This is a genomic window from Buttiauxella sp. B2, assembly GCF_006376615.1.
GTDB lineage: Bacteria > Pseudomonadota > Gammaproteobacteria > Enterobacterales > Enterobacteriaceae > Buttiauxella.
This window is the reverse complement of sequence record NZ_VEXQ01000010.1, coordinates 1-57671: the sequence shown is the minus strand read 5'-3', so window position 1 is coordinate 57671 and position 57671 is coordinate 1. Positions and strand designations below refer to the sequence as shown.

At 48.7% G+C, this 57671-nt stretch carries 53 protein-coding genes, 2 pseudogenes and 1 riboswitch (1 of these 56 running past the window's edge); of the genes and pseudogenes, 30 read left to right on the top strand and 25 right to left on the bottom strand.

The genetic code is table 11. From position 1 onward, the window contains the following. Positions 1 to 132: the 5' end (the start) of an NTP transferase domain-containing protein gene (locus FH968_RS12905; RefSeq protein ID WP_139880322.1), read on the bottom strand. 459 nt of this gene lie to the left of the window's left edge; 132 of the gene's 591 nt are visible here — the first part of the coding sequence; the start codon lies at positions 130 to 132; the stop codon falls past the left edge of the window. Positions 133 to 333: 201 nt separating this feature from the next. On the opposite strand from FH968_RS12905, the gene FH968_RS12900 reads away from it, so the two are divergent. The 4 genes from FH968_RS12900 to FH968_RS12885 all read left to right on the top strand — a co-directional run bounded on the left by FH968_RS12900 (position 334) and on the right by FH968_RS12885 (position 6891). After that, entirely contained in the window at positions 334 to 3123 is a 2790-nt protein-coding gene (locus FH968_RS12900; RefSeq protein ID WP_139880118.1) for a xanthine dehydrogenase family protein molybdopterin-binding subunit, read from the top strand. Continuing rightward, on the top strand, positions 3120 to 3674 hold the full coding sequence (locus FH968_RS12895; protein ID WP_139880116.1) for a (2Fe-2S)-binding protein: 555 nt from the start codon (positions 3120 to 3122) through the stop codon (positions 3672 to 3674). The genes FH968_RS12900 and FH968_RS12895 overlap by 4 nt, the downstream gene beginning before the upstream one ends. Continuing rightward, positions 3671 to 4912 (top strand): cytochrome c, encoded by a 1242-nt coding sequence (locus FH968_RS12890; RefSeq protein ID WP_139880114.1) that lies wholly within the window; start codon positions 3671 to 3673, stop codon positions 4910 to 4912. The genes FH968_RS12895 and FH968_RS12890 overlap by 4 nt, the downstream gene beginning before the upstream one ends. Positions 4913 to 5091: 179 nt before the next feature. Continuing rightward, positions 5092 to 6891 carry a carbon starvation protein A gene (locus FH968_RS12885; RefSeq protein WP_189389113.1) on the top strand — a complete coding sequence of 600 codons (1800 nt, stop codon included), beginning with the start codon at positions 5092 to 5094 and terminating at the stop codon, positions 6889 to 6891. Between the two features lie 39 nt (positions 6892 to 6930). Here FH968_RS12885 and FH968_RS12880 read toward each other — a convergent pair whose 3' ends face one another. Both FH968_RS12880 and FH968_RS12875 read right to left on the bottom strand, forming a co-directional pair. Beyond that, positions 6931 to 7314: a hypothetical protein gene (locus FH968_RS12880; protein WP_223271319.1), complete on the bottom strand. Its 384-nt coding sequence runs from the start codon at positions 7312 to 7314 to the stop codon at positions 6931 to 6933. Between the two features lie 253 nt (positions 7315 to 7567). Beyond that, entirely contained in the window at positions 7568 to 9988 is a 2421-nt protein-coding gene (locus tag FH968_RS12875) for a DUF3772 domain-containing protein (RefSeq protein WP_139880110.1), read from the bottom strand. 570 nt (positions 9989 to 10558) lie between these two features. Here FH968_RS12875 and fimA point away from each other — a divergent pair. The 5 genes from fimA to sfmF all read left to right on the top strand — a co-directional run bounded on the left by fimA (position 10559) and on the right by sfmF (position 16193). Beyond that, complete coding sequence (fimA, locus tag FH968_RS12870; RefSeq protein ID WP_139880108.1) at positions 10559 to 11110, top strand: type 1 fimbrial major subunit FimA; 552 nt, start codon at positions 10559 to 10561, stop codon at positions 11108 to 11110. 234 nt (positions 11111 to 11344) lie between these two features. After that, the gene (gene fimC / locus FH968_RS12865; RefSeq protein ID WP_139880106.1) at positions 11345 to 12040 is read left to right on the top strand and encodes a type 1 fimbria chaperone FimC; all 696 of its coding nucleotides are present in this window, start codon (positions 11345 to 11347) and stop codon (positions 12038 to 12040) included. Positions 12041 to 12066: 26 nt separating this feature from the next. Next, entirely contained in the window at positions 12067 to 14634 is a 2568-nt protein-coding gene (locus tag FH968_RS12860; RefSeq protein WP_139880104.1) for a fimbrial biogenesis usher protein, read from the top strand. Between the two features lie 28 nt (positions 14635 to 14662). Further along, positions 14663 to 15667, top strand: coding sequence for a type 1 fimbria D-mannose specific adhesin FimH (gene fimH, locus FH968_RS12855; RefSeq protein ID WP_139880101.1), 1005 nt, complete (start codon positions 14663 to 14665; stop codon positions 15665 to 15667). Positions 15668 to 15710: 43 nt separating this feature from the next. Further along, positions 15711 to 16193, top strand: coding sequence for a fimbria assembly protein (gene sfmF / locus FH968_RS12850; RefSeq protein ID WP_370451502.1), 483 nt, complete (start codon positions 15711 to 15713; stop codon positions 16191 to 16193). Positions 16194 to 16461: 268 nt separating this feature from the next. On the opposite strand, the gene fimZ is transcribed toward sfmF, so the two are convergent. The 11 genes from fimZ to FH968_RS12795 form a co-directional block, all read right to left on the bottom strand. Beyond that, a complete protein-coding gene (gene fimZ / locus FH968_RS12845) occupies positions 16462 to 17094 on the bottom strand; it encodes a fimbria biosynthesis transcriptional regulator FimZ (RefSeq protein ID WP_139880097.1) in 633 nt (210 codons plus the stop codon). A gap of 611 nt (positions 17095 to 17705) precedes the next feature. Next, on the bottom strand, positions 17706 to 18413 hold the full coding sequence (locus FH968_RS12840; RefSeq protein WP_139880095.1) for a hypothetical protein: 708 nt from the start codon (positions 18411 to 18413) through the stop codon (positions 17706 to 17708). Positions 18414 to 18740: 327 nt separating this feature from the next. Further along, on the bottom strand, positions 18741 to 19343 hold the full coding sequence (fimW, locus tag FH968_RS12835; protein ID WP_139880093.1) for a fimbria biosynthesis transcriptional regulator FimW: 603 nt from the start codon (positions 19341 to 19343) through the stop codon (positions 18741 to 18743). Positions 19344 to 19476: 133 nt separating this feature from the next. Beyond that, the gene (locus FH968_RS12830) at positions 19477 to 20109 is read right to left on the bottom strand and encodes a helix-turn-helix transcriptional regulator (RefSeq protein ID WP_255431506.1); all 633 of its coding nucleotides are present in this window, start codon (positions 20107 to 20109) and stop codon (positions 19477 to 19479) included. Positions 20110 to 20286: 177 nt separating this feature from the next. Next, on the bottom strand, positions 20287 to 21036 hold the full coding sequence (locus tag FH968_RS12825) for a sulfite exporter TauE/SafE family protein (protein WP_139880089.1): 750 nt from the start codon (positions 21034 to 21036) through the stop codon (positions 20287 to 20289). After that, complete coding sequence (locus tag FH968_RS12820) at positions 21029 to 21373, bottom strand: antibiotic biosynthesis monooxygenase (protein ID WP_139880087.1); 345 nt, start codon at positions 21371 to 21373, stop codon at positions 21029 to 21031. Before FH968_RS12820 ends, FH968_RS12825 begins: the two co-directional genes overlap by 8 nt. 100 nt (positions 21374 to 21473) lie before the next feature. Next, entirely contained in the window at positions 21474 to 22562 is a 1089-nt protein-coding gene (locus FH968_RS12815; protein WP_139880085.1) for an ABC transporter ATP-binding protein, read from the bottom strand. Continuing rightward, a complete protein-coding gene (locus tag FH968_RS12810) occupies positions 22563 to 23516 on the bottom strand; it encodes a carbohydrate kinase family protein (RefSeq protein WP_139880083.1) in 954 nt (317 codons plus the stop codon). A 25-nt stretch (positions 23517 to 23541) separates the two neighbouring features. After that, positions 23542 to 24381, bottom strand: a complete 840-nt coding sequence (locus tag FH968_RS12805; RefSeq protein ID WP_139880081.1) for a carbohydrate ABC transporter permease — start codon at positions 24379 to 24381, stop codon at positions 23542 to 23544. Then, the gene (locus FH968_RS12800) at positions 24378 to 25283 is read right to left on the bottom strand and encodes a carbohydrate ABC transporter permease (protein WP_139880079.1); all 906 of its coding nucleotides are present in this window, start codon (positions 25281 to 25283) and stop codon (positions 24378 to 24380) included. The genes FH968_RS12805 and FH968_RS12800 overlap by 4 nt, the downstream gene beginning before the upstream one ends. 68 nt (positions 25284 to 25351) lie before the next feature. Beyond that, positions 25352 to 26602, bottom strand: a complete 1251-nt coding sequence (locus tag FH968_RS12795) for an extracellular solute-binding protein (protein ID WP_139880077.1) — start codon at positions 26600 to 26602, stop codon at positions 25352 to 25354. Positions 26603 to 26906: 304 nt separating this feature from the next. Here FH968_RS12795 and FH968_RS12790 point away from each other — a divergent pair, with 304 nt between their 5' ends. Both FH968_RS12790 and FH968_RS12785 read left to right on the top strand, forming a co-directional pair. After that, entirely contained in the window at positions 26907 to 28079 is a 1173-nt protein-coding gene (locus FH968_RS12790; protein ID WP_189389121.1) for an ROK family transcriptional regulator, read from the top strand. A gap of 176 nt (positions 28080 to 28255) precedes the next feature. Further along, positions 28256 to 29551 (top strand): DUF1254 domain-containing protein, encoded by a 1296-nt coding sequence (locus FH968_RS12785; protein ID WP_139880073.1) that lies wholly within the window; start codon positions 28256 to 28258, stop codon positions 29549 to 29551. A 452-nt stretch (positions 29552 to 30003) separates the two neighbouring features. Here FH968_RS12785 and FH968_RS12780 read toward each other — a convergent pair whose 3' ends face one another. Next, positions 30004 to 30213 carry a DUF1254 domain-containing protein gene (locus FH968_RS12780; protein WP_189389110.1) on the bottom strand — a complete coding sequence of 70 codons (210 nt, stop codon included), beginning with the start codon at positions 30211 to 30213 and terminating at the stop codon, positions 30004 to 30006. Between the two features lie 215 nt (positions 30214 to 30428). Between FH968_RS12780 and FH968_RS23885 the strand changes: the two are divergent. From FH968_RS23885 to FH968_RS12750, 5 genes and pseudogenes are all read left to right on the top strand, one after another. Beyond that, positions 30429 to 30867: pseudogene (locus FH968_RS23885) on the top strand (IS1 family transposase); the annotation flags it as partial. Positions 30868 to 31144: 277 nt separating this feature from the next. After that, complete coding sequence (locus FH968_RS12765; RefSeq protein WP_139880063.1) at positions 31145 to 31849, top strand: oligogalacturonate-specific porin KdgM family protein; 705 nt, start codon at positions 31145 to 31147, stop codon at positions 31847 to 31849. Between the two features lie 418 nt (positions 31850 to 32267). Next, positions 32268 to 32365, top strand: a riboswitch (TPP riboswitch). A 34-nt stretch (positions 32366 to 32399) separates the two neighbouring features. Beyond that, positions 32400 to 33188, top strand: coding sequence for a hydroxyethylthiazole kinase (thiM, locus tag FH968_RS12760; protein WP_139880321.1), 789 nt, complete (start codon positions 32400 to 32402; stop codon positions 33186 to 33188). Continuing rightward, on the top strand, positions 33185 to 33994 hold the full coding sequence (thiD, locus tag FH968_RS12755) for a bifunctional hydroxymethylpyrimidine kinase/phosphomethylpyrimidine kinase (RefSeq protein WP_139880060.1): 810 nt from the start codon (positions 33185 to 33187) through the stop codon (positions 33992 to 33994). Before thiM ends, thiD begins: the two co-directional genes overlap by 4 nt. A 68-nt stretch (positions 33995 to 34062) precedes the next feature. After that, on the top strand, positions 34063 to 34809 hold the full coding sequence (locus tag FH968_RS12750) for a GntR family transcriptional regulator (protein WP_139880058.1): 747 nt from the start codon (positions 34063 to 34065) through the stop codon (positions 34807 to 34809). Here FH968_RS12750 and FH968_RS12745 read toward each other — a convergent pair. The 3 genes from FH968_RS12745 to FH968_RS12735 are packed head-to-tail and all read right to left on the bottom strand — an operon-like array spanning position 34783 to position 38043. Then, positions 34783 to 35763, bottom strand: coding sequence for a PfkB family carbohydrate kinase (locus FH968_RS12745; RefSeq protein ID WP_139880056.1), 981 nt, complete (start codon positions 35761 to 35763; stop codon positions 34783 to 34785). The two genes, FH968_RS12750 and FH968_RS12745, sit on opposite strands and share 27 nt — an antisense overlap. Next, on the bottom strand, positions 35750 to 36766 hold the full coding sequence (locus FH968_RS12740) for an ADP-ribosylglycohydrolase family protein (protein WP_139880054.1): 1017 nt from the start codon (positions 36764 to 36766) through the stop codon (positions 35750 to 35752). Before FH968_RS12740 ends, FH968_RS12745 begins: the two co-directional genes overlap by 14 nt. After that, complete coding sequence (locus tag FH968_RS12735; protein ID WP_139880052.1) at positions 36766 to 38043, bottom strand: nucleoside permease; 1278 nt, start codon at positions 38041 to 38043, stop codon at positions 36766 to 36768. Before FH968_RS12735 ends, FH968_RS12740 begins: the two co-directional genes overlap by 1 nt. Positions 38044 to 38320: 277 nt before the next feature. Between FH968_RS12735 and fbaB the strand changes: the two genes are divergently transcribed. Continuing rightward, positions 38321 to 39373: a class I fructose-bisphosphate aldolase gene (fbaB, locus tag FH968_RS12730; RefSeq protein WP_139880050.1), complete on the top strand. Its 1053-nt coding sequence runs from the start codon at positions 38321 to 38323 to the stop codon at positions 39371 to 39373. 146 nt (positions 39374 to 39519) lie between these two features. Here fbaB and yegS read toward each other — a convergent pair whose 3' ends face one another. From yegS to FH968_RS12715, 3 genes are all read right to left on the bottom strand, one after another. Continuing rightward, the gene (gene yegS / locus FH968_RS12725; RefSeq protein ID WP_139880048.1) at positions 39520 to 40419 is read right to left on the bottom strand and encodes a lipid kinase YegS; all 900 of its coding nucleotides are present in this window, start codon (positions 40417 to 40419) and stop codon (positions 39520 to 39522) included. A gap of 196 nt (positions 40420 to 40615) precedes the next feature. After that, positions 40616 to 41629: a tyrosine-type recombinase/integrase gene (locus FH968_RS12720; RefSeq protein WP_139880046.1), complete on the bottom strand. Its 1014-nt coding sequence runs from the start codon at positions 41627 to 41629 to the stop codon at positions 40616 to 40618. A 115-nt stretch (positions 41630 to 41744) separates the two neighbouring features. Further along, positions 41745 to 42044, bottom strand: coding sequence for a helix-turn-helix transcriptional regulator (locus FH968_RS12715; RefSeq protein WP_139880044.1), 300 nt, complete (start codon positions 42042 to 42044; stop codon positions 41745 to 41747). 133 nt (positions 42045 to 42177) lie between these two features. On the opposite strand from FH968_RS12715, the gene FH968_RS12710 reads away from it, so the two are divergent. From FH968_RS12710 to FH968_RS12670, 9 genes are all read left to right on the top strand, one after another. Continuing rightward, a complete protein-coding gene (locus FH968_RS12710; RefSeq protein ID WP_139880042.1) occupies positions 42178 to 42453 on the top strand; it encodes a regulatory phage cox family protein in 276 nt (91 codons plus the stop codon). 17 nt (positions 42454 to 42470) lie between these two features. Then, positions 42471 to 42650 (top strand): hypothetical protein, encoded by a 180-nt coding sequence (locus FH968_RS12705; RefSeq protein WP_139880040.1) that lies wholly within the window; start codon positions 42471 to 42473, stop codon positions 42648 to 42650. Continuing rightward, entirely contained in the window at positions 42647 to 43147 is a 501-nt protein-coding gene (locus FH968_RS12700) for a replication protein B (RefSeq protein ID WP_139880038.1), read from the top strand. Before FH968_RS12705 ends, FH968_RS12700 begins: the two co-directional genes overlap by 4 nt. Before the next feature lie 66 nt (positions 43148 to 43213). Continuing rightward, entirely contained in the window at positions 43214 to 43450 is a 237-nt protein-coding gene (locus FH968_RS12695; RefSeq protein ID WP_139880036.1) for a DUF2732 family protein, read from the top strand. Continuing rightward, positions 43447 to 43737 (top strand): DUF5405 family protein, encoded by a 291-nt coding sequence (locus tag FH968_RS12690; protein ID WP_189389107.1) that lies wholly within the window; start codon positions 43447 to 43449, stop codon positions 43735 to 43737. The genes FH968_RS12695 and FH968_RS12690 overlap by 4 nt, the downstream gene beginning before the upstream one ends. 2 nt (positions 43738 to 43739) lie before the next feature. Next, a complete protein-coding gene (locus FH968_RS12685) occupies positions 43740 to 44015 on the top strand; it encodes a DUF5405 family protein (protein WP_139880034.1) in 276 nt (91 codons plus the stop codon). Beyond that, the gene (locus tag FH968_RS12680) at positions 44005 to 46032 is read left to right on the top strand and encodes a replication endonuclease (protein WP_139880032.1); all 2028 of its coding nucleotides are present in this window, start codon (positions 44005 to 44007) and stop codon (positions 46030 to 46032) included. The genes FH968_RS12685 and FH968_RS12680 overlap by 11 nt, the downstream gene beginning before the upstream one ends. A 418-nt stretch (positions 46033 to 46450) precedes the next feature. Then, on the top strand, positions 46451 to 47458 hold the full coding sequence (locus FH968_RS12675; protein WP_139880029.1) for a ParA family protein: 1008 nt from the start codon (positions 46451 to 46453) through the stop codon (positions 47456 to 47458). Continuing rightward, the gene (locus FH968_RS12670; RefSeq protein ID WP_139880027.1) at positions 47455 to 48324 is read left to right on the top strand and encodes an SIR2 family protein; all 870 of its coding nucleotides are present in this window, start codon (positions 47455 to 47457) and stop codon (positions 48322 to 48324) included. The genes FH968_RS12675 and FH968_RS12670 overlap by 4 nt, the downstream gene beginning before the upstream one ends. A 364-nt stretch (positions 48325 to 48688) precedes the next feature. Here FH968_RS12670 and FH968_RS23880 read toward each other — a convergent pair. Together FH968_RS23880 and FH968_RS12660 are read right to left on the bottom strand one after the other, a co-directional pair. Further along, positions 48689 to 48963, bottom strand: a pseudogene (locus tag FH968_RS23880) (hypothetical protein). Between the two features lie 522 nt (positions 48964 to 49485). After that, entirely contained in the window at positions 49486 to 50430 is a 945-nt protein-coding gene (locus FH968_RS12660) for a zinc metalloprotease (protein ID WP_139880025.1), read from the bottom strand. A 709-nt stretch (positions 50431 to 51139) separates the two neighbouring features. Here FH968_RS12660 and FH968_RS12655 point away from each other — a divergent pair. Next, on the top strand, positions 51140 to 51658 hold the full coding sequence (locus tag FH968_RS12655) for a hypothetical protein (RefSeq protein ID WP_139880023.1): 519 nt from the start codon (positions 51140 to 51142) through the stop codon (positions 51656 to 51658). A 264-nt stretch (positions 51659 to 51922) separates the two neighbouring features. Here FH968_RS12655 and FH968_RS12650 read toward each other — a convergent pair whose 3' ends face one another. Next, positions 51923 to 52957 carry a phage portal protein gene (locus FH968_RS12650; protein ID WP_139880021.1) on the bottom strand — a complete coding sequence of 345 codons (1035 nt, stop codon included), beginning with the start codon at positions 52955 to 52957 and terminating at the stop codon, positions 51923 to 51925. Continuing rightward, positions 52957 to 54729 carry a terminase ATPase subunit family protein gene (locus tag FH968_RS12645; protein WP_139880018.1) on the bottom strand — a complete coding sequence of 591 codons (1773 nt, stop codon included), beginning with the start codon at positions 54727 to 54729 and terminating at the stop codon, positions 52957 to 52959. The genes FH968_RS12650 and FH968_RS12645 overlap by 1 nt, the downstream gene beginning before the upstream one ends. A gap of 165 nt (positions 54730 to 54894) precedes the next feature. Here FH968_RS12645 and FH968_RS12640 point away from each other — a divergent pair, with 165 nt between their 5' ends. From FH968_RS12640 to FH968_RS12630, 3 genes are read left to right on the top strand one after another with little or no spacing between them, the layout of a single operon-like run. Further along, complete coding sequence (locus tag FH968_RS12640; protein WP_139880016.1) at positions 54895 to 55749, top strand: GPO family capsid scaffolding protein; 855 nt, start codon at positions 54895 to 54897, stop codon at positions 55747 to 55749. Between the two features lie 47 nt (positions 55750 to 55796). After that, entirely contained in the window at positions 55797 to 56870 is a 1074-nt protein-coding gene (locus FH968_RS12635) for a phage major capsid protein, P2 family (protein ID WP_139880013.1), read from the top strand. Between the two features lie 3 nt (positions 56871 to 56873). After that, positions 56874 to 57629 carry a terminase endonuclease subunit gene (locus FH968_RS12630; protein WP_139880011.1) on the top strand — a complete coding sequence of 252 codons (756 nt, stop codon included), beginning with the start codon at positions 56874 to 56876 and terminating at the stop codon, positions 57627 to 57629. Positions 57630 to 57671: the final 42 nt, after the last annotated feature.

Sequence of the window (57671 nt, the reverse complement as noted above, 5' to 3'; positions counted from 1 at the left end):
CTGCGCATGACGCAGCGTTTGCGCAAAAACACTGCCGTCAGTGAGCTGAGCATTGAGTTTATTACCTTGCCCACCTGCTTTTCTGAAGCGTTCAGCTCGCCCTGCGGCGGCGATGATAATGCCCGGCTTCATGCTCAAGATTGATACCTCAATGCTTTTTTGTTGCGTTACAACAGCACTAATTTGCGCAACAATGTTTTTTTTATGAAAATGAGATGTTAATTCTCACATGATTTAGCTTAAATGCATATACTTATAATCACTACGGAGATGTAATTAAATGCGCTCAAGTAGTTCAAAAAAAAGACAATAAAAATTTAAATGGGATGTTTTATGAGCAATTTTAATCCATCACGGCGTCGTTTTATTAAAAGCGCTGTAGTAGCAGGGGTTGCAGTTTATCTTGCCCCGCTTTATAGCCGCGCCTATGCCGCATTATTTGAAGAAAAGATCCTTCTTGCCCCGAACTGGGATGCTAAAAATAAACGCATCCGTTTCAGAATCGACGGGCAGTCGAAAGTGATGGGACATAAAGTCTTCGCGCGCGATATTCGCGCAGTAGACATGCCGCATTGGCCGCAGAAACAGGCGCACGCCTTTATTTTGCGTACCACCAAAGCTGACCGGTTGTTTAGCGGAATCGATCTCACTTTGCTCGGCGACGATCTGCAACCTGACCGTCTTGTCACCGCTGAAGATTTGGCGCGAGATGGCCTGGCATTCCCGGCATTTTATGGCGAAGACATGCTGTTGCCAACCGGCAAAACTCCGGCGTATCTTGGCCAGGCCGTGGCCATTCTGGTTTACCACGACTTTGCCCGTTTCCGTTTTGCCAAAGACAAGCTGAAATTCAAAGATGAAGTTATCCAGTACGGTGCCGAAACCGGGCCGCTAGAACGCGACCCGTGGGGAACCTTCCGTTTCGTGCGCGTGGGCGGTGCGACTTCACAAGATGATGACCACTTCTCCAGCCTGAAAGACATGCCTATCTTCCCGGTCTCGATGAGGAAACATCTGCCGGTTTGGCCGCAAGGGCGCGAAGGCGGCAAGCTTGATGAAGAGGGAATGTACTACGCCGGCCAAATCTCTGATGAACTGAAGAACCCGCCAGAAGACTGGCTGGTCCTGCAACGTCGCTACACCACGCAATCAATCGACACCGCAGCACTTGAGCCCGATAACGCCAACGGCTGGTACGACGAAACAACCCAAACGTTACATCTTGTGATACCCACTCAGTCACCGCAGGAAGTCGCTGACGAGATGCCGCGCATGCTGGCAAAACGTACCCAACCGGTAAAACAGCTGATACTGCATCCGTGTTACACCGTGGGTTACGGTTCCAAAGATCACTATAACTTCCCTTATTACGGTGCGGTGGCGGCAATGTATGGTGACGGACATCCGGTGCGCCTTGCCAACGACCGTTACGAACAGTTCCAGAGTTCACTCAAACGCCACGCGTTTGACATGGATTACACCATCGCGGTGAATAAAAAGACCGGCATCCTGCAATCATTCTTCGGTGAGATGACTGCTAATGGCGGTGGGCGCAGCAACTTTACTCCGTCCGTGTCGATGGTTGGCGCGACGGCGGCACAATCCATTTATTACTTCCCGAAAAGTGATTTGTCGGCAGTGGGTGTGGCTTCTCGCGCCATCGATGCCGGTTCGGCTCGCGGCTATGGCACGCTGCAAAGTATGGCTGCTACGGAAATGATGGTCGATGAAATCGCTGCGACCTTAAATATTGATCCGATTGAATTCCGTATGCGAAACGCACTGAAGTCTGGAATGAAAAACACCCAAGGTGCGATTCCTGCTGGGGCGATTCGCGTCGATGAAGTGCTGGCGAAAGCTGCGAAAAACGAAATCTGGCTTAAACGTGCAGAACGCAAAGCTGAATTTGAAATGAAAAACCCAGGCAAACGCTATGGCGTGGGCTTTGGTTGTGTGCAAAAAGACTTTGGTACTGGCGCGGAAACCTCGTTTGCCCGTGTGGAAGTCAGTGCCGATGGGCGCATTACTTTGCACCATAGCGGTGCGGAAATGGGCACCGGTATGTCGACATCACAATCTGTACTTTGCGCACAATGGCTGGGTAAACCGGCGGACGAAGCGCATTTCTCAATCACTGACTGGTCTGCGCTTCCGATTGTCACCAGTGGCGACCCGTACATTATGTCGCAAGAAGAACAAGATAAACTGGCTGCAAACCCAGCCTGGTCACCGTCTTACTGCTCGCCATCCAGCGCCAGTAACTCCGCCTATTACTTCTCGCACAGCACGCGTGAAGCGGCGCGATTAGTGTTTGAACAAGGTTTATGGCCTGCAGCGATGGCTATCTGGACTACCGGCATTGGTGGCGGCCAGGCGGCTCCATTAGTGGTGCGCATTGAAGATGCCCGTTGGGTAGAAGGGGGGTTAACCGCCGCCGGAATGGAAGTTTTAGACCTCAAACTGTTGGCGAAAAAAGCCCATGAAATGGGGCTGATGACGGGTGCCGTGGTTCACGTCTTTAACCGCTGGCAGTGGGCAGAAGCCGATTTCACCCTTAATCAACAAAGTAAGCGCCTACCGATTGATGGCCTGGCGGTACGCTACGGTGATGGTGAGTTCGCAACACTGGCTCGCGCTCATGTTTATTACCCTCCAACACAGCGAAACAATGCTGCGGTGACGTACTACAGTGCCGTCGGTACGCTGGCAGAAGTGGCAGTAAGCCTTGCCACTGGTGAAGTTGAACTGCTCAACCATCACTCCATTATGGAGTGCGGTAACTTAATCGTGCCGGAGTTGGTTTCCGGGCAGTTGCAAGGTGGGCTGGCAATGGGTATCGGCCACGCGCTACACGAATATTTACCTCTTTATGAAGACGGACCAGGTAACGGGACATGGAACTTCAACCGTTACCACTTGCCGCGGGCAAGCGATGTTGCGGTCTGGAAACAGACCGGCGATGTGCTGCCAGCACTTTCGGAAACCGACCCACCAAAAGGTATGGCTGAAGTCGTGATGATCCCGGTTGTCGCCGCTCTGGTTAACGCCATCGCCGATGCAACCGGCCACCGTTTCCGTGATTTGCCCGTCCGTGCTGAAAATATTCGTGAGGTATTACCATGAGCATCAAAACTAAACCAATGAGCCTGACCATCAACAACAAATCGTACGGCCCGATTGACGTGCCAGAAGGGTTGATGATGATCGATTTCCTACACGAATATGTCTATCTGACCGGTTCACGTCTGGGCTGCGGACAAGGCATTTGCCACGCCTGTGTTGCGATTGTCGATAACTCAAGCGGCACCAGCGAAGAAGTGCGTACCTGCATTACCGGCGCTCATTTCTTTAACGGTAAAAAAGTGCGTACCGTTGAAGGCCATGCCAAAGTCGATGAACAAGGCGAGGTCGTCGAACTGTCGCCAATTCAGCAATCATTCCTTGATCACTACAGCTTCCAGTGCGGCTACTGCACGCCAGGCTTCGTCAACGCGGCGACCATTTTTGTTGAAAAACTTAAACGTGAGCCTATCGACCGTGAAGATCTGGAAGGTGCAATTTCTCATGCGCTGGAAAATCACATCTGTCGCTGCACGGGCTATGTGCGTTACTACGAAGCGGTGCGTGACGTGGTGCTGAAAACACCGGGGCTGGTGAAGGAGGCGGTGAAATGAAAAAGCGTCTTGCGCTAATTGTGCTGGCAATCGTCGTCATTATTGTAGCGATTTTGTACTGGCGGGAATATCGCACCTATGATGGCCCGGTGCAAAAAGTGACTGCCAGTAAAGAGCAAATCGAGCGCGGGAGTTACCTGGCCAAAGCTGCTGACTGTGCGGCTTGCCACACAGCCTCTGGCGGTGCTCCACTGGCGGGTGGATATCCTCTGGAATCCCCTTACGGCACGATTTACGGCAGCAATCTGACACCCTCTGCTGACTATGGGATTGGGCGCTGGACGAAGGATGATTTCTACAAAGCATTGACCGAAGGTGTTACGCCAACCGGGCGTCACCTGTTCCCGGCAATGCCGTACACCTCGTATAAAAATATCTCTCGCCAGGATTCAGACGATATTTATGCTTATCTGATGACGCGCCCCGTGGTGAATGTTGCGACGCCAGATAACGAGATGAGCTTCCCATTCAACCAACGTATCGCACTGATTGGCTGGAATATTATGTTTCACAGCAAAGATCCGCTTCCGGCGATTTCAACTGGCGATTCAGCTGACTGGCATCGTGGGCGTTATCTGGCAGATGTGCTTGGGCATTGTGGCGAATGCCATACCGAGCGCGGGTTACTGGGCCAGATGAAGCTGGATAAAGCAATGCAGGGTGGGGAATTAGGACGTTTTATGGCTCCTGATATAACACCTAAAGCGTTAGCGCAACGTGGCTGGACTCCGCAGGATGTGAAGCAATTCCTTACAACAGGTTTTGCACCACAGGGCAGCGCATTTAGCGAAATGCATATGGTGGTGGATTTGAGTACCCAGCACTTGACGCCTGAAGACCAAAAAGCGATGGCGACATATCTGATGGGCGAAACGCCTCCGGCCGCAGTTCCCGCGCCAGTTGGTAAAGGTAGCGAAGCGGGGCGTATGACTTATCTGGATCAGTGTTCCGGTTGCCATGCGCGTGAAGGCGAAGGCAAACCGCACGTTGCCGTTTCGATGCTAAACAACGCCACCTTGCGCCAGCCAGACGCGAAAAACCTGATTGTCTCGGTGCTTGACGGCCTGCCTGCGCAGAATTTCCCGAACGGCGAAAGTATGCAAAGTATGCCTGGCTTTGGCGATCGTCTGAACGACGAACAAGTCGCTGAACTGGTGAACTACCTGCGTGTAACCTGGGGTGGATTACCGGGTGATGTGACCGCAGAGCAGGTGAAGGCATTACGCCCAGAGAAGTGATGTCCCAGGGCGGATGGCGCAAGCTTCCCCGCCCTGTTTTTAACTGCCTCAAACCACTCACCCCAGCTATCTAACCACTTAACTCCCCATTTGACCGCTCACTAAAACTCCTGCTTATTGATTACCAAACCCATGCCAGCATAGCGCTGAACTTTTTATCTATGGCTCTGGAGTGGGTTATGCAACACGCACTAACTTTTGTTATCGCGACTCTGTGTATTCTTGCCATCTGCTATCGCCTTTACGGGGTGTTCTTTGTCCGTAAAGTTCTGAATGCCGATGACTCAGAAATTACACCGTCGCATGTTCTTGAGGACGGCAAAGACTACGTCCCGACTAAAAAATGGGTTAACTTTGGCAGCCACTTTGCCGCAATTGCTGCCGCAGGCCCATTGGTTGGCCCGGTACTGGCGGCACAATACGGTTATCTGCCTAGCTTTTTATGGCTGTTGATTGGCTGTGTGGTAGGCGGTGCGGTACACGACACCGTAGTGCTGTTCGCATCCATGAAACACCGTGGTAAGTCACTTTCAGAAGTGGCAAAAGCGGAGCTCGGCCCTGTTGCTGGCTGGTGTACTGGTCTTGCGATGCTGTTCATCATCACCATCACCATGGCGGGTTTGTCGATGGTGGTGGTTCACGCGCTTGAACGTAACCCGTGGGGCACCTTTGCGGTCTTCATGACCATTCCTGTGGCGATTTGCGTCGGCCTGTGGGAGCGTTTTACCGGTAGTATGCGTGGTGCAACTTGGGTCGGTATTATCGTGATTTTTGCCTGCGTGATAATCGGTCCGTATATCCAGGAATCTTCATTTGGTGAATGGTTGAGCCTGCGTGCCTCCACGGTTAGCCTGGTGTTGCCGTTCTATGCATTCTTCGCAACGGCGCTGCCAGTCTGGATGTTGTTGACCCCGCGCGGCTATCTTTCCAGCTTTATGAAGATTGGCGTATTCGGTGCGCTGGTGGTTGGCGTGGTGTTCATCAACCCGGAAATCCAGTTCCCGGCGGTGACAGAGTTTATCCACGGTAATGGCCCTGTGCTGGCTGGCCCAGTTTGGCCGTTTATCTCTATCACCATTGCTTGTGGTGCAATTTCTGGTTTCCACGCCTTTATCGGTTCCGGCACAACGCCGAAGCAAATCGACAAATGGAACGATATTCTGCCGGTTGCTTTCGGTGCCATGCTTGCTGAATGTGTAGTCGGTGTGATGGCGTTGATCGCTGCAACCGCGCTGCATCCAGCGGATTACTTCGCCATTAACTCCTCACCTGAAGTGTTTGCAGGTCTGGGTATGAATGTTGTGAATTTACCGCAACTTAGCGAATCTATCGGCCTTGATCTTTATGGTCGTACCGGTGGGGCAGTGACGCTGGCAGTTGGTATGGCGGATATCTTTACCCGTATTCCGTGGTTCAGCCACCTGGCATCCTATTTCTTCCAGTTTGTGGTGATGTTTGAAGCGGTATTTATTCTGACTGCGGTGGATTCCGGTACTCGTGTTGCACGTTACTTGCTGCAAGATTTCCTTGGCGATATCTGGGCTCCGTTAAAACGCACTAACTGGATGCCGGGCGCAATTGGTTGCAGTATCGTGGCCTGCTTGCTGTGGGGTTATCTGCTGAATTCGGGCGACATCAACTCGGTGTGGGCATTGTTTGGTGTATCCAACCAGTTAATGGCATCCATCGGCCTGATGATTGGTGCGACTATCATTTTGCGCATGTCTGAAAAACGCTGGTATGTGCTGACTTGCCTGGTACCGCTGTCTTATCTGTACGTGACGGTGAACTACGCAGCTTACTGGATGGTAAAAAACGTCTACTTCAATAGCGCGGCGAAAGGTTTCAACATTTTCAACGGGACGATTTCGATTGTAATGGTGGCGCTGGGTCTGGTTATTATGATTGCGTCGATTCAACGCTGGTTTGTGCTGTGGCGTGCTCGCGGGAATGATGAGCCTATCGAATTACTTTCCTGATAACTACGCAGAAGGCTGGTCATCCCTGACCGGCCTTTTTTATTGGCAGGCCTTAATTTCGGCGTTAGTCAGATCTTTACGGCTGCAATCCAGTTCACGGCCAGATGGCCCCTTTGCCATGCTTGCTTTTTCAGCCGCTGAAAGGATTTCGCCGTGCGCGCGTTTCTTGCCAGTCCAGCTAACACTAGCACTGCCGTCTGGTGAAACAGCGATGGAAAGTGTCACACCCTGGCCGGTGGCTTCATAATAGTTGTCATTAATTATCTTCAGTTTCATCTCTTTACCATTCAGGTAAACAGGACCACCCGCATCAATATGCACGTCGCCCGGGGAACCAGCACCATTAAACAGTGGCAGTGCAGCACTAGCAGAAAAGGCAACCAAGCCCAGCACCAGTGCGATCGCTTTTAATTTGCTCATCATAAACTCTCTTATAGTTGAATAGCACTGCTTATTAATACCTTGTCGGTACTATAAGAAGTGGAATGTTTTCCAGGCGAGATAATGCTTTTGGGGAGAGATACTGATGTTGACATAAATCAATTTGCTGAATGTGTTACTTGGTAATTATTCCTAATAATTATTTCTAACAGGCGTAGCCCTTCAGATGACCTTTTTCAGCTTTCATTCGAAGTGAGGCGCGAGCCACGATCTATTTCAACCGTGGCTCTGGCTGTTATTCCTCAGCTACGGTTTTATTCACAGGCTGTTCAAGGATCATGGTTTGCGTCTGGCTCAGGCTAATTCCTTGCGCACGGAGCATTTTAAGAATCTCGTAGAGCAGATCGCTGCGGGTCGAACTCACCATACGCGGGCTGTTCACATAACCTGTCACGCTCAGCACAATCCCGGTCGGCCCCAGTTCTTTGAAGCTGACCGACGGTGATGGTGTTTCCAGAATAGATTCATGCAGGTTGTACGCTTCGAGCAGTAAATTGCGTACCTGTTCAGGGTCGATATCTAATGGGAACGTAAGCGCAATCGTCGCCACACCTTGCGCATTCCCCATCGTAGCGTTACGCACGTTTTGCGAGATTAGCTGCGAGTTCGGCACAATAACCGTCGATTTATCACCTAGTTGAATCTCAGTGGCGCGCACGTTGATGCGGCGAATATCACCTTCGACGCCGCTGATACTCACCAGGTCGCCCACTTTTACCGGCCGTTCAGTCAACAGAATCAAACCGGAGATAAAGTTCTTCACAATTTCCTGCAAGCCAAAACCGATACCGACCGACAAGGCGCTGACTATCCATGCCAGTTTGTCCCATTCAATGCCGAGCATCGACAGTGTCAACATGATAATCAGTACATAGCCAACGTTGGTGAACAGCGTTACAAGCGACGCGCGCAGGCCACGGTCCATCATGGTTTTTGGCAGGAATTCATTATCCAGCCAGCGGCGTGTGGAACGCAGCACATACCAGCCAATCACCAGACACAGCATCGCGTTAAGAGCATGTGCGGGGATGAATTTCATCTCCTCGAGGCCTTTTCCTCCCCACATCTCGGCAATTTTAGTCAGCAATTCCATCGGAGTGGTGGTGCCGAAAGTACCGTTAAGCAGCGCGACTGCCGCCATCACTAATAGAGACGTTTTCCCCACGGCTGAAAATAGCGTTGCGGCGAGTGACAAATGGCGGTCATTCAGGCTCAGCGTGCTTTTGAGGATTTTTCCGCTGTGAGTGGTGGGTGAGAATATTGCTTCGCATAAATCCACCACGAAATGAATCAGCAGATACAGGCTGCAAATCACCAGTCCTATCCACAGCAGTTCGAAGGTGACGAAGCGGGCTAACGGAATGTAACCAATTAGTAATGCCAGCAGGATAACGAAGGCCGTGAGGCTGATGACCAGGTGAATCAGACCTGCAACCGTTGAACGGGCCTCCGTGTGCTCACCGTCAGAAAGCATCTGACGGCGTATTCGGTTGACGCGAATCGGTGCAATCAGACAATTGAGCGCAACCAGTAAAGCCGCGAGTCCGTTGCCAAACAATGTGGCGTCTAAACTCGCACCTACCAGCGCGTTTAGCTGCTCAATAATGCCGAAGATAAAGATGAACGTGGCCAGCAAAATGGGGAACGAGCCCAGCGTTTTTGCCAGCGGATCGGCAATCCCTGGCAGACGCCAGGTAGGATGGCTATTAGAGAGCAAAGCAATACCAAGGCCAGCAATCACCGCTGAAAAATAAGTCAGCTCGATCAACTGTTCGGCGAATTCATTCACCCATTGCGAAGTATCGGGCAGGCGCGTGAAGGTAAAGCACAGCAACTGCACGCTGATACCCAGAGTTAGGGTGGTACTTAAAGTGGTGAAACAGGCGAGGAAGCTACGGCGAAAACGCCCTTGCGGCAACCAGCGAGGCAGAACCCAGTTCATGGGTTTATCCAGCCCATAGCGGCCAAACAGCCCAACCCCTAGCGCTAAAAGCAGATAGATACCGGTGCCCCAACGCCAGTCGTCACTCCAGGCTTGATTCCAGGCGTCGCTAACTTGTGTGCCAAATTCGCTAAAGCGTGCGGCATCGTTATCGTTGTGATCAAACACCGGTGACCAGAATTTCTCGCCAAGAATACTGCCAGTGTTCAGGGCGATTTGTGTTTTCAGCGCTTCACGACGTAACCCGTAAATTTGTGAAGACAGGTTCTGGGCGCCAATGGAAATGGCTTTGGTTTGTTCGATTTGCGTCGTAAGCAAGGCCTTACTGCTGTTCAACTGCTTACGCTGGCTGACAACTTGTGGGGTTTCCGCAAGTGTGCCCGGCGCCGGAGGTGGCCCAAGGACATCCAGTTGCGCCTGAACCTGGGTTAATTGCGGGGCCAGAGCGAGAGCAAGCTTATCGGCTTCAGTCACCAGTTTTTGAGAATCATCGTTAAGGCTGGTGAATTGCTTATCAGTTTTTGCTGTTGATACACGCTGCTTGAGTGAGTCCAGCCGCTTTTGCAGTGCAGGCAGAGCGGTAGTGGCATTCACCTTAGCGGGCTCTTCAGTGGCCGATTGCCCTGTAGGTTCATCCGCATGAGACAGTAAAGGTGTCATCATCAAGCAAGACAACAATGCCAGTAGTAGCGGCAATCTTAATAATTTTTGCATAGTCAGGATCTATCCTGGAAATCAATAAAGTAACGGCGTAAGAACAATATGCTAAGAATATCTGTTATCCATGAAGAGTGTACCAGGTTTTATCTGTTTATCTGTGTTTCCGCTACCCGTGATACCTCGAACTGCAGGGGCACTCACTTACCCCCATCATTTGTTCAGATAAGTTCCTCGAGATAAGTTCCCAGGCCGCCTGCCTGCAGCTCGAATTATTTGATGTAAATATCTATCGATATTCTATGGAGCAAGGGTGCTTGCGCAGCTAAAAATATGAAGTTAGAAGTATGGCGGGAATAAAATATCAAGTGTTTTCTTAGTGCTTATTAAGACATTGCCTAGGCAAGATAAAGACTTCACATATATTATTTAACTTAAATTGCTCTTAAAGTATTCAGGTCTAAAGATAGTGTTTTTGGCAATGATATTTATTCATCACTATCAAAGATAATTTAATATCTCCACAAGGATAGGGGAGTGGCAAGGTCTGTTTATGACTCTATTGTTTCAGCCAGAATAATGAAGGATGCATTATTCGAACGCATCATTAATAATGAAGGAATACCCATGAAATTCAGCAAAATCACTTTATCTTTAATTGCTGGTATTGCATTAGTCAGCAGTGCGGCACATGCAGATCCGGTTACTGTCAATGGCGGTACTATTCACTTTAAAGGTGAACTGGTTAATGCAGCTTGTACTGTAAGCTCGCAGTCTTCTGACCAGACTGTGAAACTGGGTCAATATCGTACTGCGGCTTTCACTAAAGTAGGTGACACTTCAGCTCAGATCCCTTTCACCATCGTTCTGAACGACTGTGATACAGACGTCTCAACCATGGCGTCAGTCTCTTTCTCCGGGCAGACTGATTTAACTGACCCAACGCTACTGTCAATTAACTCTAGCGATAACAGCACCACAGCTACAGGTGTAGGTATCGAAATTCTTGATAGTGCGTCTAAAGTACTGAAGCCTGACGGCACTACATTCTCAACAGCACAAACTTTGATTAATGGCACCAATACTTTGCCATTTACCGCACGCTATAAAGCAACAGCTGCGGTCGCAACGGCAGGCCAGGCCAACGCTGACGCCACTTTCGTGATGAAATACGAATAATCGAATAGTACAAGGATGACCACAGCTCCACGGACGGGGCTGACCAGATGTTAACCCTCGGAAGGTGATTTGGAAGGCGACAATGATAAGGAAAATACCGCTCGTCATTTGATAGCGAATAGAGATTAATTATCCCCAATGCAACGCATGATATTTGGGGTGTTAATCATGGTGTTTACTTTGTACTTATATATCCCAGGGTATTAAGAATGACTATAATAATGGTATCTCGTGATGAATAATTTATTTAAATCAGGCATGGGCATAGTGCTGAGCCTTTTAATGACATCTTTTAGTGTGCAAGCCAGTGGGGGAATCGCTCTGGGTGCTACGCGGGTTGTTTATCCTGCCGATGCTAAACAAACATCGCTCTCTATTAATAATAGCGACGGCAAAGAACGCTATCTGGTTAACTCATGGATTGAGAATAATCTCGGTGCAAGAGACAAGAGTTTTATCGTGACCCCCCCGTTGTTCGTCAGCGAACCTAAAAGCGAAAACACGCTGCGTATTATTTACGCAGGCCCACCGTTACCGTCTGACCGCGAATCCATTTTCTGGATGAATGTAAAAGCGATTCCGTCGGTTGATAAAGACAGTCTTGACGGCAGTAACGTGCTGCAACTGGCGATCCTGTCACGCATCAAGTTGTTTGTGCGCCCTAAAAACCTGCAAATGCAGCCAGAAGAGGCATTTAAACAACTGCGCTTTAGCCGCAACAGTAGCTCTCTAAGCATTCACAACCCTTCTGCGTACTACGTCACCGTGGTCAATCTGAAAGTCGGCAAGGAGAAGCTGGCCAACACAATGGTTGCACCAAAAAGTGAATCAAAGGTGCCCGTTCCGGCAGGAGTGAGAGGAGCTATTTCTTTCCAGAATGTGAATGATTATGGTGCGGTAACGCCTGTGCAAGCTGGCGTGATGCAGTAAAGCGGTACCAAAAGGAAATCTGGCAAATGAACAACAAGTCAGTCACTCCGCTTGTGGCGATGATAATGGCAGTGCTTTGGCCTGGGATAAGCTTAGGAGCAAGCTACTTTAACCCCGGTTTTTTGTCGGAAGAAGACGCCTCCGTTGCAGACTTATCGCGTTTTGAAAAAGGGAGCCATCAGGCTCCAGGCGAATATCGCGTGGACATCTGGCGTAACGGTGAATTTATCACCACCCAGGATATTCGTTTTATGGCAAGCGATAAGGCGGCCGGTAAGGCGACATCAAGTGGTCTTGTACCGTGCCTGGATGTTGATTGGCTAAAACGCCTTGGCCTGAACATGCTTGCCTATCCCAGTCTTGCGAAGTTTAAGCAAGGGGAATGCGTACCGCTGGCTGATATGATTCCGGACTCAGAAACCACGTTTGATTTTGCCAAACTTCGCCTGGATATTAGCCTGCCGCAAGCCTCTTTGCTCAACAGCGCACGCGGCTATATTCCCCCACAGGAATGGGACGAAGGGATCCCTGCGGCACTGGTTAATTACAACTTTACGGGTAACCGTGGCAGCGGCGACGATAACTATTATCTCAGTCTGCAAAGTGGTTTGAACTATGGGCCGTGGCGGCTGCGCAACAGTGGTGCCTGGAACTACACTCGCGGTGATGGCTACCACACCAATAGCTGGAACAACATCAGCACTTACGCACAGCGGACAATTATTCCGCTCAAAAGTGAATGGGTGATGGGCGACAGCAACACCGGCAGCGACGTGTTCGATAGCCTCGGTTTCCGAGGTGCACGGCTTTATTCGGCAGACAGTATGTACCCGGATAGCCTGCAAGGTTACGCGCCAACAGTTCGCGGTATTGCCCGCACCAACGCCAAAATCACCATTCGCCAGAACAGTTTTGTGATTTACCAGAGTTATGTGTCGCCTGGTGCTTTCACTATTAGCGATCTGAATCCGACATCTTCAAGCGGTGATCTTGACGTTACGTTGGAAGAAAAAGATGGCACGCAGCAAAAATACACCGTGCCGTATTCCACCGTTCCGCTATTGCAGCGTGAAGGGCGGCTGAAATACGACCTGGTTGTCGGAGATTTCCGTAGCGGTAGCGATCAACAAGACACTCCATTCTTTACCCAAGGCACCCTAATTGCCGGTTTACCCAATGGCTATACCGCTTATGGTGGTACGCAACTTGCTGAACGTTATACGTCAGTCGCGCTTGGCGCGGGTAAAAACCTGGGTGAGTGGGGCGCGATTTCGCTTGATGTCACGCACGCTCACAGCAAACTGGCCGATGACAGCGAGCATCAGGGCCAATCACTGCGTTTTCTGTACGCCAAATCTCTGAGCGGGTACGGCACCAACTTCCAACTGCTTGGCTACCGTTACTCAACGCGCGGGTTCTATACGTTGGATGAAGTGGCTTACAAAGATATCGAAGGTTACGAGTACGCACCCGACGACCAGGGGAATCACAACGCTGAACCAGTCGTGCAGAGCTATCACAACTTGCATAACAGCAAGCGGGGACGTTTCCAGATTAACATTTCTCAATCACTTGGCGACTATGGCTCGCTCTATGTTTCCGGCAGCCAGCAAACCTATTGGGAAACGAGCGAAAACAACACGTGGTACCAGGCCGGTTACGCCAGCGGTTGGCGCGGTATTAGCTATTCGCTTTCGATGTCGTGGAGTAAATCGGTCGGTATTTCTGAAAATGATCGCATCGTGGCATTTAACCTCTCGGTGCCGTTTAGCACATTGCTGGGCCACGGTTATTCCCGCACCAGCACTATCGATCGTGCCTATGCCACCTTTGCTGCAAGTAGCAACTCTGATGGCGACAGCACCCTGCAAACTGGGATTGGCGGCACGTTGCTTGAGGGCCGCAACCTCAATTACAGCGTGACTCAGGGCCACAGCGACAGTAATGGCTACAGCGGTAGCGCGAATGCGACCTGGCAGGCCACTTACGGCACATTGGGGCTGGGTTACAACTATGACCGTGACCAACACGATTACAACTGGCAGGCATCGGGTGGGGTGGTGGGTCATGCCGATGGCATCACCTTTAGCCAGCCACTTGGGGACACCAATGTGCTTATCAAAGCACCGGGTGCCAGCGGTGTTAACGTCGAAAATCAGACTGGTGTGAAAACCGACTGGCGGGGTTATGCCGTCATGCCTTATGCCGCGGTTTATCGCTATAACCGCATCGCCCTGGATACCAACTCAATGGATAACCATACCGACATTGAAAATAACGTCAGCAGCGTGGTGCCGACTGAAGGTGCGTTGGTGCGGGCGGAATTCAAAGCGCGTATCGGCGTGCGGGCCATTATCACCGTGACACGTAGTGGGCGAGCCGTGCCGTTTGGCTCTGTGGTGCGCGAAGAAACCAGCGGGGCAACCAGTATGGCTGGTGATGAAGGCCAAATCTATCTGAGTGGTTTACCGCTGGAAGGCAAGCTGCTTATCCAGTGGGGCGACGGCAAAGGCTCACAGTGTTTTGCCCCTTACTCGCTGCCGAAGGAGAGCCTGAAACAGGCTGTCGTGATGGCGTCTGCCACTTGTTCTTAGCTTTGCCGCACGATTCAGGAATCTATTTATGAAATTGATGACTTATTTCGCCGGAGCCACGCTACTCATTTGCGCGGCCCCCGCTTTTGCCACGGTTTGCCGTAACTCTAACGGCGTGCCGACCGAAATAACCTACGATCTGTCGAACGTGTTCACCAGCGCCAATAATAACGTCGGGCAAATCGTCACGCTGGCGGAAAAATCAGGCTGGGTTGGGGTTAATGCTACCTGTCCGTCCGGGACTTCCGGCAACACCACGATGCGCAGCTACGTCAGCAGTTTGCCGGTGCAGGATGTTATCAGCGGTTATCAGTACATGACCATCAATGAGTATCTGCAAGGGGCGATGAGTATTACCGATAGCTACGCCGGGCAGTTTTTCCCGCCGAAGAACTACATTCAAATGGGCAATCACCCCAACGTATCAAAGCAGCAGCCTTTCCCGGTGAATGACTCAAAGCTGATTTTCAAACTCAAGGTGACGCGGCGTTTTATCAATATGGTGCCGATCCCTAAGCAGACGATGTTTACGGTGTATGTCACCACGCGCAATAGCGATCCGCTGACCACGCCGGTTTATACCATTAGCTACAGCGGCAAGGTGGAAGTGCCGCAAACCTGTGAAATCAACGCCGGGCAAATCGTCGAGTTTGATTTTGGTGATATCGGTGCGGCGCTGTTTAGCCAGGCAGGGGCGGGGAATCGCCCGCAGAGCGTGACGCCGCAGAGTAAGACGGTGGCGATTAAATGCACCAACGTGGCGGCGCAAGCGTATCTCACTCTGCGTCTGGAGGCCGAAAAAGTGTCCGGTAATATGATGGTATCCAACAATAACGATCTGGGGTTTATGATCTCTGATCACAACGGATTTCCACTTACGCCCAATAATTTGAACAGTAAAATCCAGTTCAGTCTTGATGATGCCGCAGCGGCGCAAGTGGGTATTCGCGCCTGGCCGGTGAGCGTCACCGGGAACAAACCAGCGGAAGGCCCGTTTAGTGCGCGGGGTTATTTACGGGTGGACTATGACTAAGCAAAGGTGCTGCAACAGGCTGCTGATTTTGCTGTCTGCAGGAATGATGATGAGCCAGGCGCAGGCCGACTCTCCTCTGGGTGAAATCAATATTGAACTGCGCGGCAATGTGGTGGATTTCAGCTGTTATGTGGAAACCGCCGATGAAAATAAAACGGTGCAGTTAGGTACGTGGCCAATTAAGCAGTTGCGCACCGCAGGTAGCACCACACAAAGTATGCCGTTCACGCTAAAACTCAATGGTTGTCCGCCTGGGGCTGCTTCAATAACGTTTTCTGGTAAGCAGGCCAGTGGCAATCCAGGGCTGCTGGCACTAAATGACAGCAGCGGTGCAACCAATGTGGCCGTCGAGTTGCGAGATAAAGATAAAACTCAGTTGCCGCTCGAGCAAGCGAGTCAGGACGTGGCTGTTGATGCGAACGGTAATGCAGTATTAACGTTTTTTGCCAACTACATCGCTCTGGCCGATAACCCACAACCTGGGCAGGCTAACGCAGATGCTACTTTTATGATTAATTACTACTAGCCGTCGTACATCAGGCAGCGGGGTATTGGCTTCAGGCATACTCTTCAGTCACTTATTAAAGTAAGGTCTGAAGATTTCCAGGCCCATCCCTGGACCTGACCCTTTTGGGGCCGCTGCAAGTCGCATTCAAATCTGCTCCCGGCAAATTTGACATTTTCTTACTCTCTACCCGTAACTCAAATTATATTGGTGCATACAGGATGAATCTTATACAGATTGAAAACAGGATTATGATTTCCATTTTTTTATTTCAATCTGTGATCCGTGTCTATAATAATTCTTTCACGCGAGCATAGTCGATGAGCTCAACAATAGAGCTTACATGTAGCTTTGAAAATATATTGGATTTATGAGCGCTAATTGTCTTGTTACTCAGTAAAAGTTGCTCGGCTATTTCTTTGTTGGAAAGGCCATTAGCCAGATAGCGTAATACCGTTATTTCACGATTAGACAATGGCGTATCATCAGTTGCACCTTTACGTGATGTCGGGTTGCTGATGAATTCCAGAGTTTCAGAGGGGAAAAATGAATATCCGGAAAGCAGCATTTCGACTGCCTTATAGATATCTTCCTGTTCCTTTCTTTTGCTGACAAACCCATTTGCACCTGCCTGAATGGCGCGGCCCGCATAGAACCTTTCCGACTTAGATGATAAAAATAGTATTCGAGTTTTCTCTTGTATGTTTTTGATTCTTTTCAATAAAGTGAACCCGTCTGTAGTGGGGAGTTCAATGTCAAGAATCACCAAATCTACCGGATGATTGCGCATATAGTTAATGACCTCTCGGCCATTGTCAGTTTTCAAAACAACTTCAATATTCTTATTTTTCTGTAACAGTACTTCGATTGACATTCTGACAATAGGGTGTTCGTCCATAATAATTACGGATGCAGGTTTCATATTTTTGCCTTGGAATTTTTGAGGAACACATTGCATTGGCGCACAGTTGCAGATTGCGAAAGTGATAAAATGTTTAACTGGCGAGTATTTTATTATGTATGCAGAGTGCTCCCTTGAAATTTAAATCGTCCTTTAAATGATCAGTGTTTCTAATATTTTAATATGTAGTCGAAAAACTATTTAATCAGATGAGCGAATGTTTTCTTATTGGCTGAATGGGTCGTTTGATTATACAGCCATATTATTTCAGAGAAAGGCTGCAGATAACTAAGGGTAATGATTCTGCGATCAAATTCTGATTGATTAGGTTAATTATTTGTTATTTGGATAATGCCTCTGTGTTAAGTTAAATGTTTGGCAAAAAAGTTTGTTTTAAATATAAAGAACAGTGCGAACTATCAAATGTTTATTATTTGTTATACTGATTTTGGACGAATCGCATGAGTTATGCGGGGGTGCGTGGCGTATTTTGCGGAAATGGGGTATTCCAGGAATAGTTATAATTGTTAACAACTTGATCTATTTTAACAAAATAGAAACATTGAAAATAAGTAATTTCTTAGCTTTCACTCGAAAGTCAGTAGGTTAGTACCATTACTCTTTTTCCGTTGTTACAAAGATAATTTATTTAATAGATGTATAAGCGCTTTGTTGTTGTCGAGCCCAATCCTGGCGTTAATTTTGCCTACCGTATAAACCACATAGTGATAGGGTTTCTTTAATGATGTCGCAATGGTTTTCAACGAATCCCCTTCAGTCACCTTCAGAAGAATGTGCCATTCCCGGTTAGAAAGTGGAACAGGAGAACACTCTCGCAAATTCTTTTTATGCACCAGCAAATGACGCAGTTCGCTGACAGCCTGCCGTCGTTCTACCACGGGTGAGGATGACGCTGCTTTGAGAAGGTTGGTGGTGTGTGTGCATCTGCAAGCGGTGAGCAGGGTAATATTGAGTCTGGGGCAAGTTTTCTGCCACCGCCTTGTCGTATCCAGTATGTGAATAATGGGTTCGTTTACGCCGTCAAGATCGATGAGAATCTTCGGTAAGGGGCTTTGTACAAGAAAATTCTCCATCTCTGTGAGTAAAGTACAAACGCGGGTGCGCTGATGCTTAAAAAGGTACTGAGTCAACGCCAGAGACAGATAGCTGTCGTTAGTGACAAGAACCATATCGAGCGATTCACCCAAATGCTTTGCATGGATTTGTAGTTGCAGGAACTCAAGGCGGTCGAAGACCAGAGGTACAGTTGTGCCGTGCGAATTGGCAGGGTTGCCATTGCTGATACGGCGATATCTTCGTTTGCGTGCGGCTATATACAAAAGCTTACTCACCCGCCAAAAGAACGAAGCAAGTATCCACGTTCATTAAGACCTGAATTAATGTTGAATCAGAATTTATATCCATATTGTTCGCTAACAGTATAAGTGAATACTGGAATAGAGGTGCGGTTAACTTCAGGTTAATCAGAAACTGCATGTTTACAGTTTCTGACTATATCGTAGCAATACATCCTGGCAGAAAGTTAGCGTATTGGGTATTAGGATTGGCTTAAGCGAGCATAAGGAATTTCTTAAGAAATATGATAAGCCAGGAAGGATAGTCATTTAAAAACATCAGTTCAATAACAATGATGTAAAAGAGAGTGGCTAATTTATTAAGAAAAACAGGTTGGTTCTTATGAAATTTATTAATTCGTTCTGATTGCTAATTCGAAGTTTTCTCATAATCGACTTGCGATATAATTTTGCAGTATCTTCATCAATATTCATCATCCACGCTGAGTTTTCTAAGGAATTACCGCTGGCAATGTGCTTGAGTAATGCTCGTTCGGTCACCGAAAAGCTGCGGGTAGTGCAGTAACGGCAAATGCTGTTGGGTACGGCAACCGTGTTCTTTCCTCGTCTTGTCGGTTCTGTCCAGTGCATTATTTTGCGGGTAATTTCGTCAACTTCTTCTTCCCTGTAAATAACGGGAAGCAGATACAGGCAAGGGCGGAACATCAGCCTCTGATGTTCATTTTTACAGCAAATAAGAATAATACGTTGGGATTTTGTTGCTTTGGGCATTTTATAGCAATCTGCAGTTACCCAATTATCATCCAGCGCCATAAAGACAATATCCGCTATATTATGATGCTCTGGTGATAAAAAGCGAAATGGTTCGTGTCGTTGTTTGCAAATTTGCTCAACAATAATTTTTATACCATGAACAAAGTGGCTGTTTTTTTCTCGTATTGCAACGGTAAGCATGAAGACCTTCCTGGGGAAATAGATCAGAAAGTGATCATAATAAAATAATAACGGGGATTAAATAACCTGCGGCCTAATTAATAAGTCGCTGAGGATGAGTCATAGCCAGGTGTTTTCCTGGCTTTTTTAATATTCAATATCTGAGACCAAAATGCTGCTTTAGCGCCTTATAGCCTCTAATTGTGATACGTACACTGCGGCTGCCTGGTTCCTTTTCGATCCATTCTTGCAGCGTAAAGTGAGTCAATAAAGATGCGCCAAGCGCACCTCCCAGATGAAATCGCCGTTGGCTCCAGTCAAGGCAGGGGCAACAGAACTTGCGTCGTGATGTTTCAGACTCCGTACATATTCCCAGAGCAGCAAACGTTTTTTTGCCCTCAGGTGTAAGCCCAGATTCTTCTTCGTTTAGCCATTCACGCTGCATTAGCTGAGAATACAGGTCGACCGCGACCTCTCCGGCAAGATGGTCATAACAGGTTCTGGCATGGCGAAGATAATTGGGTGTGGTAACTCGTTGCGAGTAAAGGCCTGTGAACGAAACACCCATCAACTTTTCAAGCAATTCGGCGATAGCCGCGTTAGCCAGTCGATAATAACGATGACGACCTTGCGCAAGGCAAATAATGAAATGCTGGTCGGCCAGTTTAGCCAGATGGGCGCTTGCCGTGGAAGGGGAAACATCGGCAGCGGCCCCAAGTTCAGTTGCGGTCCATGCTCGTCCGTCCATCAATGCACATAGCATACGTGCTCGTGATTTATCAGCCATTAAGGCTGCTGTCGCAGCAAGCAGGTCCTCCGGTTGTGACACGTGCTGTAACTCATTATTTTTTTCGCGGTGTAAGGCCATCTGAACCTCAACAGTTTGTTTGGCGCTTGCCGCCGGTGGGAAATACCGACGGCGTTATCATACTTATTCGTTACCAGAATCCGTTAAATATGGTTATCACTGTACCGCTCGAAACACCATCTCAGCCCCCAGGGCAATAAGGCAGACCAGGAAACAGCGGCGGAACATGAATGGGGAGATAAAATTTCGCAGCTTCTGCCCGGCAAACAACCCAGCCAGCGCAGGTAGAACCGCCAGGCTGGATGCTGCTAATGAACTTGTCTGAAAAGCCCCGTTCCACCATAACCCAGCGGCAAGCGCAAAGGTCGAACAGGTAAAGGATATACCGAGTGCCTGAACGAGTTCATCTTTATCCAATCCCAATGACTGAAGCCACGGTACCGCGGGCATAACAAATACGCCCGTTCCACCGGTCAGCATGCCGGTTATCAGCCCGATGACCGGAGAGATATATTTTTCACGATGGGAAGTGACAGAGTAGATACGGCCTGAGAGGGTCCATAACCCGTAAATAATCAGGGCAATTCCCAGTGCTAACTGTGTGTGGGAACTATTGCCTTGCGCAATCCAGCCACTGGTAAAGAATGTAGCAATAATAACCATTAACAACATGGGCCACAGTCGACGAAAAAGAGTGGCCGTATTTATGCCGCTTCCCAGTTGAAAGATATTGGTGACAAAAGAAGGTAACAGCAGCATACCTGCAGCGGTAACCGGTGATAGTAAGGAACCCAACAGACCCATTGCTACTGTTGGAAGCCCCATTCCTGTCACACCTTTAACCAGTCCTGCAAGCAGGAAAGTGGTACCGATAAGTGCCGTTGTAAAGACATCAACATCAGCCATGACAGTTATCATCCTTTACCGGAGCCTGCCCGCGATCTGTTTTACTATAATCCCGGACAACTGAGGTTACCCGCAGCCGGTAATGGCTGAATATACTGTCGCGACCTTCTTGCTGGGCTGAACGATGCTCGGTCTGTCGGCGCCAGTTGAGCACGGCTTCTTCATCTTGCCACCAGGATAATGAAAGGATTTTTTCCGGCTGCGACAAGCTTTGAAAACGTTCGATCGAGATGAATCCCTCGATATCGGCGAGTAAAGGTTTTAGCTCCGCAGCCAGCTCAAGATAACGCTGTCGGGAATCAGGAAAGGGTTCGGCTTCAAAAATAACAGCAAACATAATGGGCTCCTTTTTCTATGAACAAACAGCATGAGCCCTCAAATATGTTAATGCTTCGTTGTAGAACGAAATGTGCCTATCTACTTGTGATAAGAAAAGATCATGTGTCTGTGAGTCGTTCCCCGGTCTGTGCATCAAACAGGTGAATCGCCTCGCTGTTGGCTTCCAGATACAGCGGTTGATCTGAGCTGGCGCGGGCACGCCCGGTGAACTGGACATGAAGAGGGAACCCGTTCCAGTCGACGTGCAGCAGGCTGCTTTCACCGGTCACTTCCAACAAGCGCAACGTTGCTGCGGGCTGTGTATTGTGCAGCACAGGCTTCAGATCATGCGGGCGCAGGCCAAGCGTTACCGCTTTACCTTCGGATTGCTGCGCCTGTCGCGCCCATTTATCCGGCAGGGGGAACCACAATTCATTGCATTTTACGCCCGGTTTGTCGTCGATATTTTTGAACACGCCGCTGAGCAAATTCATGGGTGGTGAGCCGATAAACCGTGCCACAAAAGTGTTTACCGGTTGGTCGTAAATGGACAGTGGGTCGCCCTGTTGCACGATGAATCCGTCTTTCATTACCACGATGTTATCGGCAAGGGTCATCGCTTCAATCTGATCGTGGGTGACATATACAGTGGTGGTTCGAAACTGCTGATGCAGTGATTTGATTTCCGCCCGCAGTTCCATCCGCAGTTGAGCGTCGAGGTTGGAGAGCGGTTCATCAAACAGAAATACTTTCGGGTTGCGCACCAGTGCACGACCCATCGCCACACGTTGGCGCTGACCGCCGGACAAATCTTTTGGCAGGCGTTTCAGCAGATGGTCAATACCCAGGACTTTTGCCGCCTGTTGGACTTTGGCTTGTTGCTCTGCTTTAGGTACTTTTTTCACCTGCATGTGGAAAGCCATATTTTCGGCGACAGTCAGGTGTGGGTACAGCGCGTAACTCTGGAACACCATCGCGATATCACGATCGGCCGGATCGAAATTATTGATTTGCTGTTTATCGAGCAAAATATCGCCGCCCGAAAGTGTTTCCAGCCCCGCCAGCAGACGCAACAATGTGGATTTCCCACAGCCTGACGGGCCGACCAGTACAGTGAAACTGCCGTCTTTGATGGTCAAGTTCAGCGGTTTTAGTACCTGCATTTTGCCGTATTTTTTGGCGACGTTTACCAGTTCAACCTGAGCCATTTAGATCTTCTCCACAAGGCCAAAAAGCGATTGCCAGTCAGGATATTGGCGCGGGGAACTGCTTATTGCACAACCGGCAACGCGCACACCCCATTGCAGCGCAGTAGCAGGTGGTAGGCCATAAATCAGTGCCGATAAAAACCCGGCATTAAAACTGTCTCCGGCACCGATGGTATCCACCACCTCAACCGGCTCGGCCTGCTGATACAGCGTAAGATCTTTTGCCCACAGACGCGCACCATCGGGGCCACACTTGGCAACGCAAAAAGCATTGTCGGCCATTTGTTCGAGCAGGTTTTTTGCGGCGGATTCGAGTGTTTTTGCATTTGCAAAACCGAGCGTTTCGACTTCATTGAGCAGCAGCGCATCGCAGTACTTTAGCCATTTGTTCGCTTGCTCGCGTAGTGCATCGCTCCAGTCTTCCGGCGGCCAGCCGCTATCAACGGCAATCCGATATCCACGCTGTTTCAGCGTTGCCAGTAGTTGCGGGTATTCGGCATACAATGTGGTACACAGCCAGGTGCCGCACAGCAAAACCCAATCGCCGGGCTGTGCCATTTCTGGCACTTGCGCCAGAACGTCTTGCATAGATAGACGAACAATATGCCCCTGATTGCTGAAAAACGTGCGCTCGTGGTCGGGATGGGTCACACCAAAAGTGAGTGATGTTTCACAATCGTACGTTGGCCAGTACGGTGCGCTTTCTGGAAACAGGCTCGCCAGCCAACCCGTGAACTGATCGTTACCCTGATTGGCGACTAAACGATAGGGCGATTCGAGTGCCGCCAGCGCCAGCGCACAGTTTCCGGCGGAACCACCGGGGCGCAGTGAACTGCTTTCGAGCATCGCTTCAGTACCTTTTTTCGGCCACTCGTACAATGTGCTCATAATCAAATCGACATTGATATTACCCACCACATACAGCGTGGTGTGGGTGTCAGGTTTTGCTTTCATAAGTGAGGATTCTCCTTGTCCATCGTCAACCTTTGCTGCCGCCAGCGGTTAATCCGCTAACCAGCGTTTTTTGTAGCCAAAGCGCAATAAAGAGCGGCGGAACAGCCGCAAGAATACCGACGGCGGCAATCAACCCGTCATCGGTGGCGCGCCCAGCCGTGAATCCAGCGATAGTTACCGGCAAGGTTTGGGCATCAATATTGTTGGTAAACAGCAGGGCGTAGAAAAACTCGTCCCACGCCAGAAGCCAGCCGAACATCGCTGATGCACCGAGTGCCGGTTTCGCCAGCGGCAGAGTGATTCGCAGCAACACCTGCCAGTAGCGTAACCCGTCGAGGCGAGCGGCTTGCTCGATGTCGATAGGCAACGCATCGAACTGGTTTTTCAGCATCCAGGTCAGAAACGGGATGATCATCGAGCAATAGACCAGAATCAGCCCGATATGAGTATTGAGCAGCGTTAGTTTTTCCAGAATGAAGTACAGAGGCAGCACAAATGCTACCGGCGGCACCATGTAAATCGCCAGGCCGCCAAACAGCCAGACATCGCGACCAGGATAACGTGAAAAACTATAGGCTGCAGGAATCGACAGCAGCAGAGAAATCAGCGTGGCACCGCAGGCCACCAACATACTGTTGCCGATCGCATGTAAAAACAGCGCACCGGGTTGCCCCGCTTCCAAGGTCAGCAGGCTGGCATAACGGCTGAAATCCCACTGGCGCGGTAGCCACTCTAACGGAATGCGGGTCAAGTCTTCCGCTGAGCTGACGCTCATCAGAAACATCCAGAGCAGCGGCGCAAGAATCGATATCGCCAGAGTCAGCGCTGCGAAATATCGCAATGCCAGGCGGATTTTCTGTTTCATTCGGCGCTCCCTGAACGGCGTTGACGCAGCAGCATCACCATATAAATCAAAATCAGCACGGCGCAAATCAGCGTCATCAGTATTGCGTACGCAGCACCGCTGCCAGCACGCAAATAGCTAAATGACTCCTGATAGACGAAGAAACTGACGGTTTTGGTGCTGTCGAGTGGGCCACCGCGGGTCATGACATAAATAATGTCGAAGATTTTAAACGCGTCGATGGTGCGCAAAATCAGTGCCACAGCCAGCGGCGCAGCAATTGCAGGCAAGGTTATCTTGCGAAAACGGCGGAAAGCCGATGCGCCATCGAGACGCGCAGCTTCAAATAAATCGTCTGGAATCGTTTGTAACGCCGCCAGCACCAGCAGGGTGATCAACGGGTAGTTCTTCCAGATATCAGCGAACATCACCGCATTAATGGCCGAATTCGGATCGCCAAGCCAACTACGGTAGGTATCAATCAGCCCGATTTGTGAAAGCAGGGCGTTGATACTGCCGTAATCCGGATTAAAGTTCAGCCGCCACATCGTCGCATTGACGATAGTCGGCAGTGCCCATGGCAAAATTACCAGCACGCGCAGAGCGCTGCGCCCCCAGAATTGCTGATTGAGTAGCAGGGCGACCAGCACACCAATAAATCCTTCAATACCGACCGAAACCACGGTGAAATAGAGCGTGCGCCAGAGTGCTGCGCGAAAATCAGGGTCAGTCAACGCATAGAGATAATTATCGCTTGCGACCCAGTTCGGTGCGGTACCGTCGCCAATCAATCCGGCGTCAGTAAAACTAAGCCACAGCGTGCGGGCGAGCGGCCAGGCTGTCAGTAAAAACATCATTAACAACATGGGCGCGAGGAGCAACCACGCCTGACGCTTCTCACGTTGGAGTAATGTCGACGACATGTTTAGTTTCCGTGGTTTTCGCCCCTGATACCGAAATATTTGGGGCGATGTGAAGGCGTTAAATGTAATTAATGCAAACGGTCGGCTGCGGTGGTGGCGGCTTCCATACCGTCTTGTGCCGGAGCTTTACCTTGCAATACTGCCTGAATATTTTGCTGCAAAATGTTCGATAAACGGGAGTAATCCGCTGTGACTGGGCGCGACAACATCACGTTCAGCGACGTTTTCGCGGCGGCAATCAGCGGCTCCTGGCCTTTTTGTACCTCTGGGTCATCGTAAGAGGATTTCCAGATTGGCAGGCTCAGTTTGGCGTATCTGTCCTGCACCGGCTGCGACGTCATGTAGCTGATAAATTCCCACGCTTGATCAGGATGTGCACTGGCTTTGGCGATGCCTAATCCCATTGAACCGTTTACGCCCGACGCGCCGCCTGCGGTTTCACTCGGCGCAGGTATCACACCAACATCACCCGCGATTTTGCTCTGTTTCGGGTCGTTTGCCATGTTGTACATATATGTCCAGTTCAGGGCGAAAGCGGCGTCCCCGTTGGAGAAGGACTTACGCACGTCTTCTTCCAGATATTCGCGTGAGTTCGGATTGGTCAGCCCTTTATCCAGTGTTTCTTTCATGTAATTAATGGCTTTCATGGCACCCGAATTGGTGAAATTAAGTTTGCCGTCTTTATAGAACTCACCTTTAAACGCCGATACAAGCGTGGTGTAGTCGCACAACAGTGCTTCGGACTGCGACCAGCTCCACACCAGCGGGTACTTTACGATGCCTTTTTCTTTCAGGATGGCAGATTGTTTTTCAACATCAGCCCAGGTCGCCGGTGGAGTAGTGATCCCGGCTTTAGCGAGCATCGCTTTGTTGTAATACAGATATTTGGTATCGAGGATCCACGGCATTCCCCAGCGTTTATCTTTGTAGGTCACGGTTGAAATCGCACCGTCAAAAATCTTGCTGCTGACATCCGCAGGAATACGCGCGGTTACGTCCTGCAACAGACCGAACTTGTTGAATTCGGCGGGCCAGATAGTGTCGAAAAGCACCACGTCATACCCTTTGGCACCCGCTCCGCGAGCGGCGACAATTTTGTCATGTAGCGCTTCGTAAGGAACAAATTCCAGGTTCACTTTGATATCAGGATGCTGTTTGGTGAAATCTGCGGTCATTGCGCGGATATCGGCTTCGCTATACGCCGCCTGAGTCATAAACAGGGCGCTAAGTGTCGTCTCAGCAAGCGCGGTGGCTGAAAATCCCAGGGTGAGAGCAGAGAGGGCGCACAAGGTGGCCGCAGGGGTAAGTCGTAGGCTCATCGTCATTCTCCGAAACAGGGTTAGGTTTATTAAATCAATTTGATTGCTTTAATTGACTAAAAAGTGGGCTGACTTTTCAGCCAGTCCCTGCGTCCCTGCCGGATGATGCTTTGCTACTGGGGCTTCACTATGAATCGATTACTGAATGTGATAATGACTGGTTAATATAATTAACATATCAATAACATTGAAAGCTGTGATGGCGACGTCAAATTCAATTCATCATAATTATAAAATCAAATTGATTGCTGTAATCACTCTTAGCATACTGCCCGTAGGTTTCCCCATTGGGTACAAGGCCGTGATAACAACTTCTGGTACCAATCTTGAGCACGCCCGTGCTCACAATCGTCGCGTGGTTATTGAAGCCATTCGCCTTAATGGTGAGTTGACCCGTGCCGAAATCGCCCGTTTGACGTCGCTTACACCGCAAACCGTATCCAATATTGCGACCGAGCTTGAACTGGCTGGTCTTCTTTCATCTCACCTCCCGCGTCGTGCGGGTGGGCGCGGCCAACCAGCAACGCCACTGACACTCAATCCTGATAGCGCCTATTCCATCGGCATCCATCTTGATCATCAGTCGCTGCTGATTGTTCTGGTTGATCTCACCGGAACCGTTCGCTTTCGCAAATTTATCCCTATTCGGAAACCGCAGCCCGAGCCGACTCTGGCTCTTATTGAAAAAATTCTGCAAGAAATGCGCCAACAGGTGAAAATCGACTGGCGAAAAATGTTGGGCGTCGGTGTGGTGATGCCTGGGCCATTTGGCGTTGAGGGGATTTCCTCACAAGGGCCGACTACGCTCCACGGTTGGGACAATGTGGATATTGAAGCGCGTTTGAGCGCGATAACCGGCTGGCCAGTCACGCTTGAAAACGATGCAACGGTGGCAGCCATCGGCGAGCGTTTTCACGGTGTCGCCAAGCAATTATCGTCATTTGTGTATTTGTATATCGGCACGGGTTTGGGCGCAGGCATCTTCACCGACGGGCGAATTTATACCGGACATGCACACAATGCGGGCGAAGTCGGCCACATGGTGGTGCAACCGGGCGGGCGCGAATGTTATTGCGGGAACAAAGGTTGCCTCGAACGCTACGTTTCTTTGCAGGCAGCATATGAAGCCTGTGGGCTGGATCCAATGTCGGCGATGCCAGAGGATTTACTCAATGTTGATGAAGCATTATTCGATAAATGGCTTGAGTCAGCTGTTGAGCCGGCGCTTCAGGCCATCAATATTATGGAATGTGTGTTCGATGCGCAGAGTGTGATAATCGGCGGCACCATGCCGAAACCGCTGGTGGAAAAGCTTATCAAACGCCTGACACCGCTTTATAGCTCGGTGCGCAGCCGCAGCCCACAGGGCATGCGAATTCGCCTTGGTATGTCCGGCAGCGACACCGCCGCACTCGGTGCTGCCGCATTGCCTATCTTCGACGAGTTCAATCCGCAATATGAAGTTCTGTTGAAGTAGGAGATTGGTGACACGGCTTGAGGAGAAAAGGCCGTTTGTATGACTTCCTGCTGGCATTATTCTGACCGGTGAATAACCGCAATCTTATGATGTTCCTGAATTAGAACAGGTATTCCCCATTCGTCATTTTAAAGAGCCGCTATACTTCAAAATAATTTTTCTAAAGGGTGATTAGGATGAAAAGGTTACTACTTCCACTGGCTTTGATAATGACCAGCAACGTTGCATTTGCGCAACAAATCTCAGATAAACATGCAGAAGATGCTTACGTCTATGGTTACTCGATGGATGAAGCGTATAAATTTTTCTATGAAACGGCAGTGAAAACCAACACGCCAATGAACCGTTTCCAGAATATTCGCCATCTTGCTGATGATACCTATACTGCTCACCCGACAATTAATAACGATACATTGCATCTTATGGGATGGCTGGATGTTGCTGCTGAGCCTGTTATTGTCAGCGTACCGGACATGGATAAAGGTCGCTATTGGGTTCTACATACCATGGATATGGGGCATTACACGACGTCGATGATCGGTGCCCGTACGCGAGGTAATAAAGGCGGTCACTTTATGTTTGCTTCCCGTAGCTGGAAAGGGGAGGTACCACCAAGCGTGACAGAAGTTATACGTGTTGACTCTGACCTTCTCAAGTTGATGGGTCGAATCATGGCAACGAACAAAGAAGACGAAAAAGTCGCACTCAACTATATGGATGACTGGAACGTACGGACGCTATCCGCGTACTTAGGTGTTCCTGGCCCTAAAGAAACAGAACGCACGTATCCTGATCCTGACAAAACTAACTGGCTACAGCGTGTCAACTTTGTGCTTTGCGAAGGTGACATGGCGCAGTCTGATAAAAAGTGGCTCGATCAATACAAAGATGTGGGTATCGAACCATGTAAGGAAGATTTCACGCCGGAGCAGCTCGCGGCAGCTAAACGCGGTGAGGAACTCGGCATGGCTCACCTTAAAGAGCTTGCTCCTCAAATGAAAAATGCAGGAAAACTACTCGGTACCCGTGCAGAACTGGGAGAAGGACAGCGTGATCTCTTTGCGGAAGGGACGATGATGGGCCAGTGGGGATTACCCCCTGAAGAGTCTGTCTATCTGCAAGAAGTTAAAGGTTCAGATGGGCAAAATATCAATGGCGCTAACGGTAAAAAATACCGCGTACATTTCAAAGCACCTGAGGTTAGCCAGTTCTGGTCTTTCACGTCTTATGCGTCGGACACTAAATTAATGGCACCCAATGCCATTAATCGCCATAGCCGTGGGGATCGGACTCTGAAACCAGATGCAGATGGTATGTACACCATTGAAATGAGTGCCAAGGGCGATGTAAATAATCCGAACTGGTTGCCAATCCCGGAAAAAGACACCTACATCATTATGCGAATGTACGGACCAAGCAAAGATGTTCAGGAAGGTAAATACACTTTCCCAACTGTCGAGGTTGTGAAGTAATACAGTTGTTACGTTAAACAAGATAGCTGGGGAAACCCGGCTATCTCCAGGACCCTTAATTGATGTGAGCTTGCTAAATAACAAAATCAGGCTGCGCAACGTCTTATCCCCCGTCCTCGTCAAATAGCGAACGGATGCTGTGATTGTCCTGGTGAAAGTTTTCACTATGTTGGTATTTGTCTGCACAATACATTGTGAAAGAGAAGAACCCACCTTGTTTAAGCTTTGGTCTCCCATCAGTTGCCTTATACCATTTATCGCCTTTTAGACCTGAATTGCGATAAATATATACAGCATCTTGAGGAGGGAATAAACCGAGTGCAACTGAAGCACTAAGATTTAATTATCACTGGATAAAATTTCCCTCTGACCCCTGCCGTATCATTCAAAATTGGAAGTTTAGCCGCCTCTTTCTGGTATTTGGCTCGCAATTCCATCAACGTTTTTTGATCTCAGTTTACCGGTTTATAATCTTTGACCTTTGTGCCCTCAGACCTGGTAACAGTTATATTATTCTGGAGTTGATGAACGGAGTTGATATCTTCAGGGTCACTTGGGTTAACTTGAGTGCGTACAATGATTGCGGCAAATTTTGTCTGAGATTTAATATCAAAAGCACCCGGGCTATAAAAAACCTGATCGGTGAAATCATCATTTTGCATGATCATTGCAGACTGATAACGCCTATCTTCGATTTTGGCAATGTTACTGTTGTGCCGTCTGGTACGAAATAAATACCGAATGAGTACACTGTGTCACGATTCAGTAAAGTATTCAAAGCATTGATAAATCTGTGAAATTCCAGGTTTTTCAGAGTGACTCTGATGGTTTCAGTTGAAGAAAAATGTCGGTTTTGTGGCAAGGCGGAAGCCGTTAAAAAAATTCGCCACGAAATGCAACCACCCTGCCACTGGATTTCCTGAGCGTTCAGCTCATCTGCGAAGCCGATGAAATGTTGTCATTCGTGGGCAATAAAAAGCAGCAACGCAGGCTTTGGTATGCATGGGAAACTCGCCTGAAATGTATTATTGCTAATACATTTGGTCGCCGAAGCAGGAAGACTCTTCACAAATTACTGAGGAGGAAATCAGGTTTAAGGTTGCTTTCTGGTGCACTAATAGTTTCAGGGTTTACGATATTTTGCCGAAAAAGGAACACATTATGGGTAAGCTTTACACGCAGTGAATTGAACGTGAAAACCTGACTTGCGTAACAGGTTGAAGATGCTCGATCGTAAGACGCTGGGTGACTCAAAACCTGCGGAAATGCATGACAAAATCATCGTGACTTTTATCGATCGAGAATATTACCTTTGAAGCCATCAGTTAACTATTTGAATATAATACAATTTTTACATGCTGTATCATGTTGGTCATATTCTCATGACGATATACTTACGGTTTATTAATACCGCAGCTATTGAGCGACTCCAATGTTGCAAAAAATCAATAATTATTTTATTTAATAACGAATAAAACAATTGAAACATCATTTCATTTTGTTGATCTAGCTATCTCTTTCTGAAAGAAAAATTAATTAGCATCGTCACCAGTCCGATGACTGATTTTTTAATTCACAACAGGGAAAGACTAAATGAAATTTTTCTTTAAACTTACTGCTTTAGCTACATTATTAGTTTCAGTTTCTTCAGGTGCGGTTACACTGGATTATCGTCATGAATTTAAACCAGAAAGCGGCACCAATGCTGACAGAATTAAAATAGGCCACACTACTGAAGATGGCTATTTTGCGAGCGTTGAAGGCAAAGTGTCTGAAAAAACAGAAGTCGATAATGAAGGCTACAAAAACGGCATTGAGAAATACAGTGGCAATGGTAGCGAGTTTGAATTTGGTAAGAATTTCATTATCAATGACCAGTTAACAATTGCGCCAGCAGTTAACCTGGATGTTGGTGATACCTATATTGGTTATCGCATGCAGGTTAAAGCCATCTACAATATTAATGATAGCTGGATGACTTCTCTGCGGTGGCGTCCAGGTATTGAGGTGAGTGAAAATGCCGGTGTTGAGGACAAAAACTATAACCAATTTAACTGGGAACTTGGTTATACGTATCAACAATTCTCTATTGTCGGTGATTTTGAATATCGCTTCACAAATTATGAAGATTATGAAGGTGACCATAATTATTGGCTCTATAACGTTGTAGCCAGCTATAGCATTGATAAACACTGGAAGCCATATACTGAAATCGGATATGTTCCACGTTACAATCAAGATCATGAGAAAGATGAAATGGAAGTTCGTTATCGTATGGGTATCAAATATACTTTCTAAATCCAGATGATAAAAATCAGTTCGAGTATTCAAGAGTTGAAGGTAGATTTAAAAAATAACTGTAATAAAAGCAATAGCGAACTGATTTAACTATATTTAAGCATTGCAGTAGGGAGGGTTCATTTATAGCAGCCAAACGAGGAAGTGATTAAATTAAAATTTTAATCCATTATCCAGGCATTCAGCTTCCTGCAGTCGCTGGGTATAAGCCAGTAGACTGTGAGCTTTTAGCTCTGTGATGCATGGATCTGCTAGGGCATTTGACACACACAGCTTGGTCCCGTGCATCATCCAGTACAAACCTGGTTTCCATCGTCGGAGACTGTCGTCCTGGTGAACACATTGATGATGAACGCCGCATATGCGAACATCATTATGCCACCTCTTTTGAGCGGGCAAAAAACTAAAGAGATTCAATCTACATGACTCGGGGTGCCCTTCTTCGTTGAAGGCTGAGAAATACCCGTACCACCTGATCTGGATAATGCCAGCGTAGGGAAGTCAGATGCCTGTCCGGTATCCCTTCTTCACGCTGGACAGGAGATTAATGATGCAACCTGACCTGCTACCCGGCCACATCGCCGCGTCGGTTTTACAGCAACTTCGCAACACATCCCCCCTTATTCACTGCATAACTAACGATGTAGTGCAAAGTTTTACCGCTAATGTGCTTTTAGCTGTAAGCGCGTCTCCCGCGATGGTGATTGAACCAGAAGAAGCTGCGCAATTTGCACCCATCGCCAACGCTTTGCTTATCAATATTGGCACGCTTACCACTGAACGTAGCCGTGCAATGCTTGCTGCCATTCATGCGGTGAATCAATCTTCTACGCCGTGGATACTCGACCCCGTTGCCGTGGGTGGGCTTACGTTTCGCACGCAGTTCGCCCATGATGTTCTCGCGCTAAATCCTGCGGCTATTCGTGGTAATGCATCTGAAATCCTTGCACTTGCCGGTGTTCAATCCGGTGGGCGAGGTGTGGATAGCACCGATGATGCACTCTCCGCGTTACCTGCGGCGCGCAAACTCGCGCAATCAACGGGTGCGATTGTCGCCGTAACCGGTGAGCGCGATTACATTACCGACGGTGAAAAAAGCTGGAGTGTTGTGGGTGGCGGCGTGCTGATGACTCGCGTAGTCGGCACCGGTTGTGCGCTTTCTGCCGTTGTTGCAGCCTGTTGTTCGTTATCGGGCTCACGGTTGGATAACGTGGCTGCGGCTTGCCAGTTTATGAAACTTGCCGGTAAACAGGCGATTGCCACAAGCCACGGGCCTGGTAGTTTTACGCCTGCATTTCTGGATGCGCTTTACCATCTGAATGGGGAGGCACTGGCATGAAAGGGCTAAAACGCATTAATGCGCTGACTATCGCAGGGACCGACCCGAGCGGCGGCGCGGGGATTCAGGCCGATCTCAAAACTTTTTCCGCCTTAGGCGCGTATGGCACCAGCGTCATCACCGCACTGGTGGCGCAAAACACGCGTGGCGTGCAATCGGTTTATCGTATCGAACCCGCGTTTGTCGCCGCCCAACTTGATTCTGTACTGAGTGATGTGCGTATTGACACGATTAAAATTGGGATGCTGGCGCAGACGGATATTGTTGAAACGGTGGCTGAACGGCTGGCGTTTTATAAAATGCAAAACGTCGTTCTTGATACCGTAATGCTGGCGAAAAGTGGTGATCCACTACTGGCTCCTTGCGCGGTGGAAAGTTTGCGTCGTCAGTTGTTGCCGCGAGTGGCGCTGATCACTCCAAATCTGCCAGAAGCCGCGGCCTTGCTGGATACCGCGCACGCAAAGAACGAACGTGAAATGAAAGAGCAAGGCGATGCACTGTTAGGGTTGGGCTGCAAAGCGGTGCTAATGAAAGGTGGACATCTTGATGATAGCGAAAGTCCGGACTGGCTGTTCACGCGCAATGGAGCGCAGCGTTTTACTGCTCCACGCGTGCAAACCCGCCATACCCACGGCACAGGTTGCACGTTATCTGCCGCGCTTGCCGCGCTTTATCCCCGGTTTAATGATTGGCCGAAAACCATAGAATACGCGAAAAAATGGTTATCCCAGGCGTTAGAGCAGGCGGATTCCCTGGAAGTCGGGCATGGAATTGGGCCAGTTCATCATTTTCATGAATGGTGGTGAGTCGGTGACATCCACCTGGAGCATTGAGTTATACTGTTTTTCACCTAATCTTCCAGAACTTACATGACATGGAACAGGTTCACACTCAGCTAATAGAACAGCTCATCCAGCGTTTTTCGCAGGCGGATAACATGCCGCTGTATCTGAAATTCGCTGAAACGGTGAAGTCGGCAGTACGCAGCGGTGTTTTGCCGCAGGGAAATATTCTGCCCGGCGAGCGCGATCTCAGCCAGTTGACCGGCGTTTCGCGTATTACGGTACGTAAAGCCATGCAGACGCTGGAAGATGAAGGGGTGGTGACGCGTTCTCGCGGTTACGGCACGCAGATTAACAACACTTTTGAATATTCGCTGAAAGAGGCGCGAGGTTTTTCCCAGCAGGTGGTATTGCGTGGAAAGAAGCCTGACACCCTTTGGGTGAACAAACGTGTGGTGAAATGCTCGCCGGAAGTTGCGGAACAGTTAGTGCTAAAGGCTGATAGCGACGTTTTTTTGCTTAAACGTATTCGTTATGTGGATGAAGATGCGGTATCAGTAGAAGAGTCGTACGTGCCTGCAGAGCTTATCGCCGATGCTGACGATATCGGTGTTTCGCTGTACGACTACTTCCGTAGCCAGAACATTATTCCCCAGCGCACCCGCAGCCGCGTGAGTGCCAGAATGCCTGACAGCGAATTCCAGTCGCATATCAAACTGGAAACGCCGGTGCCGGTTTTGGTTATAAAACAAGTGGCGTTTGACGCGCAAAACCGGCCAATCGAATACAGTATCAGTTACTGCCGCAGCGATTTATACGTCTTCGTTTGCGAGGAGTAGCGCCTCATTCAGTTGCTCAATGTGTGGAGCACAATCGCCGCCACGGTGGCTGACCACGTAAGAAGCAACGGCATTGCCGAGACACACTGCATCACCTAAACTCCACCCAGCGGCGAGGCCTGCCAATGTGCCGCCGGCGTGGCTGTCTCCGGCACCAATTGTATCAACGACTTGTGTCGGGAATGGGGCTGCCAGCGCAATTTCTTCCGATGAAGCAAACCACGCACCTTGTTTGTCGAGCCGTACAATCAAGGGCGAATCGTACCGCTCAAGCCATACACGGCAAATTCCTGCAATATCATCCCCCTCAACGTTCAACCACTCTGCGGTGATCGCGGCTTCCTGGCGATTTAGCGAAATAATCGGTTTGCAGGCCATAATTCTTGCCAGCAACGGCGTGGGGATATCGGCGATCCGTGGACCAAAATCGACAAATGCTGTCACGTCGTTCAGCGATTCAAGCCAGCTTACCAATAATTCCGCGCACGGCCCTGCGAGTTGATAACCCGAAAGTGAAAGAAGGGTGCCGGGTGCCAGCTGCAATTTATCCAGCCATTCTTGATTCCACTGATGTTCTACGCCGCGAAACGACATAAACGTCCTTTCACCGTCAGGTTCGACAAGTGCCAGGCACCAGCCGTTATCGCCGCTGTCAGTGTGGATTTCGCTGCGGATACCTTGTTTATCAAGGCTTGTGCGAATGATGTCCGCCCATGTTCCCTGGCCAATTGGCAGTGCATTTTGCGAAGCGATACCGAGGCGTGAAAGCGTAAGTGCAATGTTCAACGCGCAGCCGCCGATATTCACGCTTTGTTGTTGCAGCTCGATATCGCAACCACGCCAGGGCAGAGCGTAGGCGTCGGCAATAACATCAATCACCGCTGAGCCGAGCACGCAAACCGGGCGTTTTGCTGCAAGCGACGGTAACCGTGCGTGCAGATTACTGGCTTTCATTGCTCACCTCCCGTTGCTTGCGATATGCCATAAAGATGCGGCTGTAGCGCGTAAAGTCGAACTGGTTAACATCATCAATCTGCTGTTTTAGCGTCACGTCAATGCTTTCCACACCGTGAATCGCGCCGCAAATCGCTGTTGCCATCGCACCAATAGTATCGGTGTCGCCACCCAAATTTGCGCACAATATCGCGCAGCGATTCGGGTTGGTTTGCGCCAGTTCCACCATCGCAATCGCCGCCGCTACGGATTCAATAGTACTGGTACCCGTGCCGACCAATTGATAAATCTGCTCCATGCCAGATTCGGTGCCGAGCGTGTTTCTGGCAACGTTTAGCGCCAGTTCTATACGTGCTCCAAGAGATGCGTTAAAGGTCGTGATGCGTTTTTCCTGAGCGTGGCGAGCAACAGACGGCAGTTCGTCACAGATTGTTTCCCAACTTGCCCCTTCAATGGCTTTTGAAATCGCCCAGGCGATAACCACTGCACCAGCAATTGCGAGATCGGATTTGTGCGTTGGGCTGGACGCGAGTGCCACTTCATCAATAAATGCATCAAGATTGTGAGTCGGCAGCAAGCAGCCGAGTGGAGAGGCACGCATCGCAGCACCGTTGGTGACGCCGTTGTTTTCAAGTTCGCTCACTGGCGTGCCTTGTTTAATCGCGTTCAACGCAATTTTGGAGGTTGGGCCAAGCACGTTCTTGTTAAACGCATCGAATCCTTCTGCCCAATGCAAAATGTGGCGGCCAATGGTGTCCGGGTTGATTGCGCCATCATGTTCGATAATCGCGTCAGCCAGCGCCAGCGCCATCGATGTGTCATCGGTGAATTGCGCACGTTCGAAATAACAAGCAGCATTGTTTTCCGCAGGCCCCGGCAGGAAACGGTCAATCCAGCCAAAGTGCGCTTTCACCCGCGAGCGTGGCCACAGTTCAGACGGCATACCCATCGCATCGCCTAACGCCTGGCCGTAAAAGGCCCCCAGAATACGATTTTCCATGATTATGCTTCCTTTAAATCTTTTTCAGATGGGTTGCCAGCAACCGCAATGGTGGTGATCTCTTTGTCCGATTCGCGGAAGAACACCATGAACAGTACGGTGATTACCGCGATCATGGCTGCGCCGAAACCCCACATCCCCGCCCAGTTAAATGTCTGACCGTTCACAGGTGTTGGGTAGGCGAACATTTTTTCCATTAACTGTGCGCCAATGCGATAGCCAAGAAGGCTACCAAAGCCCTGGCAACATAGGGTGATAAGCCCTTGCGCCGCGGTGCGCATGTGTACTGGCGCTTTTTTGTCGACATAGATATAGGCGGTGACGTAGTAGAAGTCGTAGCTCACGCCGTGCAGCAATATGCCCAGGAACAGCAGGCCGTAGGTGAAAATGTGGTCGGCACCACCGTAGACGAAGAAGCCATAGCGAATGGCTGCCGTAACAAGACCAAGTAGTAATACCTTTTTAATGCCAAAGCGTTTAATGAAGAACGGCAGCGCCAGCATAAAGAAGATTTCGGAGAACTGGCCAAGCGTCATCCATCCGGTTGCGTTATGCATGCCCACTTCGGTCAGATAACCGTTGGCGAAGATGTAATAGAACGCCAGCGGCATGGCAAACAGGAACGAGCAGAAGAAAAAGACCAGGAAGTTTTTGTCTTTCAGCAGCACGATGGCATCGAGGCCAAGCATGACCTTCAGGCTCATTTTACCGGTGCTTTTCGGCGGTGTATTTGGCAGGACGAGTGCGAATACCCCCAGCAGTGCGGAGCTGGCTGCGGTTATCAGCAGTGGAACATTGGTTGGTGAAATATCGCTAAATCCGAGCATTTGCGGTAGGAATCCGCAGACTAAACCTGATGCAATCCAGCCAATCGTGCCCATCACACGAATGCGTGGGAAGTCGCGTTCTACGTCTTCAACATTGGAAAAAGCAATGCTGTTAGTGAGCGCAATGGTTGGCATGTAAGTCAGAGAATAGGCCAGTAGTAAGGGGAAGAAATAAACAAACTCGGTTTGCTGTGCGGCCAGATACATCAGCACCGCGCCGGCAAACATCAACAGCGCCAGCACCTTTTGAGCGGCAAAGAAACGGTCGGTTAGCGAGCCGACCAAAATCGGTGACAGAATTGCCGCGATGGCGGTACAGGCGTAAGACCAGCCGATTTCAGTTGGGCTGAATCCACTTTTACTCAGGAACAGCCAAAGAGGGACGAACCACGCGCCCCAGATAAACCATTCAATAAACATCATGAATGAAAGGCTAATTTTTGTACGTTTCATACGTTGAACCTTCATGATTGAGTTGGGTACACCATAACCATACCAATCAATAATACCTTTTAAATACCTTTGTGTTGATTCTTTGACCTCCGTTGCAAAAATACACGCCTGGCTGCTTCGCTTTACATCACTGATTAGGCCGAAAATGCTGTCCTGAGTGGCGAAGATGTGGCTCCAGTACCAGGATTAGTGCTTGCCCATTGTTTCACCGATTCAATGGCTCAGGAATCTTCATCCTCAGCGGGCAGGGTGCTCGCTGAACTTACGGGAGCGTATTATGACTGATATTGCGCAGTTGCTTGGCAAAGACGCCGACAGCTTGTTACAGCATCGTTGTATGACTATTCCGGCAGACCAGTTGTATCTGCCAGGCTCGGATTATGTAGACCGCGTGATGGTGGATAATAACCGTCCGCCTGCGGTGCTACGTAATATGCAGACGCTGTATAACACCGGGCGGCTGGCAGGTACCGGTTACCTTTCTATTCTACCGGTCGACCAGGGTGTGGAGCACTCGGCAGGGGCGTCATTCGCGGCAAACCCGCTCTATTTCGATCCCAAAAACATTGTTGAGCTGGCGATTGAAGCAGGTTGTAACTGTGTGGCGTCAACTTACGGGGTTCTTGCTTCAGTTTCACGCCGCTATGCCCACCGCATTCCCTTCCTCGTAAAACTTAACCATAACGAAACGCTAAGTTACCCGAACACTTTCGACCAGACGCTATATGCCAGTGTTGAGCAGGCGTTCAATATGGGGGCGGTGGCTGTTGGCGCGACCATTTACTTTGGTTCGCCAGAGTCACGTCGCCAGATTGAAGAAATTTCTGTGGCGTTTGAACGTGCCCATGAACTGGGTTTGGTCACGGTATTATGGGCGTATCTACGTAACCCGGACTTCAAAAAAGACGGGGTTGATTACCATGTGAGTGCCGACCTTACCGGGCAGGCTAACCACCTGGCAGCTACCATCGGCGCTGATATCGTGAAGCAGAAAATGGCGGAAAATAACGGTGGCTACAAGGCGGTTAACTTTGGTTATACCGATGACCGTGTATACACCAGACTGACCAGCGATAACCCAATCGACCTGGTGCGTTATCAACTGGCGAACTGCTATATGGGCCGTGCGGGGCTGATTAACTCCGGTGGTGCCGCAGGTGGTGAAACAGATCTCACCGATGCTGTTCGTACTGCGGTAATTAACAAGCGGGCAGGCGGAATGGGGTTAATTCTGGGGCGCAAAGCCTTTAAGAAATCGATGTCTGAAGGCGTGAAATTAATTAATGCCGTCCAGGATGTTTATCTGGATGGAAAAGTGACTATCGCCTGATAAACCCCCTCTCCGTAGGGAGAGGGGGTTCTAGTTCTGGATTGGAATTTGAGATATGAGGTTTTATCTCATATCAAGCAATTGCAGGAGCGAGCTGGCTCATTTCAAGTAGCCGTTCACCTTCATTGCTGTGCAGTCATAAATCTTTAACCCAACAATGGGCAATTTGGCGGCAGGCGGCAGCTCAGCGCATTGGGATGGATATCAATGCGGAATTTCTGGCTGGTCTGCGGCTCGCCATCAAGATTAAAAGTAATGTCGTGCGGGGCGGTAATCTCAAACCAGGATGAACGCCCATCAATAATGTTCGGGCTGTCGTCTGGACGCGTGAGCGTGTTAAAGATAGCCGGAAGCAACTCTTCACCGGTAAAAATTCTCAATTCCAGCAACCCGTCGTTAATCAATGCTTGCGGGCATAATTCCTGCCCACCGCCGGCCTGGCGGCCATTGCCAATACCAATCACCAGCGCATCGCCTTGCCACTCGAAATTCTCACCGCGAATTTCACAGCGGTCCGGTTTAAGCGTATCCAGACGAATCAGGCCGTGAACGAAATAGGCGATACCCCCCAGTGCAGCTTTCAGTTTTTCCGGTGTTTCGGTGGTGATGCGCGTGCCAAAACCACCGGTTGCCATATTGATAAAGAATGCCGAGTCGTTCACCTGCACCAGATCGATTGCGACATTTCTGCCAATAATGGCAAGTTGCAATGCTTTATCCAGCTCCTGTGGAATACCGACGCTGGTGGCAAAATCGTTCGCGGTGCCCAATGGTAAAATCCCCAGGGCTGGGCGGTGTTCAGGCGCAAGTTGCGCAAGTGCGGTTGCCACTTCGTTGATTGTGCCGTCACCACCTCCGGCAATCACAGTATCGACACCGAGGTTCGCGGCTTCTTCAACGTAACGAAAGGCATCACCTTTTTCCCAGGTGACACGGATATGTAACGTGTATCCCTCATCACGCATGACGTTGATTGCGCTGCGCAAGATATCGTTGTTAGCACCTTTGCCGTTCAGGATGACAAGCGTTACCGGGGACTGCTCCATGGCATACCTCAGGAAATGTAGTTAAGTGCAGAGTGTATCGTATGTGAGGGTTCTACGGGGAAGAACGGGATGAGTCTGACGGGTTTAACAAAAAAGAAGGCCTGCGCAAGGGCTTTTCTTCTTGTTGTTAATACAGGCTTTCAGCGGTGGAATGCGGGTTTGCACGGTGCACAAGACCACTGAAAGCCATCAAAAACTACTCGAGTGTGGACACTATGTGGACGTTTTTCGCGTGAGTTCCGCCACGAAGTGGATTGAGCGACACGGCATCCTGCAAGTATTCAGGTGCAAAATGAGCATAGGTCATGGTCTGCTCAATTCGCGCATGTCCCAATATTCGTTGTAGCGTGATAATACTTCCCCCGTTGATCATAAAGTGAGTAGCAAAGCTATGCCGGAGAGCGTGCGTTGCCTGGCCGGATGGTAAATCAGGTTTCACTTCTTTGAGAATCTGCCTGAACTCTTTATAAGATGCTGCCAAAAAAAGGAACCCTCGCTTATTGCTGGAAATCATTTCAGCTACTTCCTGCGATACCGGAACCGTACGCGGTTTGTTTGTTTTAGTTTTAACAAACGTCACGCGGTTCTGAATGATATGTTCAGCTTTTAATTTTACAGCCTCTCCCCATCTTGCCCCGGTACTCAGGCAAAGTACGGCGATCTTCTTGTTATCCCCATCCAGCCTTGAAAGCAGCAGTGCGATTTCATCTTGAGTCAGATACCCGGTTTCTGGTTGTTGCTCTTTGAGCCTTTTCATACCGCGGATTGGATGTTCACCACTGAATAATTCGGCTTCAATAAGTGCTGTAAACATTCCGCTCAGGCATGTCAGATCGCGATTAATACTTGCGGGCTTGATGCCCAAGCTTCGCCGAGCAGTGCTGTACTGACTGATAAGGGATTTGGTTATCTGAAATGCACACGGGTCGCCTGTTATTTCAGTAAAGAGTTCAATTTTTCTGAGATAACCCTGCCCATAATCTTCATGTTGCCCTTTTAACTTCCACCACACTTGCGTCAGCTCTGACAGACGCCGTTTGTCGGTAGGTTTAGACAGCCATTCTTTATTGTGGTGGTTGTACTGCGTGTACTTTTCAAAAGCGACAGCTTCGCTTTTCTTATCAAACTTCCTGCGGATGCGCTTTCCGTCGCGACCAGCAGGTCTTATGTCCACTTCCCACTGACCATCATCGAGTTTCTTGATTGTCATCAGAAAACCCTCCGATTGGTGTGCTTACTTTTTGCTCTTAACTCTTTACATCTGTGATTAGGGTATTTATCTGTCAATGACATACATTTCAAATGTATGTATTGCCGGTAAATGATTAACCAGTCTTTTGCTCTGAGTGGGGCGAGATTGTTGTTTCTTGCCCAAAGTGTGCGAGTGCCGGTGCAATCTGCCCGGATTCTGGTGCTATTTGATTAGTAATAAACCACATCGTGTATTTCATAAACTGCGGGTGATTCAGGATTTTCATCGTTACGTCGGTGGGAGGGGTTGTTCTTCCACTTTCGTAGTAAGTCAAAGAACTGTATGGAACCCCTGTAATTTCAGCGAATTGCCTTCTGTTTAATCTTTCTGACTCGCGCATAAGCGCCAGTTTTTCGCTAATTGCGATTGACATGTTATCAAGATCCTCTAATAATCATCGTAAATCTCAAGTGTGAATCAAGTTTCTCTATGGATAGTGCGATTACACTAAAGCCCATTAGAGAACATTAGAACCCATTGGTTAGATCTAGATAAAAGGTTAGCAGATGAGCAAACAAGTTGTAAGTATCAGCGATGCTGTCCCATATCCTGAATTTGCCCGACTCATTGGCAAAACTCCGGCTGCAGTCAGAGGCATGATTGAAAAAGGGAAACTTCCCGTCATCGAGATGTCCGACCCGCTGTCAGCAACGAAACGAGCTGGCGAGTATTGGGTCTATCTGCCTGCCTGGAATAATGGGATGAAAATGGCGTATGAGAGCCGCCCAAAAGAAATCAGGGAAGGGTGGTTGATGTGGCTGGGCTTGGGCGAACCAAATTAACATTGGGAGATATGACGATGAATGAGCCACGTTGCATTGCTCAATTCCTGCGAAACCATCAGGCAAGCCGTCCGATGGATTTCTCAATTACTCACGGTAAAGGACGTAAAGGAATCATCATTCGTCAGCCGCGACGTTATGACGTTGCCAGTGCTTTTCAACGTTGCCTGAAAGTCGCAGGGAGAATATTTAAATGACAGTCATGACCTTTGCAGTAGTGAAAAACCAACCGGCTGGTCTGCGCGGCCTGGTTGCTAAACATCTGGCAAAACCTCGTTGGACTGAGTCCTGTAATTTCTACAACGATATGTTGGAGCGAGAACGCCTGACAGTCTGTTTTCACGCGCAACTTAAACAACGTCACTCAGTCATGCGTCTGGAAGAAATGAACGATTGTGATCGTGAACGTATCGTCTGTGCCATTGATGAACTACGAAACGCATTCACAAAGCAACGAGCTGTTGGCGTAAGTAAATCAGGATTCATTGGCCGCCTGACGGTTAGCCAGCGGCGTACTTTGTTTTTACATGCGGGGCTGACAGAAGATGAATTTAATCAACCTTACTGGTATATCGAAAACGAACAGTGTAAATGGCGGGATGCTTTAATACGGGCATTACGTGAGCTGTTTAATTTATTTGAATACACTCCAGCAATATTGACAGCCGTTAAACCTGAGCAATATCTCCATTAATTAATACATTGAAAAAATTAACGCACTTCATTGTGTGTGGCTTTTTATTATCTGGAGTCAGGGATTATGCCAGCAAGAATTAATCATCAAAGTAACTCTGAGCAATTAAATTCACTTCTCATCCATGCAAGGGCAGAAGCTCGGGCCGATGCGGCAGTTAAGTATTCATCGCACATTGACGGACTTATCCGCCACATTACCAACAACGAACTATCGGGTGTTGAGATTGTGGAACTGCTTCACCAGGAATCGCAGAAGCTGCATGAATCAGGCCTCAGCTATCAAAGTGGGGCAGGGTTATGACCAATCATCGGGTTATCGTCAAGAGCTGGTATTCGGTCATGAAGCTGAATGGCTCTTTTGTTCTGGCTGATGTTAAACATGATAAAGACACCGGTGCTGTTTCTTATCCCACAGTCGCTATTTATTCCAGTGAGTTAAAGCTGATTTCCGACCTGATTAACCTGATGGTCAAACGGGCTGTTTTTCTGAAACGAATCAATAACACCAATGAGCTTTTGAAAGAGATAAATCACTGTGGCGAGCTGTGTCAGATCGCTATGAATAAAATTAATAATATTGAGGGTTAAATATGTCTGTCCATATTCAGGTTGGCGATAAATGGGTAATTACCAGCGACCAATATCAATTTATTTTGCAGGAAAAGAAGGTCGCTAAAACAGGAAAGATGGCCGGTAAGGAGTGGTTAGATTCTATCGGGTATTACCCGAAAATTAGTCAGCTTGTCTCCGGTCTTATCCTTCATCACATTCAGTCCTCATCGGTAGACTCAATTGAAGCAATGGCCGCAGAAATTGCTCGCATTGCACTGGTATGCGAACACGCTTTTAAAGCCAATGCACAGTAATGACCGGGAGCGCACAGCTCCCTCAGTTGTTCTTCTTAATCAAAGCACCGGCAAGTCATTCGTCGGTGCTTATCCCTGGAACGCTCCTCGTGCGGCTATCTCGCGAGATCCCTATGACAGACCGCTTACACGTGACGAACACCGTCAGGTGCAAGCGGTTTTAGCAGACATAAACACGCTTCCTTATATCCTCCGTGCAAAATTCAGCAATCGCTACTACTGGATGAAGCGCCATTCCAGCCAGCTTGATGCTCTGCGGTTTCTGACGTCCACTTTCAAACGGCGCTTATGGCCACGCATCGAAAGCGTAAATCGCAACCATAGAATGAATACCGTTGCGACGATGCGTTTCTTGTCAGAACAGGATGCCTATTCACGCTTACCGGGGATGAATGATAAAGCGCTGGAGAAGTTTGCAGGCCGGATAGCAGCTCAGTTATTCAATGCCTATGAAGAACTCAGCGACAGCTACGCCAGCGAGCATGAAGGCGACAAAAATGAAGTGCTGTTTACCGACGAAGCGCAATCCTGGCTTTACGGCGAAATCGCAGGTGCTTCCCGCGCATTTAACATCACTCCGATGCACTGGAAAAAGTATCGCAAAGGGAAGCTTACAATACGCGATGCCTTTTCAGCAGTTTCCCGGCTGGTTAACGACGAGTGGTGGGTGCGCCAGTTCAAAGCACAGCGTACCCGCTGGAATGAAGCGCTATTTATCTCTGTCGGTGAGGTCAGCAAAAAACGCTCACCGTATGCCAGCAAACAGGCAATTCGGGATGTACATGCGCGTCGTCTGGCTAATCTTGAGTATCTGAAAAGCCGCGAGCTGGAGAATGTTGAGACGGGCGAGCGAATCGACCTGATTGATAAGGTACTGAAAAGCATTTCTAACCCTGAAATCCGTCGCATGGAATTAATGAACACCATCGCCGGGATTGAGCGGTACGCCGCGAGCAAAGGTGATGTGGGCATGTTTCTTACCATCACGACCCCATCCAAATATCACCCAACGCGTATCACTGGGGCGGATAAAACCGTCCAGCTTAACCACAAATGGAACGATGAAGCCTACAGCCCGAAAGATGGTCAGCGTTATTTGTGTGCTATCTGGAGCAAGATGCGTACCGCGTTCAAAGACAATGACCTTAATGTCTACGGGATGCGCGTCGTCGAACCCCATCATGATGGTACGCCGCACTGGCACATGATGCTTTTCTGCCAGCCTGACCAGCGTCAGCAAGTTATTGAGATCATGCGTCGTTACTCTTTAAAAGAAGATGGCGATGAGCGAGGCGCAGCAAAAAATCGCTTTGAGTGTAAGCATCTCAACAAAGGCGGGGCGGCTGGCTATATCGCAAAATATATCGCGAAGAATATCGACGGTTACGCGCTGGAAGGGGAGATTGATAAAGACACCGGCAAACCTTTGACTGATACCGCAGCAGCAGTTAACGCCTGGGCGTCAACGTGGCGTATCCCCCAATTTAAACCAATTGGTGTCCCGACAATGGGTGCTTATCGCGAACTACGTAAACTGCCGCGTGGTGTGAGTATTGCCAGTGAATTTGATGAGCGAGTCGAAGATGCAAGGGCGGCAGCCGATGGCGGTGATTTTGATTTGTATATTGCAGCGCAGGGTGGGGCAAACGTGCCGCGAGATACGCAAACCGTCCGTGTGGCGCGTAAGGTGGCTGACGAGCTGAATGCGTATGACGAGGAAGTGCAGAAGGTTATCGGTATCTTTGCCCCGCATCTTGGTTCTGACAATGTGCATGTAACCCGTACAACTCAATGGCGCATCGTTGCTAAGGCCGTTGAAGTTGATCTTAATTCTTTGACCTTAAAGAGCGGCTCTGCCGCGACTCGGAGTCCTGTCAATAACTGTGGGTTGGGTGACTTGAGGAACAGTACAGAAGGGACTGCAGCATCTGAGAGAGTCACGACCCTACTTAATCATATTGAGGAAGGAGAGTTAGATTGTAGTGATAACAGGGGCAAGAATGTTGTTAGAGAGTAGGTTGGTATCATTAAACAAATAGTGATATCTGCGAGAAATAGTATATTTTTGTTCCGAAATAAACTGCTCTTTATTAAAGTGTTTAGTGAGAGGTATTTGCTATGGTAACGAGGTGTATTAATCTCAAGGCTAACTTTATCTAGTGCTTGCGATAATTTATCACTTGCAACAGCTTCGCTGTTAATTATTGAACAATACACATTATGAGTAATGTATACCCACTAAAAATAGGTTTTTACAAGTTACATTCAAGATGTATAGGCTCAAAATGTATGCAGGATCACTTATTTAGTAAGATTCATCATTATTTTGTTGACAAATGGACTTGGCATTGAGAGCATTTTCAGCTATAGCTTTAATAATTAATAACAACTTGATGTGCTAAGTATTTAATTTATTCTTATAAGGATTTGAAACGATGAAAAGTATTGTTTTTTTTAATAACAAAGGTGGTGTAGGGAAAACAACGCTTATTTGTAATACCGCGGCATATTTATCTTTGGAAATGAATAAAAAAGTTTTGGTTGTGGATGCAGACCCTCAATGTAATACAACATCCTATTGCTTAAGTGATGCTAAACTGACAAGTCTGTATGACGATGATAAAAGAGATTCGATTGAGGCTTTTCTTAATCCAGTAAGGCGTGGTAAGGGATATATAAAAGATAAAATAATCCCATTGAAAACTGAGAGATTCGGTTTTGATTTGATTCCTGGTGATCCAAGATTAGCGTTAAGTGAGGATCTTTTAGCGACTGATTGGGCTCCTGCTAAATCAGGAGATCCGCGAGGGTTACAAACTACCTTAGTATTCAGTCACCTCTCAAACCAATATCAAGATTATGACTATGTATTTTATGATGTAGGCCCATCTTTAGGTGCTTTAAATCGTGCAATACTAATATCATGTGACTATTTTGTAATTCCAATGTCTGTCGATGTGTTTAGTTTGATGGCATTAAGTAATATTAATCTTTCTTTGGCGAATTGGAAGGATGGTATTATAAAAGGCCTTGATTCATATAAAAAAAATGAAGGTGAGGACTATTGTATTGATGATGAAAATATAAAGTGGAAGCTATCTTTTCTAGGTTATGCGATGCAGCAGTACAAGGGTAAAACAGTTCGTGGAGTGAAAGTGAAAGTAAATGCATTTGAACGAATTGCAAAAAAAACACCTAAGGTCATAACTACGGAAATTATTAAACCATACGCTGAAAAGCAAAACATTAACTATGAGCTTGGACAGATTGAGAATATGAATAGTTTAATTCCTATGTCTCAATTAGCTCACTCCCCTGTTTTTATGCTTAAATCAAAGGATGGTGTTGTTGGCTCTCACTTTAGCAAAGTAAATGATGCTCGCAAAATTTATAAAGGCATATGTGCTAACCTAGTTAATATAATGGAAGGAACAGGCAAATGATTAGTTGGCCTGAATCGTTGATTTCTGATCTTGCTCGCAGGAAATGCATTTTGTTTCTTGGTGCTGGAGTATCAATGAATAGTGTTAGCCAAGATGGCAAAAAATACCCTCCAAGTTGGAAGGCATTTTTAGAGCAATGCATGGTTGATGTAGATAACAGCTCTCAAATAAAGAAATTAATTGCAAATGAAGATTATTTGACTGCCTGTGAACTCATCAAAATAAGATTGCCGAAAGGTAAGTTTCAAGATAATGTAAGAGCCGCCTTCTCCACACCAAGATACAAGCATGCTCCAATTCATGAAAGTTTATTCAAATTGGATTGTCGCATTGTAGTCACTCCTAATTTTGATAAAATATATGAAACATATGCATCTAAAGAAACTCTAGGGACTGTTGTTGTTAAAAATTATCACGATAATGATATCGTGACAGATATAAAAGGTGATGGTCGAGTAATACTTAAAATTCATGGGACAGTTGATAATGCTCAAAAGTTAATTTTTAGCCGTTCTGATTATGCAAAAGCTCGCTCAGAGAGCAGAGATTTTTACGAACTTTTAAGTGCATTAAGCCTAACGCATACATTTTTATTTGTTGGGTGTGGAGTTAACGATCCTGACATTAGGTTGTTACTTGAGGACTCGTTTTTTAAACATTATGGTAGCAAGCCACATTTTTTGGTTACATCAAATAAGAGTATACATAAGGACATGTTGCCAGTTATTGAAGACACGTTAAATCTTAATATTCTTCAATATAAAGAAAATAAAGGCTCCCATGGCGAGTTGATGGACAGTTTTGATGAGTTGGTTACTTTAGTCGATGAGTGGCGGCTCGTAGTAAAAGAAACTCTTAACTGGTAACTGGTAACTGGTGCATTTGAGTGCCTTAATTTGCAACTGTATTTTTATCTTTATTCCAATCGACCTAGCGTGCCACGCAACCTCTGCGTGGCTGAATGCACCTGCATTAAAACTGACCCATGAAGCGGGCAGGCGTGGCGGGGATAGCATTGCGCGCTGAGGGCAAAATGGATTTAATTTATTTCTTCCTGAGAGTGTCTCTGTGGCGTTGAGTTGTTCGCAAGCATGAAGTTTATGTGCGGGGCAGATTGCAGTTCAAGATAAGCGTCTGAGAGCGTCAGAGTAGGGTACGAAAAGCTGCCGTGGGGCGGCTTAAAAAGAGAAGTGATTCCTCCTGAAAGTTAATTAGAGAAAAGTCATTCCGTCAGGGATTTTCTTTGCAGGATTGAAGCCTAGTATGCAGGTTACCGATATGAACTTCTAACTTGGCTGCTCGGAAACAGTAAAAGCGTAATGAGTGTAATCTTGTTTAGTGTCCACCCCATCCAGTGATAAACACAACTAATGCTTTCCCAGAGATAAATACTCACCCTCCGTCCATTTAGCCTTAGGGGGGAAACCGAGAACGCTGACACAGATATCGAAGCTGCGAGATATATCGCTAATGGCGATGGTCAGGTGGTTTAATCCGGTCAGCATTCAGGCCTCATCTCTAAAGTGGTGCGGTTATCGACATGACTTCACTGGGCCTGACGGTGTTCCGTAGTACGGTATGATTAAATCCGACAGTCAACGAAAAGTGGACTCCAGGATTTTAATCAGTAAAGGCTGCTTTCAGACCACAGCGAAGACATAACTAACAGCAAAATGTCAATCAATAGATAGTGGCCGGATTTATCAATAATATCATATAGACTTAAGCTCTTATCAACCTCAGATTTTTACCTTCACTATCGAGAAGTGCTTCGTAAACTACAGGCGGAACTCCAGATCCATAATTTAGTATTAACTTAGTGCCTTTAAGCTGATATGAACCACTTATATCAGTAATACGATCGTCTAGGCCAGGTATTGCTCCAGTGAAAGTACCATCTGAGTGAAACGATAAACGTTGACGCCCACGACTTGGGGGGAGTGGTCCTCCTATTTTGACATATACTTTCGTATTAGCAGTATCAAACTCGTATGCGTGTATCCAATCACCAAATATTGTATACATTTTCACGACACTAGCAGCTTACGTGGACCTTCAAGCGTCGCATGCATCCGAGCAACTTGTTCAGGTGTGAACATAACCATGGCGTCATCGTCAACATAATCCATATAGTTCATGAACATGTCCCCGTTTGGACCATTCTGGCAAGAAATTTTAGGGAAATCAGGTTTGCCATAATTTGGCCCCTCGGAATTTGGGGTATCGTTCACGGAGTCCCCTCCTGAACAATCTGGAGTATCGCCCCAAATATGGCGTAGATTGAAGTAATGTCCAATTTCATGCGTGCAAGTACGTCCATTGTTAAAAGGTTCTTTCGCAGTGCCACCTATCCCGAAAGCGTAGGTTGATATCACTACACCATCAGTCTCTGAAGGACCTCCAGGAAATTGTGCATATCCCAGCAGCCCGTCTTTAAGTTGGCAAACCCAAATATTTAGATATCTATCTGTAGGCCAAGGTGCACTACCACCACGGGCGGAATCTTTCATAGAGTCGTTCTGTCCAAATTCTGTTACAGTCGTGGGAACATTCAAGATTCCATCGGTTGCTTCGCCATCAGGAGTTAGTGTCGCTAGTTGAAATTCAATCATTGCATCGGCGATGAGACCTTGCCACACGGGTGGAACTTTATTTTTGTCGAGATTTGCCGCGCGAAAATCGTTATTAAGTATAGATATCTGAGCTTCAATTTGTGAAGACGTTACTGTTTCTGCTCCAGGCGAATTGAGGATGTGTATGACCACGCTAATGCGGTACGGTTTAGGAGGCATGGCTTGTACAAGACGACGTGATGCAGCGAAGGCATGCTCGAGTTCACTTTGTGCTATATGGAATTGTGGGTCCTGTTCCAGCAGCCAATAATGTACCGACATGCAACCACACTTACGTTGCAAATGTGGAGTTGTTTTACTCGCGGACTTCTTGGTTGTAGGTGTCTTTTTATTTGCCATAATTAACCTCTAGTCTTTGTAGTTCCGATGTTATTAGATAATTTTTTTGGTGCGATGACATTGAAGAAGAGTATAAACTCACTGTGTAATTTGCCTTCTGATTGATGATGTCAGCCCCTAGTTTTGAATGCCTTCACTCTTGTTAAGTCGTAAAGACATTAGATATTATTGAAATTAAATATCATAAGTCACTCACTTAAGTAATATCCTTCAATGTTTTCTGTTAAATTTATCAATGAAGTATTTTTTTGTATAGGTAGAGATATCTGCTGATTTTATATATTGTAGTTACGCCGGAAGGATAATGGTTAATACCAATTTCGTATTTTTATAATAATCTGGAGCGCTCAGGGCTTTTGAGTGTATCTATAAAATAATAGCGACTTTCTCATGGGGGATCTTTCTAAATCAGTAACTTGATGATATATGGATCATCTGGAGTGATTAGGTTTACACCCTTTTCGTGTGCTTTTCATTCTATCCGGCACAGTGTTAGTTGCACGTCGTTGTAGAATTCACTATGTCACGTAGTGACGCAGTGGGATGGTGGTGGCCGAATGATAATATATGTTTAATTCATACGTAAGTGTTACAGACATAAATCAATTAAACCATTTTACTACTACTAATGAGCGAGCCAGGTTCAAAGGTATATGGTGTTTTAAGTGTAGGCCAAATCATACGACGCGAAATTTCAACCGAGGTGCATATGAGCTACTGCGATGAAGCAAGAAATGCAGGCATTGAAAAAATTAATGCCGGATATGATGGGCTGATAATTGATGCTGGTGTGATTATCGCCAATATGAAAGCAAAAAACCTTGACCCGAGTAAATACTATGATGCTAAACACAATGAATTTATAGACCTTATTGCATATGTTTCTGACCTAAATGAAAATAAAACAAAGCTAATCAATGATCTGAATAACAAAGTTGATAATGAGTGTGTGAATCAAGTCGAATTTGTCCAGACGGTAATAGATTTTGTTGTGATAGGTTATACTAATGGATTAGCTGCTGTACTCCCAAGGTATATGACCCATATAGATGCGGGTGCAATATTATCAGGGTATCCTCTTGGGGGAGATAACAGTGTTTTCAATCAAGTAAGAGAGAGTATTTTAAACGCTGTAGGCATTGGTTCTACGAGTGACTTATTCAAACCAATAACCAACCCTGTAGAATCAGTAAAAGACTTGCTGGCTAATTTAGGTATTCACTTTTAGATATAAAATTCAGGCAGAATATAAAAATTAAACTCTGTGTATTTAAGCCGCGTTAGCGGCTCATTCCCATTAACTAACACAATTATTCTCCACAGTAGATCTGGCAGCCTCCTATCAAAATTAACAACTCCTTTGCACTGAGTCGGTTACGACCGAAATGACAGTTGTGTCAAATGAAGAGTTATCCCGCGCAAATGAAAATAAACGAATTAGTATTAACGAGAAACGCAGATTATATGAGCCACTGAATCTCAAACCAAGATATCAATCGGCGTTGCAGAGGTTATACGGCTTAAAGCGGATCATCTCCTCACCAATCCACTCATTCACCTCTTTAATCCGCTCCTGCAATGGCGTCAGCTCATTACGCACAAACACCTGTGCGGCCTTTACCACGTCACCAAACCCGCCGGTATTGTTGGGGATGACGCCCATCATTTGCGGTGGTACGCGGTGTGCGCTCATCAAATCCTCGGCGCTCGCTTTCTTGATGTTAAAGAAATCATCTTTCGTCGCCACCTCACTGAGTGGCACGATTTTAATCCCGTCCGGCTTTCCGTTCGGTGCGTAGAAAAACAGGTTCTTAAAATTCCCCAGCCCCTTTGAGCTTCGCATCGCCTCGCGCAAGGCTTCCACGTCGGTGCTGCTCTGCGCCGCATCGGTCACATACATGATGTAACCGGCGTGCGCACCGTTCTGGTAATACTTGCGACGGAACAGGGTTGCCGATTCATTCAGCCAGGCAGAATTTAACGCGCTGAGATATTCCGGCAGGCCGTACAGCTCCTGGTTGATGTCCGGCTCCAGAAGGTGAAACACGGAACCCGGCGCGAACTCATGCGGGGTGATAAACGACTGCACGAACCAGTACACATCCTCATTGGTGCCCTTGCGAGTGTATTTGGCCGGTGAGGTTTCAAGCCGTAATAGCTTGCCAGTGACGCTCATACGCTTTTCTAAAAACGCATTGCCGAACACCAGAAAATCCAGCGCAAAGCGGCTGAAATCCTGCTGCGAAAGTAACGGGTGAGGGATAAATGTCGACGCGAGAATATTGCGCTTCACATAAATTGGTGAGCTGTGATGCACGGCGGCGCGCAGGGTTTTCGCCAGCCCGGTAAAACTCACCGGCGGCTCAAACCATCTGCCGTTACCGACACACTCGGTGTAATCCAAAATGTCACGGCGGTCGAGCACCGGTGACGGCTCACCAAAGGTGAACGCTTCCATTTTTTGCGGTGCCGCAGCCGGTGGTGTGAGGGTGTTTTTTGCCGCGTGTTTTTTATTTTTTTTGGACATCAGTTGAACTCCAGAATTGAGGTGGATGCCTGACCGCTACCGGCGGTGAGTGGCTCATTTAACAGCGCATGCATGGTCGCCCATGCGACGTCGGCATGACTGGCTTCCTCGCTGCGGCTGGCGTCATAGGTGGCGCTGCGGCCACTGCTGGTCATGGTTTTACGGATTGCCATAAACGAGGCGGTGATATCGGTATAACTCACGTCATATTCCAGGCAACCACGGCCAATGGTGTCTTTGGCTTTGAGCACCATCGCGGTTTTTACTTCCGGGCTGTAGCGGATTTCCCGCGCTGCCGGATAAAACGCGCGCACGAGCTGGTAAACACCCTGGCCGATGCCGGTCGCATCAATGCCGATATATTCGACGTGGTATTTTTCGGTCAGCTTTTTGATGGACTCGGCCTGTGTGGCAAAGTCCATGCCTTTCCACTGATGGCGCTCCAGAATGCGGAACTTGCCCCCGGCCACCACGGGCGGTGCCAGCACCACACATCCGGCACTGTCGCCGGTGTGTGACGGGTCATAACCAATCCACACCGGACGATAACCAAACGGGCGAGTCGCGAACGGCTGCCAGTCATCCGTCCAGGCTTCCATGCTGTCGACCATGCAGCGTTGCAGCTCCTCAAACGGGAATACTGAGGCCTTGTCGTCGACAAATTCGCACATGAATAAATTACGGAAATCATCGGCGCTGTTTTCGCGTTTCAGCGTGTCGAGATTAAACAGGTTGCAGCCACCGGCGAGGGCATCCTCAATGGTCACAATCTGCCGCCACTGACCGTCATCGCAGGTCATGCCGTTTTTTAACGCCGCGTGGCTGATATCCAGATCCACACACTCGCTTTTATCCGACCGGCCTTTGTTAAACAGCTCGCCTGACCAGAACGGGTACGCGCCATGCGCCAGCGTTGACGGTGTCGAGAAATAGGTCGAGCGCAGGTGCTGCTGTGAGGCCATGCCCGATGCCACTTTGCGCAGCTTCTGAAAATTGGGGATCCAGAAAATTTCATCGACCAGCAGGTCACCGTTGTGGCTCTGCGCGGTGTTGGAGTTGGTGCCGAGAAAAATCAGCTTTGCCCCGTTGTTGCCGATGACAATCGGGTCGCCGGTCAGGTCAACATCCACCAGGCGGGCAAACTGGATGATGTACTCGCGGAACACATATGCCTGCGTTTTACTGGCCGAGAGGAAAATCTGGTTATGGCCGGTTTTCAGCGCGCGTAACAGTGACTCACGTGAGAAATAAAACGTTGCGCCAATCTGGCGGGATTTGAGGATATTGCGGATACGGTGTTGTAACCCTGCCTGATGCCAGCCGAGCTGGTATTCAAAGGACTCAGCAAAGAAAATCTCCTCGAGCTTTTCGATGGCCCCGTCGCTGAAAAAATTCTTTTTCGGCTTCTTACGCTCACCCTTATTGCGGTTCGCCACGTTGGGATTTAAATCCGCCTCGCTGCCGGTCTGGTTATAGCGGTTCACCCGCGCCAGCCGCTCAATCTGTCGGCCTAACAGGTCAATCTCCTTGAAGTCGCCGCCGTCTTTTTTCGTCTTGGTAATGAGCTGAATTAATCGTGCTTCGAGACTGTTTTCCACACGGGTAATGGGTGCGATGCCGTCCCAGCCGTCGCGCTGCTTCCAGCTCTGCACCGTCGGGCGTTTCTGACCGAGCATTTCGGCAATCTGCGGCACGGAAAATCCCTGCCAGTAAAGCAGTGATGCCTGTCGACGCGGATCAAGCATCAGGGAGGTATCTGTGGTGATGGTCATGGTTGCCTCGCGTTATCTGATAACGAGCAAGGCTACTTAAGCGGGAAAGGATGCGCGCTAAGGTGCTGTTGTGTCAGGGGTTAGCCATCCGGGATGAATGGCAGGCCGGGTGCGGAGTCAGGAAACTAAGCCTGACCCAATCACCCAACATCAGGACGCCTGACCATGGCAAAAAAAGTATCGAAGTTATTCCGCATCGGTGTCGAGGGTGACACCTGTGACGGGCGACTCATCAGCGGCACCGACATTCAGGAAATGGCGACCGCCTTCGACCCGCGTGTCTATGGTTGCCGCATCAATCTGGAGCACCTGCGCGGCATCCTTCCCGACAGTATTTTTCAGCGTTACGGCGACGTGGTGGAGCTGAAAGCGGCACAGATTGACGATGACTCTGTGCTCAACGGCAAGTGGGCATTGTTTGCCAGAATTGCCCCACTGGACAACCTGGTCGACATGGTCGGCAAAGGCCAGAAGGTTTACACCTCGATGGAAATTCAGCCGAACTTTGCCAACACCGGCAAATGCTATCTGGTAGGTCTGGCGGTCACCGACGACCCGGCAAGCCTTGGCACTGAATACCTCGAGTTTTGCCGTACCGCCAAATCTAACCCGCTTAACCGCTTCAAAACCAGCCCTGAAAACCTGATTTCGGTCGCCACGCTGGCCGAGCTGGAATTTGAAGACCAGCCCGACACCCTGTTCAACAAACTGACCGATACCGTGAAGGGTATTTTCAGCCGTAAACAGGCCGATGATGACGCCCGTTTCAGCGATGTGCATGAAGCGGTGACGGTCGTCACTGAGCAGGTGCAGGCCAGCCACGACGCCACTGAGCAGCGCCTCACCGCGATGGAACTGTCACTCAGTACCCTCAAGGGCGAACTCACCGGTCAGCTCGAAGAAAGCCAGCAGAAACTCGCCGCGCTGGAAACCTCGCTGGATAAAACCGAGAGCTTTGCGCAGCGCCGCCGTGAACCGTCGAGCGGCGGCAATGGCGACTCGATGCTGACCAACTGTTAAGCCCGGTCGCGCTACCGGAACGACCCCAAAATTAATCAGGAAACACTATGAAGCCACAGACCCGCTTTAAATTTAACGCCTATCTCACCCAGGTGGCGAAGCTCAACAACGTCGACGCCGGTGACATGACCAAAAAATTCAGCGTCGACCCGTCCGTCACTCAGACGCTGATGAACACCATGCAGGAGTCGTCCGACTTTCTGACCCGCATCAACATGGTGCCGGTTGCCGAAATGAAGGGTGAAAAAATCGGTGTCGGTGTCTCCGGCTCGATTGCCAGCACCGCCGACACCGCCAGCGGTGACGAGCGTCAGACCGAAGATTTCACCGCGTTGGAGTCCAACAAATACGAATGCGATCAGATTAACTTCGATTTCCATATCCGTTTCCGCACCCTCGATTTATGGGCGCGTTTCCAGGACTTCCAGATCCGTATTCGTAACGCCATTATCAAGCGTCAGTCGCTCGATTTAATGATGGCGGGTTTCAACGGTATCAAGCGCGCGGCAACCTCTGACCGCAGCAAAAATCCGCTGTTGCAGGACGTGGCAGTCGGCTGGTTGCAGAAATACCGCAACGAAGCGAAAGCGCGCGTGATGGATAAAGTCACCGCCGAAGATGGCAGCGTGATTTCAGATGTGATCCGCGTAGGTAAAAACGGTGATTTCGCCAACCTCGACGCCCTGGTGATGGATGCGACCAATAATCTGATTGCACCGTGGTACCAGGAAGATCCGGATTTAGTCGTCATTTGTGGCCGTCAGTTACTGGCCGACAAATATTTCCCGATTGTGAACCAGGAGCAGGCCAACACCGAAGCGATGGCAGCCGATGTGATTGTCAGCCAGAAACGCATCGGCAACCTGCCCGCAGTGCGCGTGCCGTACTTCCCGGCTAACGGTCTGATGGTGACCACGCTGGAAAACCTGTCCATTTACTACATGGACGACAGTCACCGCCGCATCATTGATGAGAACGGCAAACTCGACCGTATCGAAAACTACGAATCGATGAACATTGATTACGTGATTGAAGACTACGCCGCCGGTTGCCTGATTGAGAACATCACGCTCGGTGAGTTCCCTGAGCCGCCGAAAGACGCACCGGCGCAGGAGGCGTAAGCCATGACGAGTCCCGCCGCACGCCACATGATGCGGGTCTCGGCCATTGTGACCGCGCAGCGGGACGATAACCCGCTGCGCCATGCATCCGCTTATGAGCAGATGCTGGTCAAACTGGCTGCCGACCGGCGCACGTTAAAAACCATTCATTCCATCGAGCGCAAAGCCGACAAAAAGCGCGTGCTGTTACCGTCCTATGCCCCGTGGGTGGCCGGTGTTTTGTCCGGGGGCAAAGGTGCGCAGGATGACATCGTGATGACCGTCATGCTGTGGAAACTCGACGCCGGTGACATTGCCGGGGCGCTGGAGGTTGCCCGCTATGCGATGCAGTACGGTCTCACCATGCCCTCACAGCACAAACGCACCACGCCGTATGTACTGGCCGAAGATGTGGCGCTGGCGGCCATGCGTGCCCATGCCGCCGGTGAGCCGGTTGATGTCGGCCTTCTGCTCAGTACCCAGACACTGACCGCTGCGTCGGATATGCCCGACAAAGTGCGAGGCAGATTGCACAAAATTACAGGTCTGGTGCTGCGTGATGCCGGACGGCTGGCGGAGGCACTCACGCAACTCCAGCGCGCGATGCAGCTCGACGGTCAGGCAGGCGTGAAAAAGGACATTGAGCGACTGGAAAGCGCCCTGAGACCTAAGCCTGCCCCGGCAACAAAACCCCGCACAACCCCGCGCCCGCGTAAGGCCGAAGTGAAACCGGCAAGAAAACGTGGACGTCCAAAAAAGGCGGATAAACCCGCCGGTTAACAGAACGCGCCCCGCGCCGGGCGGCACGCCGGTTGAGACTGG

Excerpts from the sequence above, each read along its gene's own strand:
- yegS (WP_139880048.1), bottom strand. The coding sequence starts at position 40,419 with ATGGAGCAGTCCCCGGTAACGCTTGTCATCCTGAACGGCAAAGGTGCT.
- FH968_RS12645 (WP_139880018.1), bottom strand. The coding sequence starts at position 54,729 with ATGACCATCACCACAGATACCTCCCTGATGCTTGATCCGCGTCGACAG.
- FH968_RS12660 (WP_139880025.1), bottom strand. The coding sequence starts at position 50,430 with ATGGCAAATAAAAAGACACCTACAACCAAGAAGTCCGCGAGTAAAACA.
- fimZ (WP_139880097.1), bottom strand. The coding sequence starts at position 17,094 with ATGAAACCTGCATCCGTAATTATTATGGACGAACACCCTATTGTCAGA.
- FH968_RS12670 (WP_139880027.1), top strand. The coding sequence starts at position 47,455 with ATGATTAGTTGGCCTGAATCGTTGATTTCTGATCTTGCTCGCAGGAAA.
- FH968_RS12890 (WP_139880114.1), top strand. The coding sequence starts at position 3,671 with ATGAAAAAGCGTCTTGCGCTAATTGTGCTGGCAATCGTCGTCATTATT.
- fbaB (WP_139880050.1), top strand. The coding sequence starts at position 38,321 with ATGACTGATATTGCGCAGTTGCTTGGCAAAGACGCCGACAGCTTGTTA.
- FH968_RS12825 (WP_139880089.1), bottom strand. The coding sequence starts at position 21,036 with ATGGCTGATGTTGATGTCTTTACAACGGCACTTATCGGTACCACTTTC.
- fimA (WP_139880108.1), top strand. The coding sequence starts at position 10,559 with ATGAAATTCAGCAAAATCACTTTATCTTTAATTGCTGGTATTGCATTA.
- FH968_RS12795 (WP_139880077.1), bottom strand. The coding sequence starts at position 26,602 with ATGAGCCTACGACTTACCCCTGCGGCCACCTTGTGCGCCCTCTCTGCT.
- FH968_RS12785 (WP_139880073.1), top strand. The coding sequence starts at position 28,256 with ATGAAAAGGTTACTACTTCCACTGGCTTTGATAATGACCAGCAACGTT.
- sfmF (WP_370451502.1), top strand. The coding sequence starts at position 15,711 with ATGATGATGAGCCAGGCGCAGGCCGACTCTCCTCTGGGTGAAATCAAT.
- FH968_RS12720 (WP_139880046.1), bottom strand. The coding sequence starts at position 41,629 with ATGACAATCAAGAAACTCGATGATGGTCAGTGGGAAGTGGACATAAGA.
- FH968_RS12815 (WP_139880085.1), bottom strand. The coding sequence starts at position 22,562 with ATGGCTCAGGTTGAACTGGTAAACGTCGCCAAAAAATACGGCAAAATG.
- thiM (WP_139880321.1), top strand. The coding sequence starts at position 32,400 with ATGCAACCTGACCTGCTACCCGGCCACATCGCCGCGTCGGTTTTACAG.
- FH968_RS12640 (WP_139880016.1), top strand. The coding sequence starts at position 54,895 with ATGGCAAAAAAAGTATCGAAGTTATTCCGCATCGGTGTCGAGGGTGAC.
- FH968_RS12830 (WP_255431506.1), bottom strand. The coding sequence starts at position 20,109 with ATGGCTGATAAATCACGAGCACGTATGCTATGTGCATTGATGGACGGA.
- fimC (WP_139880106.1), top strand. The coding sequence starts at position 11,345 with ATGAATAATTTATTTAAATCAGGCATGGGCATAGTGCTGAGCCTTTTA.
- fimH (WP_139880101.1), top strand. The coding sequence starts at position 14,663 with ATGAAATTGATGACTTATTTCGCCGGAGCCACGCTACTCATTTGCGCG.
- FH968_RS12680 (WP_139880032.1), top strand. The coding sequence starts at position 44,005 with ATGCACAGTAATGACCGGGAGCGCACAGCTCCCTCAGTTGTTCTTCTT.
- FH968_RS12685 (WP_139880034.1), top strand. The coding sequence starts at position 43,740 with ATGTCTGTCCATATTCAGGTTGGCGATAAATGGGTAATTACCAGCGAC.
- FH968_RS12820 (WP_139880087.1), bottom strand. The coding sequence starts at position 21,373 with ATGTTTGCTGTTATTTTTGAAGCCGAACCCTTTCCTGATTCCCGACAG.
- FH968_RS12690 (WP_189389107.1), top strand. The coding sequence starts at position 43,447 with ATGACCAATCATCGGGTTATCGTCAAGAGCTGGTATTCGGTCATGAAG.
- FH968_RS12860 (WP_139880104.1), top strand. The coding sequence starts at position 12,067 with ATGAACAACAAGTCAGTCACTCCGCTTGTGGCGATGATAATGGCAGTG.
- FH968_RS12635 (WP_139880013.1), top strand. The coding sequence starts at position 55,797 with ATGAAGCCACAGACCCGCTTTAAATTTAACGCCTATCTCACCCAGGTG.
- FH968_RS12735 (WP_139880052.1), bottom strand. The coding sequence starts at position 38,043 with ATGAAACGTACAAAAATTAGCCTTTCATTCATGATGTTTATTGAATGG.
- FH968_RS12650 (WP_139880021.1), bottom strand. The coding sequence starts at position 52,957 with ATGTCCAAAAAAAATAAAAAACACGCGGCAAAAAACACCCTCACACCA.
- FH968_RS12780 (WP_189389110.1), bottom strand. The coding sequence starts at position 30,213 with ATGCAAAATGATGATTTCACCGATCAGGTTTTTTATAGCCCGGGTGCT.
- FH968_RS12900 (WP_139880118.1), top strand. The coding sequence starts at position 334 with ATGAGCAATTTTAATCCATCACGGCGTCGTTTTATTAAAAGCGCTGTA.
- thiD (WP_139880060.1), top strand. The coding sequence starts at position 33,185 with ATGAAAGGGCTAAAACGCATTAATGCGCTGACTATCGCAGGGACCGAC.
- FH968_RS12745 (WP_139880056.1), bottom strand. The coding sequence starts at position 35,763 with ATGAAAGCCAGTAATCTGCACGCACGGTTACCGTCGCTTGCAGCAAAA.
- FH968_RS12800 (WP_139880079.1), bottom strand. The coding sequence starts at position 25,283 with ATGTCGTCGACATTACTCCAACGTGAGAAGCGTCAGGCGTGGTTGCTC.
- FH968_RS12710 (WP_139880042.1), top strand. The coding sequence starts at position 42,178 with ATGAGCAAACAAGTTGTAAGTATCAGCGATGCTGTCCCATATCCTGAA.
- FH968_RS12885 (WP_189389113.1), top strand. The coding sequence starts at position 5,092 with ATGCAACACGCACTAACTTTTGTTATCGCGACTCTGTGTATTCTTGCC.
- FH968_RS12715 (WP_139880044.1), bottom strand. The coding sequence starts at position 42,044 with ATGTCAATCGCAATTAGCGAAAAACTGGCGCTTATGCGCGAGTCAGAA.
- FH968_RS12630 (WP_139880011.1), top strand. The coding sequence starts at position 56,874 with ATGACGAGTCCCGCCGCACGCCACATGATGCGGGTCTCGGCCATTGTG.
- FH968_RS12675 (WP_139880029.1), top strand. The coding sequence starts at position 46,451 with ATGAAAAGTATTGTTTTTTTTAATAACAAAGGTGGTGTAGGGAAAACA.
- FH968_RS12875 (WP_139880110.1), bottom strand. The coding sequence starts at position 9,988 with ATGCAAAAATTATTAAGATTGCCGCTACTACTGGCATTGTTGTCTTGC.
- fimW (WP_139880093.1), bottom strand. The coding sequence starts at position 19,343 with ATGCTTACCGTTGCAATACGAGAAAAAAACAGCCACTTTGTTCATGGT.
- FH968_RS12655 (WP_139880023.1), top strand. The coding sequence starts at position 51,140 with ATGAGCTACTGCGATGAAGCAAGAAATGCAGGCATTGAAAAAATTAAT.
- FH968_RS12880 (WP_223271319.1), bottom strand. The coding sequence starts at position 7,314 with ATGATGAGCAAATTAAAAGCGATCGCACTGGTGCTGGGCTTGGTTGCC.
- FH968_RS12810 (WP_139880083.1), bottom strand. The coding sequence starts at position 23,516 with ATGAAAGCAAAACCTGACACCCACACCACGCTGTATGTGGTGGGTAAT.
- FH968_RS12700 (WP_139880038.1), top strand. The coding sequence starts at position 42,647 with ATGACAGTCATGACCTTTGCAGTAGTGAAAAACCAACCGGCTGGTCTG.
- FH968_RS12705 (WP_139880040.1), top strand. The coding sequence starts at position 42,471 with ATGAATGAGCCACGTTGCATTGCTCAATTCCTGCGAAACCATCAGGCA.
- FH968_RS12765 (WP_139880063.1), top strand. The coding sequence starts at position 31,145 with ATGAAATTTTTCTTTAAACTTACTGCTTTAGCTACATTATTAGTTTCA.
- FH968_RS12750 (WP_139880058.1), top strand. The coding sequence starts at position 34,063 with ATGGAACAGGTTCACACTCAGCTAATAGAACAGCTCATCCAGCGTTTT.
- FH968_RS12695 (WP_139880036.1), top strand. The coding sequence starts at position 43,214 with ATGCCAGCAAGAATTAATCATCAAAGTAACTCTGAGCAATTAAATTCA.
- FH968_RS12895 (WP_139880116.1), top strand. The coding sequence starts at position 3,120 with ATGAGCATCAAAACTAAACCAATGAGCCTGACCATCAACAACAAATCG.
- FH968_RS12805 (WP_139880081.1), bottom strand. The coding sequence starts at position 24,381 with ATGAAACAGAAAATCCGCCTGGCATTGCGATATTTCGCAGCGCTGACT.